Source organism: Pseudomonas sp. B392_1p, from assembly GCF_052245235.1.
Taxonomy (GTDB): Bacteria; Pseudomonadota; Gammaproteobacteria; order Pseudomonadales; family Pseudomonadaceae; genus Serpens; species Serpens gallinarum.
The window spans coordinates 110849-166637 of record NZ_JBQPXM010000006.1 but is presented as its reverse complement, the minus strand read 5'-3'; the positions used below and the strand labels follow the sequence as shown (position 1 = coordinate 166637).

The window sequence follows — 55789 nt, the reverse complement described above, 5'->3', positions numbered from 1 at the left end:
CACGCACCCTGGCGGCACTGCTTGAGGCGTCATGCAACCAGAAAGTGGCCGATCGTCCTGAGAGGAGTCATGACATGAACGTGGCGAAGATCGTTACTCTGGTACTGCTTAGTCTGGCTGCACGCGTGGAGGCGGCCGATGAGCTGCGCTTCAGTCTGATCAAGACGGCGCAATCCCAAAACCGGGGCGAATATTCCTGGCGTAACGGTGCCTGGGAGCGCCCCGAACCCGTGCTCCACGTGGCGCTCCTGATTGAACATCAGGGTTCTCGACTGCTGTTCGGCACCGGTCTGGGTCGGCATATCGACGCTCAGGTCGATGCTGAGGTGCCTTGGCGAATCAAGCGTTATAGCCGGGTCGTGGCGGTGCGGGATCAGTTGGAGCGTGACGGTCTGGAAATCGATCGCATCCTGCTGGGTTGCGCCTGCTGGGAGCACGCGTCGGGCCTGGCGGACTTTCCCGATGTGCAGGTGTTGGCCAGCGCTGAAGGGATTCGCTACAGCCAGATCGCCACACCACCGGCCGTCCTGCCCAGTCAGTTTGCTCATTCGGTACGCTGGCAGCCGCTGCGCTTCGAGGCGAATCCCATCGGTGGATTCGCGCACAGCCTCGATCTATTCGGAGATGGCAGCCTGATCGTGGTGCCATTGACCCAGCATGGTGCGCTCGGCCTGTTCCTGACGCTTTCCGACGGTACCCGCTACTTTTTCAGAGGAGATACGCTCGGCCAGCCCGAAAAGCCGAGCGCCCAACCGGACGGCATCCACACGCAGGGTTGGCAAGAGCTTGCGGCCTCGGGGTTCTATCCCGGCTGGGTGCAATCCTATGCGAGCCGCGTTGAGGCGACGCCTGGCGCGCATTCGCCGGTATTGCGCAGCCATGCTTCCATAAGTGAGAGGGGCCACGATTCGACCAGGATCAACGTCAAATAGGCACCTTTGGCCTGGACATGCTGCGCAACAGCAGGATCACCGCCCATTTGCCGCCAGCGCCTGGGCCGATGGGCCGAAAGCGCCGCACCGTGCTGGACCTCTAACCATGGGCTGCCGATCGGGTGTATATGTGGCCGCCACCTCATGGAATAAACCTCATGCCGGCGCCCCGCATTCTACTGCTCACCCTGTTGGCCATGCTGGGGTTCGCCGGCAATTCGCTGTTGTGCCGCCTGGCGCTCAAGGAGGGTGCGCTGGATGCGGCCACCTTCACCAGTCTGCGGCTGCTATTCGGCGCGCTGACGCTCTGGCTGCTGGTGCGCCTGGGGCAGCGCCGTTTGGCCGGCAACTGGCTTTCGGCATTGGCCTTGTTCCTGTATGCCGCGGCATTCTCCTTTGCCTACCTGCGCCTGGATACGGGAACCGGCGCGTTGTTGCTGTTCGGTGCGGTCCAGGTCGGCATGGTCGTGGCGGGCTGGCGGCGGGGTGAGCGTTTAAACCGCTGGCAGGGAGTGGGATTCTTGCTGGCGGTCTGCGGTCTGCTGGCGCTGTTGTTGCCAGGCGCCAGTGCGCCCGATCTGCTCGGTGCCCTGCTGATGGCGATATCCGGGCTGGCCTGGGCGCTATATTCGTTGCGCGCAGGGAACACCGCCGACCCATTGGCGGTGACCGCGGGTAATTTCCTGCTCGCCGCGCCATTGGCCCTGGGGCTCAGCCTGCTGCAGGTTGCCGAAGTGCGCTGGAGCGGTATGGGCGTGTTCTATGCCGTCGTATCGGGCGCCCTGACCTCGGGTGTCTGCTATGCCATCTGGTACAGCGCATTGCGCGGACTGACGGCGGTGCAGGCCGGGACCGTGCAGCTCAGCGTACCGATCCTGGCGGCGCTTGGCGGCAGTCTTCTGCTGGATGAAGCGCTGTCCTTGCGCCTGGCGCTGACGGCATTGGCCGTGCTTGGAGGGATCGCGCTCATGCTCCGAGCGAGGCCTGAACGCAGCACACAGCTCAACTTGCTGACCGTATGCCTGTCACAGCATGACGAACGTCGTCATTCACGATGGAGGATGGTCATGACTCAGAAGTTCAACGTCGGCGATCACGTCAGCTGGAACTCCGAGGCTGGGCGGGTCAGCGGCAAGATCACCAAGGTGCATACCCGCGACACCGAGTACAAGGGCCATCCGCGCCACGCCAGCGAGGAGGAGCCGCAGTACGAGATCAAGAGCGACAAGACTGACCATGTCGCCATGCACAAGGGAAGCGCGCTGAAGAAGATCGACTGACATGGCTGATCCGCATACTGTCTGGACCATCGGCCACTCGACGCGATCACTGCAGGAATTGGTTGCGTTGCTCAGGCATAACCGGATCGAGGCCGTCGCCGATGTGCGGCGTTTTCCCGGTTCGCGGCGTTTGCCGCAGTTCGGCGAAGCGGCCCTGCGCGCTGGCCTTGCCGAACAGGGCATCGATTACCACTGGATACCGGAGCTGGGCGGGCGTCGCCGCCCGTTGCCGGATACGGTCAATACTGCGTGGCGCAACAGCTCGTTTCGTGGTTATGCCGATCATCTGCACAGCGATGAATTCGCCGCGGGGCTGGTGCGGATGCTCGGGCTGGCTAGCCACAAGCGCACCACGCTGATGTGTGCCGAGCTGCTCTGGTGGCGCTGCCACCGTTCCCTGATTTCCGACGTGCTCAAGCTGCGCGGCATCGAGGTGCTGCATATTCAGGACGAATCCCATGTGCTTGTTCACCCTTACACCTCACCGGCGCGGCTGGTGGGAGGTCGGCTGAGTTATGCCGAGGGACAGGGCGAGCCGCTGGGCGAAAAGCCGCCCGGCAGCGGGAGTCAGATCAGCCTGGAATGGTGAAGCCTCAGCGCTGGCAGCCTGTTAGGTTGCCAGCTCCTTGGTGAGACCTACGCCTGGATGGCGTTTTCCGAGTCGGGTTGAGGGCTGGGTTGCCGTTTCAACGTGACCTGACGGATCGACAGGCGCACTTCGGTGGGCAGCACACGCTTGGCCGCGCCTTCCACCAGTTCGGCCAGCTTGGGCGAGTGGCTGAGCCGGCCAAGCTCGTTGCGGCGCAACACGCCCTGGCTCAGCAGGGCGCTGATGAAGTTGCGGAACAGGCTCTTGTCGAAGAATTCCGGGGCGTTCAGACCGTGCAGGATAGACAGGCGCTGGGCCATGACCGTGCACAGGCTTTCCAGTTCTTCAGCGTCCAAACCGTACTGCGGATGATCGAGGATCAGCGCCACGGTCATGTAGAAGCGCTGCAAGGTCTGCACGATGGCGCGCGACAACAGGGTGAGTAGCACGAACTCGCCTGAGCTGGGCGCCGGGCGAATGAAGACATCGTCCTCACGGCGCAGCAGGCCCTGTTCCACGAAGGCGTTCATCCACTCGTCGACCACCGCCTCCAGCTCATTCAGCTCATAGCGAATGAACAGTTCGGCCTGCAGGTACGGGTACAGCGCAGTCACGTAGCGCAGGATCTGTTCGCGACTGATGCGCCCACTGTTCTGGAAGAAGCTGGCCAGCAGCGACGGCAGCGCGAACACGTGCAGCACGTTGTTGCGGTAGTAGGTCATCAGGACGGCGTTCTGCTCATCCAGATAGAGGATCTTGCCCAGCGCGTCCTGCTGGCTGGCGATGAACTTCATGTCCAGCACATGGGCGGTCAGCTGTTGGCCATCGCCCTCCGGCAGGGTGGTGTGCGGCGAGTAGGGCACCCGGCGCAGCAGCGCCAGGTAGCGGTCGAGGACGCTGGCCAGGCCGCGATCATCAATGGCCAGCTTGCTGGTGGAGAGCATGACCATGGCCACCAGGTTGACCGGGTTGATCGCCGCCGCTTCGTTGAGGTGGCGGGCGACTGTGGTGCCGAGCTGGTTGGTGGCGGCGGTCAGCCACTCGGGACGAAAGTCCGGGCCCAGATCCTGCTGGCGCCAACCGGGCTGCTGCTGTTCGAGGAAATCGGCCAGCCTGATGGGCTCGCCGAAGTTCACCGCGACCTGGCCGAAGCGCTGGCGCAATGCGCCAATCACTTTGAACAGGTCGCCAATGGATTCCTTCTTTTTGCTGGCGCCGCGCAGTTCGCCCAGGTAGGTGCGGCCTTCCAATACGCGCTCGTAGCCGATGTACACCGGCACGAAGACGACAGGCAGGCGGTGCGAGCGCAGGTAGCTGCGCAGGGTAATGGCCAGCATGCCGGTCTTCGGCTGCAGAGTGCGCCCGGTGCGCGAGCGGCCGCCTTCGACGAAATACTCGACCGGGAAGCCGCGGCTGAACAGGGTATGCAGGTATTCGTTGAACACCGCGGTGTACAGCGGATTGCCCTTGAATGTGCGGCGCATGAAGAACGCGCCACCACGGCGCAGCAGGCCGCCGATCACCGGCATATTCAGGTTGATGCCGGCTGCGATGTGCGGCGGTGTCAGCCCGTGGGTGAACAGCAGGTAGGAGAGCAGCAGGTAGTCGATGTGGCTGCGGTGGCACGGCACATAGATGACCTCGTGACCGCGTGCGATCTCCTGCACCTGCTCGATGTGGTTGACCTTTACACCGTCATAGATCTTGTTCCAGAACCAGGACAGAACCAGTTCGAGGAAGCGGATCGCCGTGTAGGTATAGTCCGAGGCGATCTCGTTGCCGTAGCGCAGGGCGCGGGCTTCGGCCTTGTCGACGGAGAATTTCTCTCTTTCGGCTTCGTCGAGAGTTGCCTGGCGCACGGCGGGCGCATGCACCAGGCCCTTGACCAGGTTGCGCCGGTGCGACACGTCCGGGCCGATGACGGCGGCCTTCTGGTTGCGGAAGTGCACACGCAGAATGCGGTGGGCCATGCGCTGGGTGCGTTCCGGTCCCTTGCCTTGATTGACCAGCTCACGCAGCTGGATCGGCGCGGCGAACTGCACGCGGGTCTTGCGACCGAGGAACAGGATTGCCAGCAGCTTGCGCAGCCGCCCGGTGACCGCCCAGCTGTCGGCGAACAGCAGTTTCCAGGGGCTGGTCTCGCGGGCTGGCGACTGTCCCCAGTACACACTAACCGGCACGATCTGCGCTTCCGCCAGGGCATTTTGGTTAACGGCGGTGACCAGACGCGCCAGCGTCGGGGAAATGATGCGCTTGTCGCGGCGCCCCAACCATCCTGTCGGCGCATCGAGGAAGAAGAAGGCTGACGGTTCTTGGTGGCTTTCCATCGACACCTGGACCACCGGACGCGGCAGACCGGCCTTGGCGCATTCATGGTCGACCACCGCCAGATCGCTGAGCGACGGCTTCTGCAGCACGTAGAAAACGGGTTTGCTGCGATCAAGGTCAAGAGTGGCGGCGGACTGGCTGATGGTTTCCGAACGAACCCACAGATACAGCAGGCGACGCAGGCTACCGAAAACAAGACGGTGAAGGGGTGTGCGGGTCATACGTCAGGTCGAATAAAACGAGCAATTGCTCGGGAGCGCTAGTGTGCCGCATCGCTGGGGGAGGGAAAAGCGGCAAAACGCGGAAAGAATTGACGCCTTGACGTGCCTTGCAATGGTTTGAAGCGAGCTTTTATAGTCCCGCGGCGTTGAATTCCCAGCCTGGTTACGGGGCTGGGCAGTGATCGGAGGATGGGACTCCATGATTGAAATAAGAAACCTGACCAAACGCTTCAGCCGGCACACGGCGGTAGATGATTTGTCATTTGATATTCGCCCGGGTGAAGTGCTGGGCTTTCTCGGCCCAAACGGCGCCGGCAAGTCGACGACCATGAAGATGCTCACCGGCTTCCTCGCCCCGACGTCGGGCACGGCCAGCATTCATGGCTTCGATATCCAGACCCAGACCCTCAAGGCGCAACGCCTGATTGGCTATTTGCCAGAAGGCGCGCCCTGCTACGGCGACATGCGCGTGCGCGGGTTTCTCAACTTCATGGCAGAAATCCGCGGCTTTCGCGGCGCGGAAAAAGAACGGCGCGTGGCCCGTGCGGTGGAACAGCTGGAACTGGCCACGGTGCTGGGCCAGAACATCGACACCCTGTCCAAGGGGTTCAAGCGCCGTGTCGGCCTGGCCCAGGCGATTCTCCATGACCCCCGGGTGCTGATTCTCGATGAGCCCACCGACGGCCTGGACCCCAACCAGAAGCATCAGGTGCGCCAGTTGATCCAGGGCCTGGCCGAGGACAAGATCGTCATCATCTCCACGCATATCCTCGAAGAAGTCGGCGCGTTGTGCAGCCGTACCGTAGTGATTGCCCACGGCAAGCTGGTGGTCGATGCCACGCCTCTGGAGCTGGAACGACGTTCGCGCTATCACCAGGCTGTGACCCTGGTGAGCGAAGAGCCGCTGGACGAAGCCGCGCTACGGGCCTTGCCGGGAGTTGCCGGCCTTGAACACAACCGGCGCGAACAGAGCCTGACCGTGCTGGCTGAGCCGGGCGCGGTGATTTTCCCTCACGTCAACGAGCTGATTCGCGCACGCGGCTGGGCCATTCGCGAGCTGGATGTGGAGCGCGGTCGCCTCGATGAAGTGTTTCGCAATCTGACCCGAGGGGAGGCGGCATGAAGCAGTTGCCGGTGATCTTCAAGCGCGAGCTGGCGAGCTACTTCGCCACGCCGCTGGCTTATATTTTCCTAATGATTTTCCTGGTGCTGACCGGGGTGTTCACCTTCTATCTGGGTGGTTTTTTTGAGCGCGGACAGGCCGATCTGGGGAGTTTCTTCGCCTTCCACCCCTGGTTGTACCTGTTCCTGGTGCCCGCCATCGCCATGCGTTTGTGGGCCGAGGAGCGCAAGTCCGGCACCCTGGAACTGCTGATGACATTGCCGATCACCCGCGCCGAAGCAGTGGCCGGCAAGTTTCTCGCCGCCTGGGTGTTTGCCGGTCTGGCACTGCTATTGACCTTCCCGATGGTGCTCACGGTCAACTACCTGGGCGAGCCGGACAACGGCGCGATCCTTACCGGGTACCTGGGCAGCTGGCTGCTGGCCGGCGCCTATCTGGCGGTCGGCTCGTGCATGTCGGCGCTGGCGCGCAATCAGGTGATTGCCTTCATGCTCACGGTCAGCCTGTGCTTCTTGTTCATCGTCAGCGGCTTTCCCATGGTGATCGACGCCTTCAGCGCCTGGGCTCCGCAGGGCATGATCGATGCGGTGGCCTCGCTGAGTTTCCTGATTCGCTTCGAGGCGATCAGCAAGGGCGTCATCGACCTGCGCGACCTGCTGTATTTCCTCAGCTTTATCGTGGCCTGGCTGGCCGCCACCGCCGTGGTGGTTGATCTGAAGAAGGCGGACTGAACCCATGAAAAGACTGCTGTATTCCGGTGCCGGACTGCTGCTTATCGCCGTGGCATTCCTGACCTTCAACCTGATTTCCGGGCTGACCCTGAGCAATGCCCGGCTGGACCTCACCGAGCAGAAGCTCTACACCCTGTCCGAAGGCACCGAGCGGATTCTGGCTGGGCTGGACGAGCCATTGACCCTGCAGTTGTTTTACTCGGACGCGGCCACCCAGGATCTGGTGGCGCTGCGCAACTACGCGCGCCGGGTTGAGGAATTGCTCAAGACCTATGTGCGCGCCGCCGATGGCAAGCTCACGCTGCAGGTGATCGATCCCGAGCCGTTCTCGGAGCGTGAAGACCAGGCCGCCGAGTACGGCTTGCAGGCAGTGCCGCTGCGCGCCGGCGGCGAGCGCATCTACTTTGGCCTGGCCGGCAGTAATGCCCAGGGCGACCGGCAGGTGATTCCGTTCTTCCCGCTGGATCAGGAAGAGTTCCTCGAGTACGAAATCAGCCGCCTGGTCAACAGCCTGGCCAATCCGCAGTTGCCGGTGGTTGGGGTATTGTCCGGGCTGCCGCTCAGCGGCGGCTTCGACATGCTGGCCCGCCAGCCCAGCCCGCCGTGGATGATCATCGACGAGATCCGCCAGCTGTTCCGTATCGAAAGCCTGCAGACGGATGTCGATCAGATTCCTGAAGAGGTGTCGGTGCTGCTGCTGGTCCATCCGAAACAGCTACCGGAACAGACGCTCTTCGCCATCGACCAGTTCGTGCTGCGCGGCGGCAAGTTGCTGGCCTTTGTCGACCCCTTCAGCGAAGCCGACATGGGCATGGGTCTGCCTGGCGATTTGGACAAGTCGTCCAACCTCGACACCTTGTTTCAGGCCTGGGGCCTGCGCATGCTGTCGGACCAGGTGCTGCTGGATGGCGCCTATGCCTTGCCGGTGAGCCTGGGGGCGGGGCAGCGTCCGGTGCGCCACGCGGCCTGGCTGAGTCTGCCGGCTGAGGCGCTGGATCAGGAGGATGTCAGCACCGCCAATCTGGAAACGCTGATCATGGCCAGCGCCGGCGTACTGGAACCGCTGGAGGATGCCAAGACCACGTTCTTGCCGATCATCCGCAGCTCCAATCAGTCCCAGCCGGTGGATGTGCAGCGCCTGGCCATGCTCGACAACCCCGAGTCGCTGATTCGCGAGCTGCAGCCCACCGGCGAGCGCTATGCCCTGGCCGCACGGATCAGTGGCCCGGCGCAGAGCGCGTTTCCCAATGGCATCGAAGGGCAGAAAGATGGCCTGAAGCAGGCGGCCAACATCAACCTGCTGGTAGTCGCCGATACCGACGTGCTCAGCGACCGCATGTGGGTGCAGGTACAGGATTTCTTCGGGCAGCGCATCCCGCAGCCGTTTGCCGACAACGCGGGCTTTGCCATCAATGCGCTGGACAACCTGGCCGGCTCCGAGGCCCTGATCAGCGTGCGTTCCCGCGGTCGTTTCGACCGACCCTTCACCGTGGTGGATCGCTTGCAGCGCGAGGCCAAAAATCGCTTCCGTATCAAGGAGCAGCAGTTGCAGCAGCGCCTGGCGGTGGCCGAGCAGAAGCTGGCCGAGTTGCAGCCCAATGACCCTGAGCAGACGCTGGAGTTGACCCCTGAGCAGCAGGCCACCCTGCAACAGTTCCTTCAGGAAAAGCTGAAAATCCGCAAGGAGCTGCGCGAGGTGAATTACCAGCTCAATGCCGATATCGAAGCCCTGGGCCGCAGCCTGAAGTTCATCAATATCGCCCTGGTGCCTTTGCTGCTGACGCTCGGCGTGCTGGTGCTCTGGCTTATCCGACGGCGACGCGCCTGACGGGCAGCGGTTCAGCTGTGTCTGCATGCCCGGCGCGGGCCATGCGGGCGCGGAATTCATAGCGCGGCCTCGCCCGTTGCAACGACTTGGGACGGACATGCTCAGCTACCCGGGCAGCCCGCCGCATCGGGATACTCCGCCGGCGGGGTGCTCGTCGAGCATCGGCTATTCAGCCCACCCGCCTGCGACGAGCGACGCCGCCTTGCGCCAGCTGCGACATCGGCGATCCGCCGTTACTTGTGACGACCTGGACCAGCAGCCTTCCAGCGGGAGGCGGCTGTTGCTGCGAAATCCGAGCATCCTCGCCAAACGTATCAATAAGTATCTGCAATTCCCGGAATTCATTGAGATTTATAGACGCGACAAAAAAGCCCCCTTTTCAGCCCGGATGGTTGCTTTATACTCCGCGGACAGTTGTCCCTGGCCATCATCATGCCCACTGCGGCTCAACCTGAGTTGGGCGACAACTGTCCAGGCTCCTCGCCATAAGGGGAGCGGTCTAATAAAAATGAGTTGGAGATGCAGTAATGGCTGATCGTGAGTTGGGCACCGTCAAGTGGTTCAATGACGCCAAGGGCTATGGATTCATTCAACGCGAAAGCGGTGCGGACGTTTTCGTCCACTACCGGGCGATTCGCGGCGAGGGCCACCGCACCTTGCTGGAAGGCCAGCAGGTCGAGTTTGCGGTGATTCAGGGCCAAAAAGGCCTGCAAGCTGAAGACGTCTCCACGCTCTAATGTTTCATGCGGAAAAAACCCGTCCGTCGTGACGGGTTTTTTTATGGGCGCGAAAAAGCCTCCGTGGTTGTCCGGGACGCGCGATGTCGGATAGTCCCGCTCCGGGTGGCGAGGTCGCAGAGGTATTTGCGATGATGCGCAGGTCGTGAGTGGATTGCCTGACGACGAGACTTGCGTTTTTAACAGTCATACGGGGTAAGGCGTGCCATGAGCCTGACAATGGAAGCGATTTTGCAGCAGGCCCGTCCGGTTCTGCCGGTATTGGTCATCGAGGATGCGGCAAGTGCGGTGGAGCTTGCTCAGGCGCTGCATGCCGGTGGAGTTCGTGTGCTGGAAGTGACGCTGCGCACGCCGCGGGCCCTGGAGGCGGTGACCAGTATTCGCCAGGCGCTGCCCGACCTGCTGGTCGGCGCCGGTACCCTGATTCATGCCGCACAGTTCCTCGAAGCCCGTGATGCCGGGGCACAATTCGCAGTCAGCCCGGGGTGCACAGAGCGTCTGGCGATGGCCGCCCTGGATGCTCAACTGCCGTATTTGCCCGGTGTGCTGACGCCCTCCGAGGTGCTGATGGCGCTGGAGTTCGGTCATCGCTCCCTGAAATTGTTTCCGGCCAATGGGAGTGCCAGCGTGAAAATGCTCAAGAGCCTCAGGGGCCCCTTCACCGGCATCCGTTTCTGCCCCACCGGTGGCATCAATGTGGACAACCTGCTGAGTTTTCTCAGTCTGCCCAATGTTGCCTGCGTCGGCGGTACCTGGATCGCGCCAGCCAACCTGGTGCGTGCCCGCGCCTGGGACCAGATCACCCAGCTGGCCCGCGAGGCGTGTGAACTGGCGCGCAGCCTGGAGCAGCACTCGTGAACTGGGATCTGGACAAGCCGTTCATTGTCGATATCGAGGTGGGCGCCCAGGATATCGATGGACTGGGGCATGCCAACAACGCGGTGTACGTGAGCTGGATGGAGCGTTGCGCCTGGCAGCATTCGCAGAGTCTGGGCCTGGATCTGGTGGAGTACCGTCGCCTGGACCGCGCCATGGCCGTGGTGCGCCATGAGATCGATTACCTGGCCAGTGCTTATGAAGGCGAGCGCCTGCGGATCGGTACCTGGATCGTGGAATCCGACCACAAGCTGAAGATGCTGCGGCGCTTCCAACTGATTCGTGCGGACGATGCCAGTACGTTGCTGCGGGCCCAGACCACCTTCGTGTGCATCGAACTCTCCAGCGGCAAACCCAAGCGTATGCCGGTGGAGTTCGTCGAGGGATACGGGCAGGCGTTGCACGCAGGCTGAAGATCCTTCCACGCATTCGCCCGCGACAGGCTGCGCCCGATCGGGGTTGGCGCAGTTGCGCCTTGCCGCGGCTTCCTTACACTACGCCCCCCTTTCTACGAGATTGCCCATGCAAATCGCCCTGGCGCCCATGGAGGGACTGGTCGACGATATCCTCCGCGACATGCTGACCCGTGTCGGTGGCATCGACTGGTGCGTGACCGAGTTCATCCGGGTCAGCGATCGGCTGTTGCCGGCCACGCATTTCCACAAGCTGGCTCCGGAGTTGAAGCAAGGCTCGCGCACGTCAGCGGGTACGCCGATGCGCCTGCAGTTACTCGGTTCCGATCCGGCCTGTTTGGCCGACAACGCAGCCTTTGCTTGTGAACTGGGTGCGCCAGTGATCGACTTGAACTTCGGCTGCCCGGCCAAGACAGTCAACAAGTCACGCGGCGGCGCGGTGCTGCTGGACGAGCCGGAGTTGCTGCACGCCATTCTGCGTGGAGTACGCCGCGCAGTACCCGCAGCGATTCCGGTGACGGCGAAAATGCGCCTGGGTTTCGACAGCCCCGACGGTGCGCTGGATTGCGCGCGAGCCCTGGCCGAAGGCGGCGCGGCGCAGATCGTGGTGCACGCACGGACCAAACGGGATGGCTACAAGCCGCCAGCCCACTGGGAGTGGGTGGCACGGGTGCAAGACGTCGTGGCGGTGCCGGTGTTCGCCAATGGCGATGTGTGGAGCCTGGAAGACTGGCGCCGTTGTCGGGAAATCAGCGGTGTTGACGACGTCATGCTGGGCCGCGGCCTGGTCTCGCGTCCGGATCTGGCCAGGCAGATCGCCGCCGCGCGGGCCGGCCAGCCAGTGGTGGAAATGAGCTGGCACGAACTGCAGCCGCTGCTGCACGATTTCTGGATTCGCGCACGTCATAAGCTGTCACCCCGCTATGCGCCGGGCCGGCTCAAGCAATGGCTGGCCATGCTCACGCGCAGCTACCCCGAGGCTGTGGAGATGTTTGCCGTACTGCGTCGTGAAAATGACTGCGCGCGCATCGATGCACTGTTCGGAATGCCTGCAGGCCAGGCGTAAGCGTTTGCCGGTCAACAAAACCGGTGCCATCTTGCCAGTCCTCATACCCCCGACCCATGCCAACGTTTGTGCGCATTTCATCGGCGCAACGTTGCGCTTCAAAATAGCCTGCTAAGGTGACATTCGCGTTACGAAGGAGTCGCCCCTGCTTGCATGGATGCAAATTGTGTTTTCTCTGTGCGCCTGGGTGTCGTGGCTGACGTTTGCGCGCGCCGCAAAGACCGTGGGTTTAACTGGGCTCGTCACCATTTCTAAAACTGCCCTCGTCCCGAGGTGCGGAAGAGACGGGCTTGTCTGGCAGGGAAAAAAGCAACATGGCTCACCTCAAAATCGGCCTGATCATTCTTTATTTGCTCTCCGCCTACGATTATTACCTGGAACGCTTGGAGGCGATGGGGTGGGGGCTGGGGAGCGTGCTTTACCTCAGTGTATTTGCAGTACTGTTCGCGGCCTTGCTGCTCGGTGCCTTCATCCGGCCGCGCATGCTGCGTTATACGTATACTCTGGCATTTTTTCTCGCTGCGGTATTCTTCGAAGCCCATCGACAAATCACCGCTGATTATCTGACCTACAGCGGCTTCGTTTCCCTGTTGCATTCCCAGGCCTTCATCGGCGATGCCTTGCAGCAGTTCAGTTCCAGCATCCTCCCCGCAGTGGGGAGTGGGCTGTTGCTGTTGCTGGGGATTGGCCTCAAGCCCACACCTGCCACGCGTGTTCCGCTCTGGTTGAGTGCCGGCGCGCCGATTGCCGGAGTGCTGCTGCTTTCGGCGATCCTGTTCATGCGGGGTGGTGAAGGCGCCCGCGGGCTGCCGATGATGTTCACGCCGCTGACCTACCTCAATCTGTACACCTATGAGGCGCTGCAGAACACGGTGGGGCCGCGTCAGCCAGTTACCCTGGCGCGGGGCGGCAAGGATATCGACTACAACATCGTGCTGATCATCGATGAAAGCGTGTCCGGACATTACCTCGACATCAACTCCGAGCACGGCGTGTACAGTGGGCTGAAACGTTCGCCCGAGGGCGTGGCCATCTACAACTATGGCTATGCGGCCGCCATTGCCAACTGTAGCGCCGACACCAATGTCACCCTGCGTTACGGCGGTACTCGCGATGACTACTTGCGCATCAATACCACCATGCCGTCGATCTGGCAGTACGCCCGCAACGCCGGTATGCGTACCGTCTACATCGATGCCCAGCGCACCGGTGGCCATCTGCAGAACCTGATGACCCGCGACGAGCAGCGTGAGATCGACCTGTTCATCCAGTTCGAGGATGTTGCCGTGCGTGACCGCGACATGGCAGTGGTCGACAAGCTGGTCGAGGTGCTGGATAACGCGATTCCGTCACTGGTGATCATCAACAAGGTCGGAGCGCATTTCCCGGTCCACGACAAATATCCCGACTCCTTCATGCGCTATCAGCCGGCGCTGCCTCGCGGACGCTATACCCATATCACCGATACCGGCGAGCGTGACGGGTTCGACGGCAGCGCCGCAGACTGGCAGCGCTACCGCAACGCCTACAAGAACACCTTGCTGTGGAATGTCGGCGAATTCTTTGCGCGGCTGTTCTCGCGGGCCGATCTGAGCAAGACGGTGGTGCTCTATACCTCCGATCACGGCCAGGATTTGCATGAACGCGGCAATCCCGGGCTGAACACCCATTGCGGCGGCGACCCCGTGGTGGAGGAGGGACTGGTTCCGCTGGTGGTGATGCAGGGTCGCGAATTGCAGACCCTGGATTGGGAAGCTGAACTGGCGGGCAACCGGAATCGCTCCAGCCACTACAACCTGTTTCCGACGCTGCTGCACCTGCTCGATTATGACTTGCCCGGCCTGCAGCAGCTGTATGGCAATCCCTTGAGCGTGCACACCGAAGACGACTTCACGTTCAATGCCCGTTTCAATGCGCGTCTGGGGGAAAAGCCGACCTGGAAACGCATCGACCTGGACGAGGTGGTCGTGCCTCAGGTGCACTAGGCGCAATACGCATTTGTTAACGCAGCGATGCCCATTGCTTGGTTTGAGCGGTGATGGGTATCGGCGTCCTGCCGCCGGTAAGGCTCGAAGATTGGGCGTCATCATCCCGGTCGCGAGCAGCTTGTTCCGACGCATCAACAACTGGGTTGTGGAGTGGACAGTCCACCGAGTGAGAGTTGGAGTACCTGGTTAATCTTGCAATGCGCGCAGCATTGCTTGGGTCTCTTCGGCGCCCATCAGGATAGCGGCCGCCAGCGGTGTGGCGCCGTTGGCGTCGCGGGCGTGCGGATCTGCGCCGTGCTCGATAAGGCAGCGGACAATGTCCACGCGATTGAACATGGCCGCGATCATCAGGGCGGTCTTGCCGTCAGGCGAGGCGCCCTCAACGTCCGCACCACCGGCCAGCAGCAGCTCGATCATGGGTAGATCACCCTTGAAGGCGGCGCCAGCCAAGGGCGTTTGCCCGCGGGCATTGGCCAGCTGCGGGTCGGCGTGGTGAGCCAGCAGCACGCGCACTGCATCCGCGTGGCCGTGATAGCTGGCCAGCATCAGCAGACTGTCGCCCTTGCTGTTGCGCAAGTTGGGAGGCAGGCCCTGGCTGAGCAGGTGTTCAAGACGTTCGGCATCGCCGTTGCGAGCACTGTCGAATACCTGCTCCGCGAAGGCCAGGGTCGCATCGTCCAGCGGTTTGGGTGTGTCTTGGTCGCTCATGAGTGTCAGCCTTCTGCTTGTTCGGCACGCAGCGTTTCATAGGCCGGGGCGGCGTAGATGCCCAGCTCCACGGCCAGGGCCATCACCCGCTCGAGATCGCAGGTGTAGACCAGTACGGCCTGCAGCTCATCATCCAGCGGTTCGCTGAAGTCCACCAGAACATAGCCGCCTTTTTCTGGATACAACGCGTTGAGCTGCACCTGAATGCGATTGAGCGCCTTCAGGGGTTCGGTTTTGGCCAGCTGCTTGGCTTTGAGTACGAAATTCACATCCGGGCCGAAGGAATTCAGGATTTGCTGAAACAGCTCTTCATAAGTGTCGGCCTGGAACAGCACGGTATCCGGTAAGCTGCCAACCACTACCCACTCGCCCAGCGGGATGGGAAAGCTGTCGTCATAGTTGATGTCAGGATTGTTGGCCAGAAACGCATCGGCATCGGCATAGGCCTGGGCGGCCTCATCGGCGATGCGCAGGATCTCCTGCTCGGCCAGGCAGCCCGAGCTGACAAGGCGAATCAATTCGGCAAGTGCGGTATGCATGGCAAATCTCTGGCTGATCAAGGGGTTGCACAGGATAAACCATAGGGCTCTGTTGCGGAGCCTGGCGACCGGCTCCTCGGACAGGTTGTGAAGCGCGTTGAGGTGTAATGCCATATTGATGGCCGTTGTCGCCTAAGTCGCCCGAAAAGGCGCATTTGAATGGGAAACCGAGCGGTAAAGCTGGAAATTTTCGGGCACAATATTCGCCATTACCTCCAAATCACAGCCAAGAGGAACGACAGTGCATAACGTCGTGATCAGCGGTACCGGCTTGTATACCCCAGCCCAGAGCATCTCCAATGATGAACTGGTGGCCTCTTTCAATGCCTACGTTCAACAGTTCAATGCCGACAACGCCGCAGCCATCGAGCGTGGCGAGGTTCAAGCGCTGAGTGAATCCAGTGCGGCTTTCATCGAGAAGGCCTCGGGCATCAAGAGTCGTTTCGTGATCGACAAGGCAGGCATTCTCGATCCGCAGCGCATGGCGCCGCGCATTCCCGAGCGCAGCAATGACGAGTGGAGCATCCTCTGCGAGATGTCCGTAGCCGCCGCTCGCGAGGCGCTCGAGCGCGCCGGCAGAACGGCTGCCGATATCGATGCGGTGATTGTCGCCTGCTCCAACCTGCAGCGCCCGTATCCGGCCATCGCGGTGGAAGTCCAGGCTGCACTGGGTATCCACGGCTTTGGCTTCGACATGAACGTGGCCTGCTCCTCGGCGACCTTTGGCATCCAGACGGCGGCCAACGCCGTGCAACTGGGCCAGGCGCGTGCGGTATTGCTGGTCAGTCCGGAAATCTGCACGGGCCATTTGAACTTCCGCGACCGCGACAGTCATTTCATTTTCGGTGACGCTGCAACGGCAGTGATTCTCGAGCGCGCCGATCTGGCCACTTCGCAGAACCAGTGGGGCATCGTCGGCACCAAACTGGTAACCCAGTTCTCCAACAACATCCGCAACAATTTCGGGTTCCTCAACCGCGCGGCGGAAGAGGGCATCGGCGCCCCTGACAAGCTGTTCGTCCAGGAAGGTCGCAAGGTGTTCAAGGAAGTCTGCCCGATGGTGGCTGAGCTGATCGGCCAGCATCTGCAGGAAGCCGGTATTGCCGTCGAAGACGTCCAGCGCTTCTGGCTGCACCAGGCCAACCTGAACATGAACCTGCTGATCACGCGGCGATTGCTCGGTCGCGACGCCCAGCCCAGCGAGGCGCCCGTAATTCTGGACACCTACGCCAATACCAGTTCCGCCGGTTCGGTGATTGCCTTCCACGCGCACCAGGATGATTTGCACAGCGGTGCGGTTGGCGTGCTTAGCTCGTTCGGTGCCGGTTACTCGATCGGCAGCGTGGTGCTGCGCAAGCGCTAATGCTTGATGGCGGCGGGGCGCAATGCCCTGTCGCCAGGCTTGTGCCGAGTATGGAGCGTACAAACGCTGCCGTCATCGCCTGAAGCGTGGCTGGAGCCAGTGCTTCGATTCTTCGTTTTTCCTTCTTTTTTCGATGTCCGTCACAAGTTGGACGGTTTCTTGCTATCAGAGCTGAACGCCATCGAGTGCGTCAAAAAAATGTTTCTGCGGTAGGAGAAGTGGGTGGATCGCACGCGGTTGGTGAACATGCGCAGCAGCCTGGTGGGGGCGGGTCGGGGCAACCTCGGGGTGCCGATCATGGTGTTGGTACTGCTGGGGATGATGACCCTGCCGGTGCCGCCGTTCCTGCTCGATGTGTTTTTTACCTTCAATATCGCGCTGTCGATCGTCGTACTGCTGGTCAGTGTGTACGCTCTGCGTCCGCTGGATTTCGCTGTATTTCCCACCATTCTGCTGGTCGCCACCTTGTTGCGCCTGGCATTGAATATTGCTTCCACGCGCGTGGTGCTGTTGCATGGCCAGGAAGGAGAGGGTGCGGCCGGCAAGGTCATCCAGGCCTTCGGTGAGGTGGTGGTTGGCGGCAACTATGTCGTCGGTGGTGTGGTGTTTGCGATTTTGCTGATCATCAACTTTGTGGTGATCACCAAGGGCGCCGGGCGCATTTCCGAAGTCAGCGCGCGTTTTACGCTGGACGCCATGCCCGGCAAGCAAATGGCCATTGATGCGGACCTGAACGCCGGGATCATCAATCAGGACGAAGCCAAGATGCGCCGTGCTGAAGTATCCCAGGAGGCCGATTTCTACGGCTCGATGGACGGTGCCAGCAAGTTCGTGCGCGGCGATGCCGTGGCCGGTTTGTTGATCATGTTTGTCACCCTGCTCGGCGGCATTGCCATTGGCTGTCTGCAGCACGACCTGTCGCTGAGCGAGGCGGGGCGCATCTATTCCCTGTTGACCATCGGTGACGGCCTGGTCGCACAAATTCCCTCGCTGTTGCTGTCCACTTCAGCGGCGATCATGGTCACTCGGGTGTCCAGCTCGGAAGACATGGGCCAGCAGGTCAGCCGGCAGATGTTCACCTCGCCCAAGGCGCTGGCCGTCGCGGCGATGATCCTGATTGCCATGGGCTCGGTGCCGGGCATGCCCCATGTGTCCTTTATCGGCCTGGGCCTGTTGGCCGCCGGTGGCGCGTGGCTGATCTGGAAAAAAGGCCAGAAGACCAAGGCTGCCGAGGCGTCTGGCGCCCCCGGTACGCCTGGGGCTGCCGACCAATTGCCGGCCTTGCCCGCGCCGGAAACCAAGGAGCTGGGCTGGGATGATGTGACCCCGGTGGACCTGGTGGGCCTGGAAGTCGGCTACCGGCTGATCCCGCTGGTGGATCGCAATCAGGGAGGGCCGCTGCTGGCGCGCATCAAGGGTGTGCGTAAAAAGCTTTCCCAGGACCTGGGTTTCCTTATGCCTTCGGTGCATATTCGCGACAACCTTGACCTGCTGCCCAACGGCTATCGCCTGACGCTGATGGGCGTCAGTGTGGCTGAGGCTGAGCTGTACCCGGATCGGGAAATGGCCATCAACCCAGGCCAGGTGTTCGGCACGCTCAACGGCATCGCTGGCACGGACCCGGCCTTCGGGCTGGAGGCGGTGTGGATCGACCCCGGGCTGCGCGAGCAGGCGCAAACCCTCGGTTACACCGTGGTGGATGCCAGTACGGTAGTGGCCACGCACCTGAACCAGGTGCTTTACAAGCACGCCCACGAATTGCTCGGCCATGAAGAAGTCCAGCAATTGCTGCAACTGCTGGCCAAGTCTTCGCCCAAGCTCGCCGAAGAGCTGGTGCCGGGCATGGTCTCGCTGTCCACCCTGCTCAAGGTGCTGCAAGCGTTGTTGCAGGAACAGGTGTCGGTACGTGATATCCGCAGCATCGCCGAGGCGATCGCCAGTGCGGTCGGCAAGAGTCAAGATCCTGGCGCGCTGGTCGCGGTGGTGCGCGTGGCGCTCGCGCGCGGAATTGTGCAAAGCATTGTGGGACTAGAGCCGGAGCTGCCGGTGATTACCCTGGACCCTCGGTTGGAACAGATCTTGCTAAATAGCGTCCAGAAAGCCGCCCAGGGAGGCGAAGAAGGATTCCTTCTCGAGCCGGGCATGGCCGAGAAACTGCAACGTTCCCTCGTCGAGACCGCGCAACGTCAAGAGACGCTTGGCAAGCCGGTGGTACTGCTGGTGGCCGGCCCGATTCGCGCGATGCTCTCGCGTTTTGCACGGCTGGCTGTACCCAGCATGTACGTGCTGTCTTACCAGGAAGTCCCGGACAACAAGCAAGTCACCATTGTTGCCACCGTGGGCCAGAATTAACTGAGGGTAAAAGAGCATGCAGGTCAAACGCTTCTTCGCCGCCGACATGCGACAAGCCATGAAACAGGTGCGCGATGAGCTGGGCGCCGATGCCGCGATTATTGGCAATCGGCGTATTTCCGGCGGCGTGGAATTGATGGCGGCGCTGAATTATCAGCTGCCGAGCGAGTTGGTGCGCGAGCCGAACCTGCAGCTGGAAGCCGAACTGCGCAAGACTCAGGAAATGATTGCCTCGGCCCAGGTCGAATTGGCCATTCGCAGCGAAGGGGAAAGTGCCCCGGAGAATCAGGTGTTTGCCGCCCCGTTGGTGGAAAAACCACACCCGCGCGCCGAGACTCAGGCGGAGGGGGCGCTCAATGCTGTACGTGACGAGCTGAGCGGCCTGCGCGAACTGATCGAGATGCAGCTGGGCACCATGGTCTGGGGCAATATTCAGGAAAAACAACCGCAGCGCGCCAGTCTGTGGCGGCGTTTGCAGCGTATCGGTTTGCCGGTGGAGATATCCCGCAACCTGCTGGAACAAATTGGTGATGAAGTCGACCAGCGCAAGGCCTGGCGCATGCTGCTGGCGCATCTGGCCCGCAGCGTCCAGGTGCCGGACACCGAACCGCTGGAAGCGCGTGGGGTGATCGCGCTGGTAGGGCCTGCCGGGATGGGCAAGACCACCACGCTGGCGAAGATGGCCGCGCGCTTCGTGCTTAAGTACGGCGCAAAGAATGTCGCCTTGGCCAGCATGGATGGCTACCGGATCGGTGCCCAGGAACAGCTCAAGACACTCGGTCGGATTCTCAACGTATCGGTCACCCAGATCGAACCCGGCGAGTCGCTGGTCGCGGCAATCGAGCCGCTGGCCAAAAAGCGTCTGGTACTGCTTGATACCGCGGGGCTGCCCGCCAGTGACCCGGCCCTGCGCATGCAGCTCGAGGCACTGGCCAGTCGCAGCCTGAAGTCGCGCAATTACCTGGTGCTGGGTGCCACCAGCCAGGAACAGGTACTCAAAGCGGCTTATAACACCTACCAACGCTGCGGCTTGGCCGGCTGCGTGATTACCAAGCTCGACGAGGCGCTGAGCCTTGGCGAGGTGCTTGGTGTGGTGGTTGGGCAAAACCTGCCGGTGGCCTATCTGGCAGACGGCCCACGTATTCCGGATGACCTGCACATACCGCGCAGCCACCAGTTGGTGAGCCGCGCGGTGCGCATGCAGATGACAGAAGATCCCAGTGAGGATCTCATGGCCGACATGTTTGCCGGCCTTTATAACAGTGATGCGACGCGTCGCGTTGGATAGACCTGGGGAAGCAAGTTGTGGCCCTACGAGCATGTCACGCCAAAGAGCGGTGCCCGGGGTTACGGGCAGTGAGCGCAGAATGGCGAGGTTAAGAGAACATGGGTAGCTTGCATCCTGTACAGGTGATCGCCGTAACGGGCGGCAAGGGTGGCGTGGGGAAGACCAATGTCTCGGTCAACCTGTCGCTGGCCCTGGCCGAACTCGGCCGCCGGGTGATGCTACTGGACGCCGACCTTGGTCTGGCCAACGTGGATGTCATGCTTGGCCTGGCCACCAAACGTAACCTCGCCGATGTGATTGCCGGCGACTGCGAGCTGCGTGATGTGGTGTTGCAGGGGCCGGGCGGCATTCGCATCGTGCCGGCCTCGTCCGGCACCGCGAGCATGGTGCGCCTGTCCACTCAGCAGCATGCTGGGCTGATTCAGGCGTTCAGTGATCTCGGTGACAACCTCGATGTCTTGATCATCGACACCGCGGCAGGGATTGGCGAGGGAGTGGTGAGTTTCGTGCACGCCGCCCAGGAGGTTCTGGTGGTAGTCACCGACGAGCCGACCTCGATCACCGATGCCTACGCCCTGATCAAATTGCTCAATCGTGATTACGCCATGAACCGCTTTCGCGTACTGGCGAACATGACCCGTACTGCGGAAGAAGGACGCAATCTGTTTGCCAAATTGACCAAGGTGACTGATCGCTTCCTGGATGTCGCCCTGCAGTATGTCGGCGCCATTCCCATGGATGAGACGGTGCGCAAGGCGATGCAAAAGCAGCGCGCCGTCTACGAAGCCTATCCGCGCTCCAAATGTGCGCAGGCGTTCAAGGCCATTGCGCAACAGGTCGATAGCTGGCCGTTGCCTGCCAACCCACGCGGGCATCTGGAGTTTTTTGTCGAGCGACTGGTGAAAAGACCTGGTGATACTTCCGTATGAATTCCCAAGGACTTCGCATGTACAGCCGGGCACAGCCCGAGGATTCGCAAAGCCAACTCATTGAGCGTCATGCACCGTTGGTCAAACGTATCGCCTATCACCTGCTCGCTCGCCTGCCGGCCAGTGTGCAGGTTGAGGACCTGATGCAGGCCGGCATGATCGGCTTGCTGGAAGCGTCGAAGAAATACGACTCGGGCAAGGGCGCGAGTTTCGAGACCTATGCCGGTATTCGCATCCGCGGCGCCATGCTGGATGAGGTACGCAAGGGCGACTGGGCACCGCGTTCAGTGCACCGCAACAGCCGCATGGTCAGCGACGCGATCCGGGTTATTGAAGCAAGAACCGGTCGCGACGCTAAAGATCACGAGGTTGCTGCCGAACTCCAGTTAAGCCTCGAAGATTATTACGGCATTCTCAACGATACCTTGGGAAGCCGACTGTTCAGTTTCGACGACCTGCTGCAGGAGAACGAAGGCAATGCGGTGGATGAAGATCCCAACCATTCCCATCCCAGCCCTGCACGCGAGCATGAGGATGAACGCTTTCAGAATGCTTTGGCCGAGGCGATCTCCAATCTGCCGGAGCGTGAGCGTCTGGTGCTGTCGCTGTATTACGACGAGGAACTGAATCTCAAGGAAATCGGCGAAGTGTTGGGGGTCAGCGAGTCCCGCGTCAGTCAGTTGCACAGCCAGTGCGCCGCGCGGTTGCGGGTGCGGCTGAGCGCCTGGCGGGCACGCTGATCAGGGGTACGCTGGTTTTCGGGATATAGGGGGCGCAGTCCGGAGACCGGCTGCGTTTTTACACTGTGTGGAGGTCGAATTTGGACAAGAACATGAAAATCCTCATCGTTGATGATTTTTCAACGATGAGACGCATCATCAAAAACCTGCTGCGTGACCTGGGCTTCACCAATACCGCCGAGGCCGATGATGGCCTGACGGCGTTACCCATGTTGCAAAGCGGCAATTTCGACTTCCTGGTAACGGACTGGAACATGCCCGGCATGAGCGGCATCGATCTGCTGCGCGTCGTGCGCGCCGACGAGCGCCTGAAGAACCTGCCGGTTTTGATGGTGACTGCGGAAGCCAAGCGCGACCAGATCATTGAAGCGGCGCAAGCAGGGGTTAACGGCTATGTCGTCAAGCCTTTCACTGCTCAGGGTCTCAAGGAAAAAATCGAAAAGATCTTCGAGCGAGTCAACGGCTGACAGGCCTCGGAGGAACAATGGAAAACCGCGATGTGAAGGGGGAGCTGGAAACCAGCTTGATGCACAACGCCCGCGAGTTGATGAACAGCCTGGAGAATCGGCAGTTCGGCGAGGCCGTGCAGATCATCCACGAGCTCAACAAGGTGCGTGATCGCGGTCTGTATCAGGAAGTGGGCAAGCTCACCCGCGAACTGCATACCGCCATTGTCAATTTTCATATCGATCCGCGTTTGACGGATGGCAACGAGGCGTCGCAAATCACCGACGCCACCGAGCGCCTGTCCTATGTGGTAGAGATGACCGAGCGGGCGGCCAACCGGACCATGGATCTGGTGGAGGAGTCCGTGCCGATGGTCAGTGCGCTGCATGACGAAGCGAGCGCATTGCGCCAGGAGTGGCAACGCTTCATGCAGCGTGAAATGGATGTACAGGGGTTTCGCCATCTGGCCCGTCGCGTTGAGCAGTTCTTTGCCCGGTGCGAGCAGGACAGCGAGCGTTTCAGTGCGCAGTTGAATGAAATCATGCTGGCGCAGGACTTCCAGGACCTGACCGGACAGGTCATCAAGCGCGTCACCTCGCTGGTAACCGAAGTGGAAAGCGATCTGATCAAGCTGATGCTGATGGCCAGTGATGTCGATCGTTTCACGGGTATTCAGCATGACCATGCCGAACTGCGTGCGGAGCTAGACCAACAAAAAAATTCTTCACAGGGTGAAGGTCCGCAACTTAATGCCGATAAACGTGATGATGTCGTGTCCGGTCAGGACGACGTCGACGATCTGCTTTCCAGTCTTGGGTTTTAGGGGGCACTGTTATGAGCTTCGACGCCGATGATGAAATCCTCCAGGATTTCCTGGTGGAGGCCGGCGAGATTCTCGAGCAACTGTCCGAACAGTTGGTGGAGTTGGAAAGCCGTCCGGATGACATGGATCTGCTCAATGCGATCTTCCGCGGTTTCCATACCGTCAAGGGCGGTGCAGGCTTTCTGCAGCTCAATGAGCTGGTGGAATGTTGCCATATTGCGGAAAACGTCTTTGACATGCTGCGCAAGGGTGGACGACGCGTCGATCCAGAGCTGATGGACGTGGTCTTACAGGCCCTCGACGCCATTAACGGCATGTTTACCGAGGTGCGAGAAGGGTCTGAACTGACACCGGCCACGCCCGAGCTGCTGGCCGCGCTGGCGCGTCTGGCCGACTCGAATGCCGCTCCCGTCGCTGCGCCTGTTGCGCCTGTTGCTCAGACTCCGGCCACGACATCCGAAGCTGCCAAGCCCGGCGCCGATGTGGACATTACTGACAGCGAGTTCGATCAATTACTCAGTGCCATCGCCGAGCCGGCGGCAGCGGTGACAGACGAAATCACTGACGACGAATTTGAAAGCCTGCTGGATGAGCTGCACGGCAAGGGTAAGTTCGTGCCTGATGCCATTGAAGCGCCGGTGCAGCCGGCCGCGAGTGAGGACATCACTGACGACGAATTTGAAAGCCTGCTGGATGAGCTGCACGGCAAGGGTAAGTTCGTGCCGGATGCCCTCGAAGCGCCGGTGCAGCCGTCCACGAGTGAAGATATCACTGACGGCGAATTTGAAAGCCTGCTGGACGAGCTGCATGGCAAAGGCAAGTTCGCGCCGGATGCCATTGAAGCGCCGGTGCAACCGACTGCCAGTGAAAACATTACTGATAATGAATTCGAAAGCCTGCTCGACGAGTTGCATGGCAAGGGTCAGTTCAAGCCCGAGCAGGTCGCCACGCCGGTAGAACGTGCTCCGGCGATCCCGTCTGCGCAGCCGCTGGCTGCCGCCAAGCCGAGCAAGCCTGCGAGTGCCCCGGCCAAGCCGGCGAGCGAGGCGGAAACCACCGTCCGTGTGGATACCGCGCGCCTGGACGAGATCATGAATATGGTCGGCGAACTGGTGCTGGTGCGTAACCGCCTGGTGCGCCTGGGTCTGAACAGCGGCGACGAGGAAATGGCCAAGGCCGTATCCAACCTCGATGTGGTCACGGCCGATCTGCAGACCTCGGTGATGAAGACACGCATGCAGCCGATCAAGAAGGTGTTCGGCCGCTTCCCGCGTCAGATCCGCGACATGTCCCGTCAGCTCAAGAAGGAAATCAATCTCGAGCTGATCGGTGAAGACACCGACCTGGACAAGAATCTGGTCGAGGCGCTGGCCGATCCGTTGGTGCACTTGGTGCGCAACGCAGTGGACCACGGCATCGAAATGCCTGAAGAGCGCGAAGCCGCCGGCAAGCCGCGTACCGGCAAGGTGGTGCTGTCCGCCGAGCAGGAAGGCGATCACATCCTGTTGCTGATCACCGATGACGGCAAGGGCATGGATGCCGAGGTTCTGCGTGCCAAGGCTGTGGAAAAGGGCATGCTGGACAAGGATGCCGCCGACCGCCTGAGCGACCTTGAATGCTACAACCTGATTTTTGCGCCGGGCTTTTCCACCAAGAAGGAAATTTCCGACGTGTCCGGCCGCGGTGTGGGCATGGATGTGGTAAAAACCCGCATCGCCCAGCTCAACGGCAGCGTCACGGTACATTCCACCAAGGGCGTGGGCTCCAAGGTGGTCATCAAGGTGCCGCTGACACTGGCGATCATGCCGACGCTGATGGTCATGCTGGGCAACCAGGCCTTCGCCTTCCCGCTGGTCAACGTCAATGAGATCTTCCACCTCGACTTGTCGGACACCAACGTGGTGGACGGCCAGGAAGTGGTGATTGTGCGCGACAAGGCCTTGCCGCTGTTCTATCTCAAGCGCTGGCTGGTGCCTGAGGTCGCCGACCAGGAGCAGAGCGAAGGGCATGTGGTGATTCTGTCGATCGGCAATCAGCGCATCGGCTTCGTCGTCGACCAGTTGGTGGGGCAGGAAGAAGTGGTCATCAAACCGCTGGGCAAGATGCTCCAAGGCACGCCCGGCATGGCTGGCGCGACCATAACCGGCGACGGGCGCATTGCCCTGATTCTCGATGTGCCGAGCATGCTCAAGCACTACGGACGTCGTATCTGATGCCAAACGCCGGTCCTCAGGGGCCGGCGCGTTTTAGGAGTAGTTATGGCTATCAATGTCCTGGTTGTGGACGATTCCGGCTTTTTTCGTCGTCGGCTCACCGAGATCCTCGGCTCCGATCCGCGGATCAAAGTGGTCGGCACGGCCAACAACGGGCAAGAGGCGATCGATAAAACGCTGGCATTGAAGCCGGATGTGATCACCATGGATTACGAGATGCCGTTGATGGACGGTATCACCGCTGTGCGCGCGATCATGCAGCGTTGCCCTACTCCGGTATTGATGTTCTCTTCGCTGACCCATGAAGGCGCCCGGGTAACCCTGGATGCGCTGGATGCTGGGGCGGTCGATTACCTGCCGAAGAATTTTGAAGACATCTCGCGCAATGTCGAGAAGGTCAAAACGCTGCTGTGCGAAAAGGTGCTGACGGTTGCCAACGGCGGCCGGCACATGCGCCGCAGCGCTGCGGCGCATGTGCGCGCCGAGCGTCTGCCGCTGCGCAGCGAAGCGCTGACACGAACCGTCGAAACGAGCGCTGTCGAGCGGCTTCCTGCGCCCAAGCGCAAGGCTTACAAGCTGGTGGCCATTGGTACCTCGACCGGTGGGCCGGTCGCGTTGCAACGTGTACTGACCCAGTTGCCGGCCAATTTTCCCACGCCCATCGTGTTGATCCAGCATATGCCGGCAGCGTTCACCGGCGCCTTTGCCGAGCGGCTCGACAAACTGTGCAAGATCCGCGTCAAGGAAGCCGAGGACGGCGATATCCTGCGCCCCGGCCTGGCGCTGCTGGCACCGGGTGGCAAGCAGATGATGATCGACACGCGTGGCGCGGTGAAGATTCTTCTCGGCGATGAGCGCCTCAATTACAAGCCCAGCGTAGACCTGACCTTCGGCTCGGCGGCCAAGTCCTTCCAGGACAAGGTGCTGGCCGTGGTGCTCACCGGCATGGGGGCGGATGGCCGCGAGGGCGCCCGCCTGCTCAAGCAGAGCGGCAGTCAGGTATGGGCCCAGGACGAGGCCAGCAGCGTGATCTATGGCATGCCCATGGCCGTGACGAAGGCCAACCTGGCCGATGCCATTTTCAGCCTTGACGATATCGGCCGACATTTGACCGAGGTGTGCCAGTAATGGATGTATTGAGTCTGATCGGGATCCTGCTGGCGTTTGTGGCGATCCTGGGTGGCAATATTCTCGAAGGCGGTACGATCGGCTCGCTGCTCAATGCGCCAGCGGCGCTGATTGTGGTGGGCGGGACTCTGGCGGCCAGCTTGCTGCAAACCCGGCTGCCGGTGCTCAAGCGCACCTTGCAGGTCAGTCACTGGATTCTCCTGCCGCCTCGGGTGGAGCTCACCGAAGGCATCGAGAAAGTCACCCGCTGGAGCCTGGTCGCCCGCAAGGAAGGCCTCTTGGGCCTTGAACCGATGACCGACGACGAGCCCGATCCCTTTGCGCGCAAGGCCATGCAGTTACTGGCCGATGGGGTCGAGCCGGCCAATATCCGCAATATTCTCGAAGCCGACATGTTCACCCAGGAAGAGCGCGACCTGCAGGCCGCCAAGTTCTACGAAGCGATGGGGGGTTATTCGCCCACCATTGGCATCATTGGGGCAGTCATGGGCCTGATCCAGGTGATGGGCAATCTGAGCGATCCTTCCCAGCTGGGCAGCGGTATTGCTGTGGCGTTCGTGGCGACCATCTATGGCGTGGCGTTTGCCAACCTGTTGCTGCTGCCGATCGCGAACAAGCTCAAGGCAGTGGTCCGCGTGCAGTCGCGTTATCGGGAAATGCTCATCGAGGGCATTCTGTCGATTGCCGAGGGTGAGAACCCGCGCTCCATCGAATTGAAGCTCAAAGGGTTTTTGGACTAGCCATGTCGCTTCGACGTCGCAATCGCGGGCTCAACGACGAGCCCTCCGGCAATGATCGCTGGCTGGTGTCCTATGCCGATTTCATTACCTTGATGTTCGCCTTTTTCGTGGTGATGTACGCCAGTTCGACGGTCAACGAAAACAAGTACAAGGTGCTCTCCGATAGCCTGGTCGGCGTGTTCAAGCAGCAGGAGCGCGCCACCAAACCCATCCCGATCGGGGATGAGCGCCCACGCACCCGCACTCAAGAAGAGCTATTGCGCGATGACGGCGGTCCGATGCCGGACGAGGAAAACGACCCGCTGGCGCAGATCACGCGCAGCGTCGAGCAGGCCTTTGCCGGGCTGATCGAAGCCGGACAACTGATCGTGCGCGGCACCGAGTCCTGGGTGGAAATCGAGCTTAAATCCAGCCTGCTGTTCCCCAGCGGCGATGCCCTGCCACAAGACGCAGCGTTCGACATCATCGAGAAGGTCGCCAAAATCCTGGCGCCGTTCGACAACCCCATCCAGGTGGAGGGGTTTACCGACAACCTGCCTATCAGCACGCCGTTGTACCCGACCAACTGGGAATTGTCCGCAGCGCGCGCGGCGAGCATCGTGCGCATGTTGCACATGGATGGGGTTGCAGCGCAGCGCATGGCCGCCGTCGGTTACGGCGAACATCAACCGGTTGCCGACAACAGCACCGCCAGTGGACGGGCGCAGAACCGCCGCGTTGTGCTGGTCATCTCGCGCTTCCTCGATACGCGGCGCAGTGCGGATGCGCAAGGGAATCAGCGTCAGGCAGTGAATGGCATGCAACCTGCAAAATCACCGATCGGTCAGGGAACAGCGGACAGTGCTGTCAATTCCCCGGCTGTCGCCATGCAGGCCGGCAGTGGCTCGCGCTGAACGCAGCGGGTTTTAGAGGGCGGTGAATGAAAGTCTGGGCAGTAGCCAATCAGAAAGGAGGGGTCGGCAAGACCACCTCAAGCCTCGCCCTGGCGGGGTTGCTGGCCGATGCCGGCCAGCGCGTGTTGGTCGTGGATCTCGATCCCCACGGTTCAATGACCAGTTATTTTGGTTATGACCCCGACAAGCTCGAGCGCAGCGGCTTCGATCTGTTTTTGCACAGTGGCCAGGTGCCCCAGGGGCTAGCGCGCGAATTGCTTGTGCGCACCAGCCATGGGCGGATCATGCTGTTGCCCGCCAGCACTGCGCTGGCCACGCTGGAGCGGCAATCGCCTGCCAAGAGTGGTCTGGGGCTGGTTATGTCCAAGGCATTGGCGCAACTGTGGAACGATTTTGATCATGTGCTGATCGACAGCCCGCCGTTGCTTGGCGTGTTGATGGTCAACGCCCTGGCCGCCAGCCAGCAACTGATCGTGCCGGTGCAGACCGAGTTTCTGGCCGTCAAAGGGCTGGAGCGCATGGTCAACACCCTGACCATGATCAACCGCTCGCGCCGCCAGGCCCTGCCTTACATGATCGTGCCGACCTTGTTCGACCGTCGCTCGCACGCCTCGCTATCCACCTTGAAACTGCTGCGTGGACGCTATCCCGAGCACATCTGGCCCGCCTACATACCGGTCGATACGCGCCTGCATGAGGCCAGCCGCGCGGGGCTCGTGCCCTCTCAGTTCGACCCCGGGAGCCGCGGCGTGATTGCCTATCGGTCGCTGCTGAAAACCTTGCTGGGCCGGCAAGCGGGGGCGCAGCCGACATGATGCGCCGACTCTCAAGCAATGCACCGGTGCGGTCGATAGCGGGTAAAGGAGGGTTTAGCGAATGCAAGAGATAAGCACGCGCGTGGTTACGCTGTCGGCCCCCCAGCAGGCCCTGCAATCCTATCTGGATGAACTGTTGCAGGATGCCGCACTGGAGCTGGAACAGAGCCAGGCCAGCGAGGATGAGTTCCAGGCTGCAGTGCGCGAAGAGCTGCAGCGGGACCGTCAGGCGCCGCAGCGTACGCCCTCCGTCGCGGCGAAGGTGGTAGCGCCGGTTGAGATGCCCGTGGCCGTCCCGGTAGCGCCTGTAGCCAGCGTTGCACCCATTGCCCCACCGGCTGAACGGTCGGCGCCCGTCGCGCCGCCTGTCGCCAAGGCAGCGCCCGTTGCTCCGCCGCCCAAGACGCCGCTACAGCCCCCCGTCGCTACCCCGGCCGCGACCATTGCGGCCCCTGTTGCCGCACCACCGTCGCCACCGCTCATTCGGGCCGCACGGCCGAGTTGGGGTGAGGAGCCGTTTGAGTGCCTACTGTTCGATGTGGCCGGCCTGACACTGGCTGTGCCGCTGGTGTGCCTGGGCACAGTGCATTCGCTGCAGGGCCAGGAGCTGACGCCGATCTTCGGCCAGCCGGACTGGTTTCTCGGCGTGCTGAGCACTCACTCCGGCAACCTCAAAGTGCTCGATACGGCGCGTTGGGTGATGCCCGAGCGTTACCGCGATGAATTTCGCGACCACTTGAAGTTCGTGATCACCATTCAGGGCTACGACTGGGGGCTGGCGGTGCATCAGGTTGACCGCTCGATTCACCTGCACCCCGATCAGGTTAAATGGCGCACGCAGCGGACCCAGCGGCCGTGGCTGGCGGGCACCGTGATTGAGCACATGTGCGCGCTGCTGGATGTCGCCGCACTGGCCGATCTGATCCGCAGCGGTGCCCATACGCGAAAGAGTTGATTGATATTTCAAGGCCCCACGGGCCTGGACACGCATTCGGCCTACTGGCCGCGCGCATCGCCATAAACGGTTCTTGACGAGGTTTGAACAATGAAAAACATGACAGCGCAAGGCTCTGACGATCCCATTCTGCAGTGGGTGACCTTTCGCCTGGATAACGAATCCTATGGCATCAATGTCATGCAGGTGCAGGAAGTGCTGCGCTACAGCGAGATCGCGCCCGTGCCGGGAGCACCCAGCTATGTGCTGGGGATCATCAACCTGCGCGGCAATGTGGTGACGGTCATCGACACCCGCCAGCGCTTCGGCCTGGACTCGGCGGACATCACTGACAACAGCCGTATCGTGATCATCGAGGCGGACAAGCAGGTCGTTGGCATACTGGTCGACAGCGTTGCTGAAGTGGTTTACTTGCGCCAGTCGGAAATCGAAACCGCCCCCAACGTCGGTAACGAAGAATCGGCCAAGTTCATCCAGGGCGTGTGCAACAAGAACGGCGAGTTGCTGATTCTGGTTGAACTGGAGAAGATGATGAGTGAAGACGAATGGCTGGAGCTTGAGAACTTCTAAATGATCTTGAACCTCGTCGCGATCGCACTGGCCGTGATCTCGCTGACTGCCCTGGGCACAGTGATCTGGCTAGCCGCCCACCTGCGTCGCTTGAATGCAGGTGTCGAACATCAGTTCCGCCAGCATGCCGAGCGTCATAGCAAGCGTGACAAGCGCATGCAGGAATTGAGCAAGCAGCTCGAAACCTATATTGGCGTCTGCGTGAAGATGGGCGACGAGTTGCAGGAGCTGCGCCAATTGGTGACGCCTCTGCCGGAACGCCTGGGTAAGCTCGAGCAGAGTGATCCGACCATGGTCTCCTTCATCCAGGCGTCGCGCCTGGTGGGGCTCGGCGCGAGCATCGAAGACCTGACCCAGTCCTGCGGCCTGACCAAGGGCGAGGCCGAACTGGTCAGCAAGCTGCACCAGGCGCGCCGCCCGGAATAAAAACCGGCACGCGCAAGCGTTGGGCCCGGACAACGGGCCTGACCTTCCTCTTTCCTTGTCGGGCGTCGCCCCGTAATGGACTCCCTCCTTCATGAGCAAACGCTTACAACTGATCCTCATCATCGCCGCCTTCGTGCTGGTTGGTGGTTACTTCTCGGCCCACAGCTACGTTGAGCAGGAAATCCAGGGCGCCTTGACGCGCTGGCTGGAGGAGAACGAGCTGGAAGAGCGCATGAGCTGGGAGTCGTCTTCGGTTTCCCTGCTCGACCAGTCTCTGACGCTGACGGGGGTTACCCTGACGCTGGACGGCGCGGACCCGCTGAGCGCCCGCGAAGTGGTGATTTCCGACTATCTGGAAAACGCTGAGCGGCTACGCAGTCGCGTGCGCATCAGCGGTTTGATCCAGCAGGGAGCGGAGCTCGAAGAGATCAACCAGATGCTGCGCGACCAGGCGGCGCTATTGAACCTCAGCGCAGCGCAGACGCTGCAGATCGCGCCCGTTGATCTGCTGGTGGTCAGCGATCAGAACGATGTCACCGGCGAGGCCTTGTCGGAGTTCAGCCTGACCATGCCGGGTGTCATCAGCGCCGACGTGCACCTGAGCATGACGGACCTGTATGACCTGCGCGCGCAGAGCAAACGCCTCAATGCACAGCTGATGGCCAAGACCACGCCGGAGGAGTTGTCCGCTGAGGATATTCAGCAGGTGCTCGATGTGTTGCTCAAGGGCAGTCTCGACGCGTTCAGCCTGCGGCTCGAGGATCAAGGTCTGCTGCCCTTTGCGCTGACGGCCTGGCGTGGCAACAACGGCTTCAGCGAGGAGCAGTTCACTCAATGGATCGAAAATAGCCGTTCAGGCTGCCAGTTCGTTCTCTATTCTCTGCCCGAGACGCTGGCGCCGACCTGCGATCTGGTCGAGCCGCTGTTGCGCGGCCAGTTGCGTGAACTGACCCTGGCTGCCAGTCCGCAGCAGCCGGTGAAACTGGCCGAGCTGTTCGAAGTGACCAGCAACCCCGCGCTGGTGACGGTGTTTGATCAGCTCAACCTGAGCATCAGCGGCCAGTAGGCTTTCGAAAGCAGGGCGGCCGTTTCCCCCTGACGCTGTTCGATGTGCGTTCCGCAGGGTGGGGGGTTGGTTTATGTCCACCCTAACCACCGCTCGGTGGACCGCCACCCGGTGGGCCGCCACGTGGATCGCTAACGCCTGATCCACCCTGTCCCGACAGGTCCCTAGTCCGGGACGAATCCCGCAGGGCGCTTGCCCTTCAAATACCAGGCGAAGGCAATGATCTCGGCGATGCAGCGGTACAGCGCCTCGGGAATCTCATCGCCCGGCTCCAGGCGCGCCAGCAGGCGCAACAAATCGGCGTTTTCGTAAATGGGCACCTGATGCTCACGGGCCAGGGCGACAATCGCCTCGGCCAGGGCATCCTCGCCCTTGGCGGTCAGAGTGGGGGTGTGCTGGCCGTCGTAGCGCAGGGCGATGGCGTGGCAAGGGGTGTGGTCAGTCATGCGTTGTCGTCAATCCAGCGGTGTTCAACAGGGGTCGCGGACGGCTGCGGCGGTACGCCCTGCCGGCAGTTCAGCTCGCCCACCGTTAGGCCAGCGGCCTGCAGCCGCTCGCGCAGTTGCCCGAGTTCCTGTGCAATGAGGGTTGCGGTCTGTGCGTGCGCGGCCCACAGTTGGCCGGATAACTGGCCCCGGCTTAACTGCGCCTGAACCTGCAATGGGCCCAAGGGCGCGAGGTCGAAGGCCAGGTCGATCTTCCACAGGCTTTCGCGATCCGACTCGCTTGGGCGAGCATCGGGCTGCTCGCGCTGGATTTTCAGCTGCAAAGGCGTGGGCTGATCGCGCAGCGGCAGCTCCATCTGCCAGGTGGTGGTCAGGGAGTTGTCGGGTCCGCCCTGGGTCTGCGCCAGGCTGGACAACTGATGGGTCTGGACCCGGGAAATGGCCGCGGCGGCGAGCTTCAACAGGCTTTGCACATCACCTTCGCTTTCCAGTTCGGCGGCCAGGCGGCTCGGTAGGGGGAAACTCAGCCCCGGCGCGCGCCCATTTTGCTGGCCCAGCACACCGAGCAGGCTACGGGCGACGCTCGGCAGGCTGCTGGCCAGGGCTGCGCTGGCGGGCGTGGTGGCCAGTGCCAGGCTATTAAGCCCGGGCGCAAGCTGGGCAACCAAGCGCAGAAGGTTAGCTTTAAGGTCGTGGGTCAGGGTGCCCGCCTGGCTGCTCAACAGTCGTTGCTCAAGCCCCAGGCCGCTGTCTTTCAGCGCCTGGGCCAATCGTTGCGCATCACCCAGTTGGCCGAGGGTTGGGAGACTGTTTTGCAACTGCTCGATGCTTTGGCGCAATGCGGGTGGCAGGCTGGGTGGCTCCAGGCGGGCGAGGGCATTGAACACGGCTTGCAGCGAGCCTTGACGAGCATGCTGGGAGGCCAGTTGTTGCAGCGCGTCGAGCTGCTCCAGGCGTGCGCCCAACGGTAGAAACTGCAACGTCTGGCCATTGCGCACCTGGGCGCTGAACAGGCTGCCGACCGGCAAGGGGTGAGCACTTTCCAGCACTAACTGGCGTCCGGCCAGAGGCGGGCTGAGCACCTGCACAATGATCTGTTGCAGGTTCGTCACGCTGTTCCGCGTGTTGCTCAGCACCCGGGCCTGCAGCAGGCTGCCCGCTGGCAACTGGCTTAAATCCAGGCGCTGCAGGGGACGCTCCGTGGTCGTGATCAGGCTGGCCAGCAGCCGATTGCCCGTCTGTGCGGTGAGCTGCAGCTGGCTGCCTACCCCTGGGGCAGGGCTGTCGCCGGCGCGTACCTGGAGCTGGGCGGTGCGTCCATCCGGCAGGGTCAGGCGCAGCGTCAACTGCTGGCCTGTCGATAAATCTCGCTGGGCGGTGACTTCGGCCTGCGCACGCTGCCCGGGCGCGAGCAAGGCTTCGAGCGGTTGCAGCGCGGTCAGGCGCACTTGCAAGGTCGTAACCGACGCCGAACTGCTCAAGGACGCCGTGCTGGGTGGGGAAAAATTGATTTCGCTCATGAAATGGTTATACGCCCTTACAACCTGCCCCAATTGCCCGCATTGAGTGAGAGGAGTCACATGTATAATGCCGCCCCAATCGGATCGGCGCTCCCTTCTTCTCAGGTAACGGCCGTCTCCAGACTGACTTGAGGCACGTGGTCGGCAGATACCGCGGCGTGTCGCTGTTTTGTCGCATTTATTTGGATAGGCATGGCGTGAGCAGTCCCTTTCTCGAAACCGTAGCGCTGACTTGTGAGCGCGACTGGCGCGTGTTGTTCGAAGGCCTGGAGCTGCGGCTGTTGCCGGGTGACATGCTGCAGGTCGTGGGCCCCAATGGCAGCGGCAAAACCAGTTTGCTGCGCCTGCTCTGCGGGCTGATGCAACCCACCGCTGGCGAAGTACGCTTGCAGGGCGAGCCGCTGGCCGCCAGGCGCGGCGAGCTGGCGCGCAATCTGCTGTGGATCGGTCACGCCGCCGGGATCAAGGGCTTGCTCACTCCGGAAGAGAACCTGGCCTGGCTGTGCGCCTTGCATCAGCCGGCCGATCATGAGGCGATTCGCCAGGCACTGACAGCGGTCGGCCTGCGTGGTTTCGAAGATGTTCCCTGCCATACACTGTCCGCGGGACAGCAGCGTCGTGTAGCGCTGGCCAGACTCTATCTGCAGGCTCCACCCTTGTGGATTCTCGATGAGCCGTTTACTGCGCTGGACAAGCAAGGCGTAGCGCAACTGGAGAGCCATCTGGCCCAGCATTGTCTGCAGGGCGGCATGGTAGTGTTGACCACTCATCACTCGCTGGACGAAAAACCTGCCGGCTATCGGGAACTTGATTTAGGGCAGCGCGCGGCATGAGTAACGTCTTTACCCTGTTGCTCGCGCGCGAGGCGCGCTTGTTGTTTCGCCGCCCCGCTGAGTTGGCCAATCCACTGGTCTTCTTCGCCATCGTGATCGCCATGTTCCCCCTGGCGGTGGGGCCCGAGAGCCAGTTGCTGCAAACGCTTTCACCGGGACTGGTGTGGGTGGCGGCGCTCTTGGCCGTGCTGCTCTCACTGGATGGGCTGTTTCGCAGCGACTTCGAAGACGGTTCGCTGGAACAGTGGGTCGTTTCGCCGCACCCTCTGGCTCTTCTGGTGCTTGCCAAGGTACTGGCACACTGGCTGTTCACCGGGTTGGCCCTGGTGCTGCTTTCGCCCTTGCTGGCGTTGATGCTGGGTTTGCCGTCGCGCTGCCTGCCGGTACTGCTGGCCACGCTGCTGCTCGGTACGCCGATCCTCAGCCTGCTGGGCGCGGTGGGCGCGGCGTTGACCGTAGGCCTCAAGCGCGGCGGGTTGCTGCTGGCGCTGCTGATTTTGCCGCTGTACATCCCGGTGCTGATTCTTGGCAGCGGAGCGTTACAAGCGGACCTGCAAGGATTGCCCACAGCCGGCCACCTGTTGTGGCTGGCCAGTCTGACCGCTCTGGCGGTCACCCTGACCCCTTTCGCCGTTGCTGCCGGTTTGCGGATCAGCGTAGGCGAATAGGATTTAAATGGCGCATCGGGCGCCACTTGATATGACGAAAGGGCCGGGCGGCGATCCGGTGCCGCGACCTAAGAGTGTTGCAATGAACTGGACATGGTTTCACAAGCTGGGTTCGCCCAAATGGTTCTACGAAATCAGTGGCCGCTGGCTGCCCTGGCTGGGCGCGGCGGCTGTGCTATTGCTGGTCGTCGGCACCGTCTGGGGCCTGGCGTTTGCACCGCAGGACTACCAGCAGGGCAACAGCTTCCGGATCATCTACATCCATGTGCCCGCGGCCATTCTCGCCCAGTCGATCTACCTGATGCTGGCGGTGGCTGGCGTCGTCGGATTGGTGTGGAAGATGAAGCTGGCTGACGTGGCCTTGCAGCAGGCCGCGCCGCTGGGCGCCTGGATGACTGTGATCGCCCTGGTGACCGGCGCCGTGTGGGGCAAGCCGACCTGGGGCGCCTGGTGGGTATGGGACGCGCGCCTGACCTCGATGCTGATCCTGCTGTTCCTGTATTTCGGCGTTATCGCTCTGGGTAACGCGATCACCAACCGCGACAGCGCCGCCAAGGCCTGCGCCGTGCTGGCCATCGTCGGCGTGGTCAATATCCCGATCATCAAGTATTCGGTGGACTGGTGGAACACGCTGCACCAGCCGGCCACCTTCAAGCTCACCGAGAAGCCGGCGATGCCGATGGAAATGTGGCTGCCGTTGCTGGTCATGGTCATCGGCTTTTACTGTTTCCTCGCCACGGTGGTGTTGATGCGCATGCGCCTTGAAGTGCTCAAACGTGAATCGCGCAGCAGCTGGGTAAAAGCCGAGCTGCGCGCCCAACTGGAGGGACGTCGGTGAATTTCGCCTCCTTCTCCGAATTTGTCGCCATGGGCAACCATGGTCTGTACGTGTGGACGTGCTACGGCATCAGCCTGGCCGTCATCCTGTTCAACGTCGCCCAGCCGTTGCTGGCGCGCCGGCGTTATCTGCAAGAAGAGGCGCGTCGTCTGCGCCGGGAGGAAATGAAGTGAATCCTGTGCGCAAGAAGCGTCTGATCATCGTGCTGGCCATCATCGTCGGGGTTGGCGCTGCGGTCGGCCTGGCCTTGTCGGCGTTGCAGCAGAACATCAACCTGTTCTATACCCCCACACAAATCGCCAATGGCGAGGTGCCGGAAGGTGTGCGTATTCGCGCCGGCGGCATGGTCAAGGAAGGCTCGTTGAAGCGCTCCGAAGACTCGTTGCTGGTCGAGTTCGTAGCCGGCGACGGTGCTGCTGAAGTGACCATGCGCTACCAGGGCATCCTCCCCGACCTGTTCCGCGAAGGGCAGGGCATCGTCGCCCTAGGCCGCCTGAATGCCGACGGCGTGCTGGTCGCCGACGAGGTGTTGGCCAAGCACGACGAGAACTACATGCCGCCGGAAGTGACCCAGGCCCTGGAAAGCGCCAAGCTGCAGAATAATGCGGAGGCGACCCAATGATTCCCGAGCTTGGCCATCTGGCCCTGATTCTGGCCTTTTGCCTGGCCATCGTGCAGTCCACGCTGCCGCTGATCGGCGCGTGGCGCGGTGATCGCCTGTGGATGGGCTTGGCGCAGCCAGCGGCGTGGGGGCAATTCTTCTTCCTCGCGGTGTCCCTGGCCTGCCTGACCTATGCGTTTCTGGTTGACGACTTCTCGGTCGCCTATGTCGCCCATAACTCCAACAGCGCCTTGCCCTGGTTCTTCAAGTTCAGTGCCGTGTGGGGCGCCCATGAAGGCTCGCTGCTGCTGTGGGCCTTCATTCTCGGTGGCTGGACCTTTGCAGTGGCGGTGTTCTCCCGTCATCTGCCGGAAGAAATGCTGGCCCGCGTGCTGGCGGTGATGGGCATCATCAGCATCGGCTTCCTGCTGTTCCTGATCATGACCTCCAACCCCTTCGAGCGCCTGCTGCCGCAAGCGCCAATGGACGGTCGCGACCTCAACCCGTTGCTGCAAGACTTCGGCCTGATCGTCCACCCGCCGATGCTCTACATGGGCTACGTCGGTTTCTCGGTAGCCTTCGCCTTCGCCATTGCCGCATTGCTGGGCGGTCGTTTGGACGCTGCCTGGGCACGCTGGTCGCGCCCTTGGACGCTGGTTGCCTGGGCGAGCCTGGGCATTGGCATCGTGCTCGGCTCCTGGTGGGCCTACTACGAACTGGGCTGGGGCGGCTGGTGGTTCTGGGATCCGGTGGAAAACGCCTCTTTCATGCCTTGGCTGGTGGGTACCGCGCTGATTCACTCGCTGGCGGTCACCGAAAAGCGTGGCGTGTTCAAGAGCTGGACCGTGCTGCTGGCAATTGCCGCGTTCTCGCTGAGCCTGCTGGGTACCTTCCTGGTGCGTTCCGGTGTGCTCACCTCGGTACACGCCTTCGCGGCCGATCCGGAGCGGGGCGCGTTCATCCTGGTGTTCCTGCTTATCGTGGTGGGTGCCTCGCTGGCGCTGTTCGCGGTGCGTGCACCGGTGGTCAAAAGCCAGGTCGGCTTTGCTCTGTGGTCCCGCGAGACCTTATTGCTGGTCAATAATCTGGTGCTGGTGGTAGCCACGGCGATGATTTTGCTCGGCACCCTGTATCCGCTGCTGCTCGATGCGTTGACCGGCGCCAAGCTGTCGGTTGGCCCGCCGTACTTCAATGCGATGTTCCTGCCGCTGATGGCGATCCTGATGTTGGCCATGGCTGTGGGTGTGCTAGTGCGCTGGAAGGACACGCCGGTGAAATGGCTGTTGAACATGCTCACGCCCGTGCTGATCGGCAGTGCGGTGCTTGGTGGTCTGGCGTCCGTGCTGCTGGGCGATTTCCACTGGGCGGTGCTGGCCGTGTGCTTGCTGGCAGCCTGGGTGGTGCTGGCCAGCGTACGCGATCTACTCGACAAGACCCGTCACAAGGGGCTGTTTAAGGGCATGCGCAGCCTGAGCCGCAGCTACTGGGGCATGCATTTGGCCCACTTGGGGATTGCCGTGTGTGCCATTGGCGTGGTGCTGTCTTCCCTGCAGAGCGCCGAGCGCGACCTGCGCATGGCGCCGGGCGAGTCCCTCGAACTGGCCGGCTACCGCTTCGTCTTTGAAGGTGCGGTACACCACGAAGGTCCCAACTACACCTCCGACAAGGCCACGCTGCGCGTGTTCGAGAACGACAAGCAGATCGCCGTGCTGCACCCCGAGAAGCGTCTGTATACCGTGCAGATGATGCCGATGACCGAAGCCGGTATCGATCCCGGGTTGTTCCGCGATCTCTATGTCGCCCTCGGTGAGCCGCTGGAAGATGGCGCCTGGGCCGTGCGCTTGCACGTCAAACCTTATGTGCGCTGGATCTGGCTGGGCGGGTTGATGATGGCTTTTGGTGGCGTGCTGGCCACGCTGGACCGTCGCTACCGCGTCAAGGTCAAGAGTCGCGTACGTGAAACCTTGGGCCTGACAGGAGTACCGGCATGAAGCGTGGATTTCTGCTGATTCCGTTAGCGATCTTTCTGATTGTCGCGGCCTTCCTGGCCAAGGGGTTGTTTCTCAATCCCCAGGAGCTGCCTTCAGCACTGATCGGCAAGCCGTTCCCCGCCTTTGAGTTGCCGAGTGTGCACGAGGGCAAGCCAGTAACCCGTGAAGCGCTGCTCGGCAAGCCGGCGTTGGTCAACGTATGGGCGACCTGGTGCCCGACCTGTCGAGCCGAGCATGAAACGCTCAATGCGTTGACCAGTCAGGGAGTGGTAATCCATGGCGTCAATTACAAGGACGACAACGCTGCGGCGCGCAAGTGGCTGACGGATCTGCTAGATCCCTACCAGATCAACATTGAAGATAAAGTCGGCAGCCTGGGTCTGGACCTGGGTGTCTATGGCGCGCCGGAAACCTTCCTTATCGACAAGCACGGCATCATCCGCCACAAGTATGTCGGTGCCATTGATGAGCGCGTCTGGCGCCAGCAGCTGGCACCGCTCTACCAGGAGTTGCTCGACGAATGAAACGTTTGCTTGCCGCTGTGTTGTGCAGCCTGGCGCTGGCCGGTATGGCCTGGGCCGCCATCGACACCTACGAGTTCGCCAGCGAGGCTGAGCGTCAGCGGTTTCGCACGCTGACCTTCGAGTTGCGCTGCCCCAAGTGTCAGAACCAGAACATCGCCGATTCCGACGCGCCGATCGCCATGGATCTGCGCCGGGAAATCTACCGGATGATGGGCGAGGGCCAGAGCGACAAGCAGATCGTCGACTACCTCGTGGCTCGCTACGGCGATTTCGTGCTGTACAACCCACCCGTTGAAGCCCGCACCCTGTTGCTCTGGTACGGCCCCTGGGCCTTGCTGGGCGGTGGCCTGTTGGTATTGCTGATAATTGTGGTGCGCAAACGCAAGGTGGAAAGCGCACCGCAAAAAGCCCTGCTGTCCGCTGAAGAGCAGCAGCGTCTCTCTCAATTGCTGGATAAGAAGGACTCATGATCGATTTCTGGCTTGCCGCCGTCCTGTTGTTGTTGGTGGCCTTGGCGTTTCTCCTGATTCCGGTGCTGCGGGGCCGTCATGCCCAGCGCGAGGAAGACCGTACCGCCCTTAACGTGGCGCTCTACGAAGAGCGTCAGGCCGAGCTGAAGACCCAGCATGCCGCCGGCACCCTTAACAGCGAGCAATTCGCCGCAGGCAAAGCCGAAGCGGCCCGTGAGCTGCTGGCCGATACCGAAAACGTAGACGTACAGCGCAGCGCGCACCTGGGCCGCACCGCGCCGTTGCTGGCAGCGGTACTGGTGCCGGTGTTGGGCCTGGGCCTGTATATGTACTGGGGCGCCAGCGACAAGCTGGAGCTGTCCCGCCAGTTCGACCAGGCGCCGGCCTCGATGAGCGAAATGGTTGCCCGTCTGGAGCAGGCGGTCAAAGCCCAGCCAGAAGCGGCGGAAGGTTGGTACTACCTGGCGCGTGCCTATATGGTCGAAGAGCGTCCGGCCGATGCGGCCAAGGCGTTCGAACGTACTGTGACGCTCGCAGGCCGTGATCCCGCATTGCTTGGCCAGTGGGCCCAGGCGCTGTACTTCGCCGGTGGCCAGCAGTGGACCGAGCAGATCCAGTCGCTGACGCGCGAAGCGCTGCACATCGATCCTGAAGAAACGACGACCTTGGGCTTGCTGGGCATCTCTGCCTTCGAGGCCGGGCGTTTTGCCGAAGCGGTCGAGCACTGGGAAAGACTGGTTGCTACCTTGCCGGCCGATGACCCGTCTCGCGCGGCGATTCAAAGTGGTATCGAGCGTGCCCGCGCCCAGGCGGGTGATCAGCCGCAGGGCGCCCAGGCGGCCCCGGCGACTATTCAGCTCAAGATGCGGGTAGAGCTGGGCGCGCAGGTGCGCGATCAGGTGCAGCCGGGCGACAGCGTGTTCATTTTCGCCCGCGCCGTTGATGGGCCGCCGGCCCCCCTGGCAGCCAAGCGGCTTAGCGTTGCCGAGTTGCCGGCTGAGCTGACCTTTACCGATGCCGATGCAATGCTTCCCCAGTTGCGCTTGTCCAACTTCCCGAAGGTCGAGCTGGTGGCGCGGATTTCCCGGGGCGGTGATCCGCAGAGCGGAGAGTGGATCGGGCGCAGCAAGGCGGTGGATTCCAGCAATACGCAACTCCAGCAGCTCGTCATCGATCAACCCGATAGGCCCTGAATAACAGCCGGCTCTGGCCGGCTCTGGAGAAGAGATGCAGCGGCGCGCGCCCTGTTTGCACCTGAGTCGAGTCGTCCTGGGATCGCTGATGGTGGTACTGGCGGGCTGTGCCAGCGATGCGGTCTACCATCTGCCCGGTTCACAACCACAGCGCCAGCCAGCGCCTGTGCCTGAATCACCGACCCGTCCGGTGATTACGCCTGCGGTCCCGGCCACGCCTTCCCCGGGAACGCCGTCAGTCCCGGCCACGCGCAAGACGCATCCGCGTTACGCGCCGCCTCCACACCTGGATGCCCATTGGGACAATCAGCTGGGGGTCTATGTGGTCAGTGGCCAATCACTCTATTACCGCGAACGCCTTTACTACCGCTGGAGCAATGGCTGGTACTGCGCCGGCCAGCCGGGTGGTCCTTGGGAGGCGGTCGACGAGCCTAGCGTCCCCACGGGATTACGCGGCTTGCACTGAAGTGCCGCTCGTTGGAAGGCTGGCTGATGTCATCCAGGAATCCAGGCGTACCACGAGAAATGCTTGTAAGTGAGGCTGCGCGCTAGGGTGACGCGTCGAAGATTGGACGAGCGTGCTGAGGTTTTTCGGTGTGAGACTGCTCAATTCCGTCGAGCGGATTTCGCGAGTCCAAAAAGCAGAAAGCCCCGCGGGATAGCGGGGCTTGGGTGAGGATGGTAGGTCATGAGCTACCTGTATCGTTCTGTTGTCGGTTACGCCGCCAGAGTCTTGCTGCGGGCGCGTTCGATGACGCGTTGCAATCGCTCGCTGCCCTGATAATGCTCAGGGTAGAGGCGTTCGCTGTGACAGGCGATGCCGTGCTCGTTTACCAGCGTGAAGCTGAAATTACCTTTGCGGCTGGGTGCCAGAAAATGGCAGTCAAGCGGTGCGAAGGCTTCGGATAGAACGCGGATTGCGTCCTGGGCGCGATGTTGAATAGACATATTATTATGTGTTCCTTTTGCAAAAAACGACTGTAGCCGTTTGTGAAGGCTCCGAATCCCGCCACTCACCTGAGTGGTCGTAATGTTCCTTATCGGAGCAGTGCCGCCAACGGAAGGTTCCGTAACCTGCTAAGTAAAGCTTAAGCAAGCTACATGACAGTTGTGCGGCGGGTTATCAAGTTTGCGTGCGGCAGGGATAAGGTTCTGATCCCTGTGGTTCCGTACTGATCGTTCGTCGGGCTTTTGAGGGTCTTTCGAAGTGTGACTTCCAGCGTTGGCGAACGGGAATCGCCTGGAAATCCACACCGGGTGACGGTCGACTTGATAACTAACGAGGGTCACTCTAGCCCATTTGCAGCGGACGTGCATAGGGGTAGAGAAATCTTGAAATAGAAAAACCCGCCGAGCAAGGCGGGTTTTTCGGGAATTTGGTCGGAGCGACAGGATTCGAACCTGCGACCTTCTCGTCCCGAACGAGACGCGCTACCAAGCTGCGCTACGCTCCGTTTGGATGGCGCGCATTGTACCGAAAAACTTTTGATGCACAAGGGGTTAGGGGGGATTTTTTTCGCGGCCCGGTGACAAGCGGGGTCATGTGCCGCCTGGGTTACCGGCCGGAACGGCGTGCTGTAGCAAGTCCGGGGTGTTCAGGTTGGCGAGGCGAATATCGTCCTCCGGGCAATCCAGGGCAATGGCGCCGTGGCGAATTAAAACGTGTCGAGGCGCGCGTTCACCGGCAAGCCAGGCGTGCTCGATACTGTCACGCAAGCTCACCGGAATCAGGCTGAACAGAGGCTGCCAATGATCACCCTGGCGCAGCATTACGGGTCGCTGTGGGTGACGGACGGCCTGCTGGCGGATGGCATCGATCAGGTCGCCGTCGATCAGGGGGGCATCGCAGGGCAAAATCAGCAGGTGGTCGTGCCTGGCAGCTGCAAGGCCGGCGCGTATGCCCGCCAGAGGGCCTGGAAAATCATCATTCTGATCGGTCACCAGGCGGTCGGCGAAGGGCCGATAGCGATCGATATTGCGGTTGCAGGAAATGATCAGATCGTCGGTCAGCGGTCGGACGCAGTCATGCAACCAGGCAATCAACGGGCGGCCCTGCCAGTCGATCAGTCCTTTGTCCCGGCCGCCCATGCGTTGGCCACGTCCGCCCGCCAGCAGAAGTACCGAGCAGGATGGCAGGACTAAGGGGGCAGGCATGGCGGGGCTCCTGGGGCAGGGGGCTGTGATATAACACTGCGACGTGAACCCCACAACTGGAAGCTGTTCATGAATCACAAGGCTGATGCGCTTTTTGTTCCCCTAAGTATTGCCGTACTCACCGTAAGTGATACGAGAAGTCTGGAAACCGACACTTCCGGTCAACTGTTCGTTGACCGCCTGACGGCTGCCGGCCATGCCCTCGCCGAGCGGGTATTGCTCAAGGACGATCTTTACAAGATTCGCGCGCAAGTCGCGACCTGGATTGCCGATGAGCGCATCCAGGTGGTCCTGATCACTGGTGGCACCGGCTTTACCGGGCGCGACAGCACCCCAGAGGCGGTGAGCTGCCTGTTCGACAAGCAGGTGGATGGTTTCGGTGAGCTGTTCCGGCAGGTTTCCTACGCCGACATCGGTACCTCCACCGTGCAGTCCCGAGCGCTGGCCGGCCTGGCCAACCGCACGCTGGTGTGCTGCCTGCCGGGGTCCACCAATGCCTGTCGCACAGCCTGGGACAGTATCCTCGCCGAACAGCTGGATGCCCGCCATCGTCCGTGTAACTTCGTGGCGCACCTCGTGCGCGCCGAGGCGTGTGGGAGTCGCGGATGAGCAGCGAACCTTCGGCTTTATTGCCGCTAGATGCTGCGCTGGAGCGGCTGCTGGCGCTGGCCGACGCGACTCCGATTGTCGACTGCGAAGAGGTGACTCTGGATCAGGCGCAAGGCCGGGTGCTGGCTGATGCGCTGTTGGCCGGGCTCGATTTGCCGCCCTGGGACAACAGCGCGATGGACGGTTACGCGCTGAATCTCGCCGACTGGCAGGGCGAGCCACTGCCGGTCGGGCAGCGGCTCTTCGCTGGCAGCGCGCCGACGCTGTTGCAACCGGGGAGTTGTGCACGGATTTTCACCGGTGCGCCGCTGCCCGAAGGCGCAGACTGCGTTGAAATGCAGGAAAACGTCGAGGTGCTGGCGGATGGCCGAGTGCGTTTTCTGCAACCGCTCAGGACGCGCCAGAACGTACGGCCCAAGGGGCAGGAGACCCGCATCGGCGATTGCGTGCTGGCGGCCGGCAGCCGGTTGGGGCCCATAGAGCTAGGCCTGGCAGCATCGCTGGGGCAGGCGAGTCTGCGGGTGCGCCGCCGACCACGCGTGGCGGTGCTGTCGACGGGCGATGAATTGGTGGAGCCGGGGCTGCCGCTGGGCCCTGGACAAATCTACAACAGCAATCGTCGTGTGCTGTGCAGCTGGTTGCAACGTCTGGGCTGCACGGTGGTGGATGCCGGCATCCTGCCTGACGATGCGCAGGCCACCCGTGAAGCGTTGGCGCGTCTGGGCGAGGTCGATCTGATTCTGTCCAGTGGAGGCGTTTCGGTCGGCGAGGCGGATTTTCTCGGCCAGGTACTGCGCGAGGCAGGCGAACTGGCTTTTTGGAAGTTGGCGATCAAACCGGGCAAGCCGCTGACCTGCGGGCACTATCGAGGCGTTCCGGTGCTCGGATTGCCCGGTAATCCAGCCTCGACGCTGGTGACCTTCGCGTTGCTGGCCCGACCCTATCTGTTACGCCGACTGGGCGTGACCAGCGTGGTGCCGCTGGGGTTTGACGTGCCGTCGGGCTTTGTTTGGAGCAAACCGGGCAAGCGCCGCGAGTACCTGCGCGCCCGCGTGGAACAGGGACGTGCGGTGATGTATGCGAACCAGAGCTCTGGCGTTTTGCTCAGCGCTGCCTGGGCCGAAGGCCTGGTGGAGGTGCGCGAAAATACAACGTTTTCCGAAGGCGATCCGGTGCGTTTCATCCCGTTCAGCGAGGTCTTGAATTAGCGTCTGCGCATAGCTTGCGTTGCTCTGCAAGAGGCAGGCGTTGCGCTTGCATTCTGGCTATGCCGAATGCGCCGTAAGCTGACCTTCCCGCCAAAGCACTACAGCTGCGCCTGCCTCGGCCGATAACCTGACAGCAGCAGGTTAGATCCGACGGATAACACAGGAGCAGGCATGGCCAGCATTCTCGATTCAGTAGACCAACGAACCCAATTGGTGGGTGAGAATCGCCTGGAGATTCTCCTGTTCCGCCTGTCCGGGCGGCAGCTCTTTGCAATCAACGTCTTCAAGGTGCAGGAAGTCCTGCAGATGCCGCGCCTGAACCGTATGCCCCACCGGCATCCATGCGTGTGTGGTGTGGTCAACCTGCGCGGGCAGACCCTGCCGGTCATCGACCTTGCCAAGGCAATCGGCATGCGTCCGCTGCAGTCTGAAGCGAGCACCATCATCGTTACGGAATACAACCGGTCAGTGCAGGCGTTCCTGGTCAGCAGCGTCGAGCGCATCTTCAACCTCAATTGGGAAGCGGTGCAGCCTCCGCCCAGTGGCGCCGGCCGCCAGCATTATCTGACCTCAATCACCAAGGTCGATGACCAACTGGTGGAAATCATCGACGTGGAAAAAGTGCTGGCCGAGATCGTGCCCTACAACGCACAGGTGTCCAGCGAGCTGCTGGCGGACCCGATCTTTAAGAAGGCCGCTGGACGTGAAGTGCTGATCGTGGACGACTCCGGCGTGGCACTTGCGCAACTGAGCGAGACCCTCTCTCAACTGAACTTGACAATCCACACCGCCAGCGACGGCTTGAAAGGCCTGCAGAAGCTCCAGCAATGGGCCGATGCGGGCGAAGTGCTGACCGATAAGCTGCTGATGGTGTTTACCGACGCAGAAATGCCCGAAATGGACGGCTACCGGTTGACTGCTGAAATTCGCCAGGACCCGCGCCTGCGTGATCTGTACGTGGTGCTGCATACCTCGCTGTCGGGCAACTTCAACGAGGCGATGGTGAAGAAAGTCGGGTGCGATAACTTCCTCTCCAAATTCCAGCCGGACCGCCTGGTAGACGTGATTCGCGACCGCCTACTGCGAGACTGAGTACGCCGGGTACGCCGGGTACGCCGGCGCGGGTGCGCAAGAACAGGCCTGTCCGTTATGCTGGCGGCTTGTCCATTGCGTGCCCCCTGGAGATCCTGTCATGCACCTGTCCGCGCTGTATCGTTATCCGCTCAAGTCTGCCATGGGCGAACGCCTGCAGGCCTCCCCGGTAGACGAGCTCGGTTTGCACGGCGATCGGCGCTGGATGCTGGTGGATGCGGACAGTGGGCGGTTTCTCTCGCAACGTGTACTGCCGGCCATGACCCGGCTGCAGGCTCGCTGGCAGAGTGAGCAGCAGTTGTTGCTTAGCGCGCCGGAAATGTCACCGCTGTTGGTGGACCTGCCTGCGGCTGACCAGGCTCTGAGCTCGGTCAGTGTGTGGAAGGACGAATTGAACGTGCCAGATGCCGGCGATGCGGCGGCGGACTGGGCGAGCCGCTTGCTGGGCCGCGCCTGCCGTCTGGTGTACGTACCTGCGCACCGTACACGGCAAGTAGACAGGCGCTATGCCGGCGACGGTCGGCGCGTGGCCTTCGCCGATGGTTTTCCCGTGTTGCTGATTGGTCAGGCCTCGCTCGAGGACCTGTCGGCACGCGTGGGCCGCCCGTTGGAGATGCGTCGTTTCCGGCCGAACCTGGTTATCGACGGCAGCCTACCCTATGCCGAAGATGGCTGGCGGCGTATTCGCATTGGCGAGGTCGAATTCCAGGTGGTCAAACCCTGCACGCGCTGCGCGATTACTACCCTCGATCCGGATACCGGCGAGCGCAGCGTTGACCTGGAGCCGCTGGCCACGCTGCAGACCTACCGGCGTGGTGAAAAGGGAGTGATGTTCGGGCAAAACCTGCTCGTCGAGGGCGAGGGGTGGCTGGAAGTGGGAATGCCCGTCGAGTTACTCAACTGATCGACCGGCGGTTCGCTGCCACTGCAAGCTGCGCTCGTGACGCTCCACCAACCGCTGCGGGGCGTTGAGTTTCTGGCCGTAGATTACCGAGTAGGTAAGCACGTTCTGCACGTATTGGCGGGTTTCATCGAACGGAATGTTTTCCACCCAGACATCGAACTCCAAGTGGTCGGCACCTCGCAGCCATTGGCGCACTCGGGTGGGGCCGGCGTTGTAGGCAGCCGAGGCGAGGATTCGATTGCCATCGAATTGGGCGCTGACCTGGCTCAGATAGGCGGTGCCCAACTGGATATTGGTTTCTGGCTTGAGCACCTGGTAGGTCGAGTTCAAGGAAATGCCGAACCTGCGTGCGGTTTCCCGCGCCGTGGCAGGCATCAGCTGCATCAAGCCGATGGCGCCGGCATGGGAGCGTGCGTCGTCCATGAAGGCGCTTTCCTGGCGGGTGATGGCGTACACCCAGCTGGAGTGTAGGCCGCGTGATTTTGCGGCGCTCGTCAGGCTGCTGCGGTAGGGCATAGGGAAGCGGACGTCCAGGTCGTCCCAGTGGCGCGCCTGGCTAAGGGTGCGGATGGCGGGAAAATGCCAGTCCAGGTCGTGGGCGAGCTTGGCCTGGGCGATCAGCTCCTCCCGGCTGAATACGCGGCTGATGTGATACCACTCGCGGCGGGCATCGACATAGTGGCCACGCGCATGGAGCTCCAGGGCACGACGGATGCCGGCCGTACTGCGCACGCTGTGCAGGGTCTTCGGATCGATACTCAAGGGCTGATGATTGAGGTTGTAAGGACTTTTGATTCGGTCAGCGGCCAAGAAGCCGTAAAAGTCGCGCTCGCCTGCCACCAGACGGTACAGGTCCATAGCATCCCGATTACCGGGTTGCGCCAGTTGCAGGCTGCGTGCGTTCCAGTAGCGCCAGCGACTGCTGCTGGCCAGATCACCGCGCAGGCGCGACGTCAGCTGGTGGGCTTCATCCCAGCGACCCAGGCGCAGCAGCAGGCGAGCCCGCCATTCGCTGACCGTATCGTCGCGTAGCTCCGGGTCGTACTCGGCCATGACTTTCAAGGCGCGGGCGTCGAAACGCCTGGCCAGGGTCAGGCCGATTTCGCGGGCGATGGCGACCTTTTCCTCGGCAGAGAAGCGCAGGCGAGCGGCGTAGTCGTCGAGCAGCTCCAAAGCCAGATCTGCGTTCTGGCGAGCCAGGCGGCGCAGGCCGAGGCCAACGACGTCGGTCATGGCGGTGCTGGTGGAGGAAAACCGGCCCCGCTGGCGCAGCAGTTCGGGATTGTTGATAACGTCCAGCAGCAGGGCGCCTTCGCGACGCAGGGTGCCAAGGCCCTTGACCAGGTAGCTGGTCAGGCCCAGGTTGCGCGCTTCGGCGGCCAGCAGGGCACGTTGCCAGCGCAGCCCTTCGCTGGGCTGGCCTTGTTTGGCCCAGAGCGTGAACAGGGCGTCACAGCTTTCGGGTTGGGATTTGCCGACCAACCAGAGGCGTTCGGCCGTCGCCTGGCCCGCTTCCCGCTGGCCGTGGGTCAACTGATATTGCCCGTACAGACAGTCCAGTTCGGTGTCATTGAGGGTCGGATCGTAATGGTCCAGAAAGGCTTTCCAGTCACTGCGTGCAGCCAGCAGTTTTAACCAGTTGCGCTTCAGGGTGCCGGCCTGAGGCAGGTCGCCGTGCTCAATGAGAAACTTGCTGACCTGAGCGTTGCTGGCCTGTTTCAGCCGCGAATTCAGTTCCGTATAGGCCAGGTAGGGCTCAAGCGGATAACGTTGCAATTCCGCACGGTGCCGGTAATAGGGGCCGGCGTCGCCCTTGGCCAGCGCGCGCTGGGCCTGGTCGTACCAGGTGCGTTGCTGGTCGAGACTGGCTGCTTGAGCTGGGGTCATTGAGCCGAGGGCAAGTACCAGGCAGGAAAGATGAAGCAGACGTCGGTACATGGGGCTCCCTGACAACGTAACGCTAGGTGGCAAGAGCTTAGCCGGATGTCTTGCCCAAACCCGTGATCATCCGACGAATGCCCTGTATCAGGCCATTTCGGGAGCTGCGGGCGCGAAGCTGTTAGAATGCGCGCCCTGTTTCCGGAGGCGCCCATGACGTTGCTCAAATTCACCGATGTATCCCTGGCTTACGGCGCCACGCCGCTATTGGAACAAGTGTCCTGGCAGGTGGCCCGGGGCGAGCGGGTGTGCATCATTGGCCGCAACGGCACCGGCAAGTCCAGCATGCTGCGCCTGGTCAAGGGAGAACAGGCCCCGGATGACGGTGAGATCTGGCGAGCGCCGTCGCTAAAAATTGGCGAATTGCCGCAGGAACTGCCGCGCGCCGACGAGCGCACGGTATTCGATGTGGTCGCCGAGGGACTGGCCGGAGTGGGTGAGCTGTTGGCCCAGTACCATCACCTGAGCCAGAACATTCACACCGACGAAGACCTCAACAAGCTCATGCACGTGCAGCAGGAGCTGGAAGCCAAAGATGGCTGGCGTCTGCAGCAACTGGTGGACAGCACCCTGAGCCGCCTGCAGCTGCCGGCCGACAAGACCCTGGCCGAGCTGTCCGGCGGCTGGCGTCGCCGGGTGCTGTTGGCCCAGGCACTGGTGGCAGAACCCGACCTGCTGCTGCTCGACGAGCCGACCAACCACCTGGACATCGGCGCCATCGCCTGGCTGGAAGAAGCCTTGGTGAATTTCAACGGCGCGGTGCTGTTCATCACCCACGACCGTTCCTTCCTGCAGAACCTGGCCACGCGCATCCTCGAGCTGGATCGCGGCCATCTGATCGACTGGAACGGCGACTACGCCAGCTTCCTGCTGCACAAGGAACAGCAACTGGCAGCGGAAGAAAGCGCCAGCGCTCTGTTCGATAAAAAGCTGGCCCAGGAAGAAGTGTGGATTCGTCAGGGTATCAAGGCCCGACGCACCCGTAACGAAGGCCGTGTACGGGCTTTGAAGGCGATGCGCGCCGAGCGTGCCGAACGTCGCGAGCGTCAGGGCAAGGCGACGTTCCAGGTGGAAACCGCGGACAAATCCGGCAAGCAGGTCATCGTCGTGGAGAATGTCAGCTTCGCCCATGCCGGTGGTGAGCCGCTAATACGGGATTTCTCCATGGTTCTGCAGCGCGGCGACCGCATTGGCCTGCTCGGTGCCAACGGGACCGGCAAGACGACCCTGCTCAAGCTGTTGCTCGGCGATCTGCAACCTACGGGTGGCAGCATTGAAGTGGGTACCAAGCTGGAAGTGGCGTATTTCGACCAATTGCGTCACCAGCTCGAGCCGGAAAAGACCGTGATCGATAACGTGGCCGAGGGTCGTGATTTCATCACCATCGATGGGCAGAGCCGCCATGTGCTCAGCTACCTGGGCGACTTCCTGTTCAGCCCACAGCGTGCCCGTACCCCGGTCAAGGCGCTGTCCGGTGGCGAGCGGGCACGTCTTTTGCTCGCCAAGCTATTCAGTAAGCCGGCCAACCTGCTGGTGCTCGACGAACCGACCAACGACCTCGACGTGGAAACCCTGGAACTGCTCGAAGAAGTGCTGTTGAACTTCCCGGGCACGGTGCTGATGGTCAGCCACGACCGGGTCTTCCTGGATAACGTGGTGACCAGCACGCTGGTGTTCGAAGGCAATGGTCAGGTACGCGAATACGTCGGCGGTTATCAGGATTGGTTGCGCCAGGGCGGCTCGCCACGGCTGCTGGGTGCCAGCGACAAGGCGGACAGTGACAAGGCGGAAAAAGCAGCGGCCAAGAGCGAACCGGCAGCTACCGCATCGCCAGTTAGCGAGCCAGTACCTGCAGCGAAGAAAAAACTCAGTTACAAACTGCAGCGCGAGCTGGAGGCGATTCCGGGGCAGATCGATGCCGTGGAACAGCAGTTGGCAGCCCTGCAAGTGGAGACTTCCGATCCGGCGTTCTACAGCCGTCCGGCGGAGGAGGTCAGCACAGCGCTGGCGCAGCTGGAAAGCCTGCAGCAGGAGTTGGATGGTCTGCTTGAACGGTGGGCCGAATTGGAACATTGACCATGGAGCGCTGAATGGCGATCGAGTACCGGATCATTCTCGATGAAGAGCACGAGTTCAGTTACCGGATCCAACTGGACCGTGCCTATGACCGCAATCTTGCGGTCGCAGCGCCGGCCTGGACGCGACTTGAACATCAGCAGTGCAGCAATTGCCCGCTGAGCAAGAATGACTACAGCCATTGCCCGGCGGCAGTGGACCTGCATCAAGTGATCGAGGATTTTCAGGGCTTGCCGGCCTTCACCCGGGCCATGGTCTGGGTGCGCACTCCCGAGCGGGAATATCACAAGCTGGTGAGCCTGGAAGAAGGCCTGCGCTCATTGCTCGGTGTAATCATGGCGACCAGCGCCTGTCCGGCTTTGTCGCGGCTCAAGCCCATGGCTCAGCAGCATCTGCCGTTTGCCAGCAATCAGGAGTTTATCCTGCGTGCGGTTTCCCTGTATCTGGCGCGCCAGTATTTCAACTTCCGCGAAGGTCGGCGACCGGACTGGGAGCTGCGCGGGCTGGTCAAGCTGTTCCAGCAATTACAGTTGGTCAACCAGGCGTTCTGGCAGCGGATTCACACAACGTGCAAGGCCGATTCCAACCTCAAGGCCTTTCTGACCTTCTTTTCTTTGGCCTCAAGCATGACGGTTTCCCTGGAGACTCAGCTACAGAAAATTCGTCCGCAAGTGATGAGTTCGGGGGACGGGCTGGAGTAAAGGAGGCGCTTGGCTGGCGTGGGCACAATGCAGGGGTAACCTGTGGTTACCCCTTGGCGCAACGGCTTACTCGGCCTTGCGTAGCCGAACCGCCAGCACGTCGCAAGGCGCGCCATGCAACAGGTCGTTGGCGGTGGAGCCGAGCAGCAGCGCCAGGCCATGTCGACCATGGCTGCCGACCACGATCACGTCGCAATTCTGCTCGGTGGCCAAACGGTGAATTTCCTGGCGCGGCTGCCCATAGGTCAGGTGTATGTGGTCCTCGGTCAGTTGCGGATAGCGTCCGGCAAAACCATTCAGACGTTCGCGGGCCTGATCGAACTGCTGTTGCTGCAGCATTGACAGGTCCATGGGCACATCGCCGCCGAAGGCCATGGCCATCGGTTCGATTATATGCACCAGTGACAAGCGCGCCTGATGGGCCTGCGCCAGAGACTGGGCCCGTTCTATGACCGCATGACATTCCTCGGTCAGGTCGATGGCCGCCAAAATGTGCTGATAAACCATGGTGTCTCTCCTTGAACGTGCGAGTGCGGGGTGACTCTAAGTATGACCTTGCAAGACAGATAGCGCCCACCAGGGTTCTAACCCATGGAGAACACGCAGTCCATGGCGGTCATGCAGCGGCCATCCGCATAGGCGCATGAAGAATCTGTCCCTGTGCTGCGCTAAACGGATCGCGTTTCTCTGTAAATCCCCTAATTGACAAGCGGAGCCTTTTCCACGAAGGTGAGCGCACCCGAATCAAACGATCGTATGAATTGAGCGTTTGCCATGCGCAGCACTCTAAACGCACGACTAGATGCATCGATGGGTGTGCCGGCAATGGCAGGCCGTTTGCCTGTTGCAACCGGCGTTCGATGTATAACTGTTCAGCTTCCATACCTGGAGATCAGTTGATGATTTACGAAGGTAAAGCCATCACGGTTAAGGCTCTTGAGGGCGGCATCGTCGAATTGAATTTCGACCTCAAGGGTGAGTCCGTCAACAAGTTCAACCGCCTCACCCTGAACGAGCTGCGTCAAGCCGTCGACACGCTCAAGGCCGATGCGTCGGTCAAGGGCGTCATTGTCAGCAGTGGCAAGGACGTGTTCATCGTCGGCGCCGACATCACCGAATTCGTCGACAACTTCCAGCTGCCCGATGAGCAGCTGGTTGCCGCCAACCTCGAAGCCAACAAGATCTTCAGCGATTTCGAAGACCTCAACGTGCCCACCGTGGTCGCCATCAACGGCATCGCCCTGGGTGGTGGTCTGGAAATGTGCCTGGCCGCCGATTACCGCGTTATGGCCGACAGTGCCAAGATCGGCCTGCCGGAAGTGAAGCTGGGCATCTACCCGGGCTTCGGTGGCACTGTGCGCCTGCCGCGTATCGTCGGTGCCGACAACGCCATCGAGTGGATCGCTGGCGGTGCTGAAAACAGAGCGGATGCTGCACTGAAGGTCGGCGCTGTGGATGCCGTGGTTGCCGCAGACAAACTGCAAGCCGCCGCCCTGGACCTGATCAAGCGCGCCATTTCCGGTGAGCTCGATTACAAGGCCAAGCGTCAGCCCAAGCTGGAAAAGCTCAAGCTCAACGCCATGGAACAGATGATGAGCTTCGAGACCGCCAAGGGTTTCGTGGCTGGCAAGGCCGGCCCGAACTACCCTGCGCCGGTTGAAGCCATCAAGACCATCCAGAAGGCCGCCAACCACGGTCGGGACAAGGCGCTGGAAATCGAAGCTGCCGGCTTCGTCAAACTGGCCAAGACGCCGGTTGCGGCCAGCCTGATCGGTCTGTTCCTCAACGACCAGGAACTCAAGAAGAAGGCCAAGGTTTACGACAAGCAATCGCGCGACGTGAAACTGGCCGCTGTTCTGGGCGCTGGCATCATGGGGGGCGGTATCGCCTATCAGTCGGCCGTCAAGGGCACGCCGATCCTGATGAAGGATATCCGTGAAGAGGGTATCCAGATGGGGCTGAACGAGGCCTCCAAGCTGCTGGGCAATCGCGTTGACAAGGGCCGCCTGACCGCCGCGAAGATGGCCGAGGCGCTCAACGCCATCCGTCCGACCATGTCCTATGGCGATTTCGGCAACGTCGACATCGTCGTCGAAGCCGTGGTCGAGAATCCGAAGGTCAAGCAGATCGTGCTGGCTGAGGTAGAAGGCCATGTGCGTGAAGATGCGATCCTGGCCTCCAATACCTCGACCATCTCCATCAACCTGCTGGCCAAGGCCCTCAAGCGTCCGCAAAACTTCGTCGGCATGCACTTCTTCAACCCGGTGCACATGATGCCGCTGGTGGAAGTGATCCGGGGCGAGAAGTCCAGCGAAGAGGCCGTTGCCACCACCGTGGCCTACGCCAAGCAGATGGGTAAGAACCCGATCGTGGTCAACGACTGCCCGGGCTTCCTGGTCAACCGCGTACTGTTCCCGTACTTCGGCGGCTTCGCCAAGCTGGTCAGCGCCGGTGTGGACTTCGTGCGCATCGACAAGATCATGGAGCGGTTCGGCTGGCCCATGGGCCCCGCGTACCTGATGGACGTGGTCGGCATCGACACCGGCCACCATGGCCGCGATGTGATGGCCGAAGGCTTCCCGGATCGCATGAAGGATGATCGTCGCTCCGCCATCGATGCCCTGTATGAAGCCAACCGCCTGGGGCAGAAGAACGGCAAGGGCTTCTACGTTTACGAGACCGACAAGCGCGGCAAACCGAAGAAGGTTGTGGACGCCAGCGTGCAGGAAGTGCTGGCGCCGATCGTTTACGAACAGCGCGAAGTCACCGACGAGGACATCATCAACTTCATGATGATCCCGCTGTGCCTGGAAACCGTGCGTTGCCTGGAAGACGGCATCGTCGAGACGGCTGCCGAAGCTGACATGGGTCTGATTTACGGCATTGGCTTCCCGCCCTTCCGGGGTGGTGCGCTGCGTTACATCGATTCCATCGGTGTAGCTGAATTCGTTGCCCTGGCCGACAAGTATGCCGACCTCGGCCCGCTGTATACCCCGACTGCCAAGCTTCGTGAAATGGCCGCCAACGGCCAGAAGTTCTTCGGTTAACGCGGACAGAACAGAGCGAGATAGAGAGATATGAGTCTTAATCCGAGAGACGCGGTTATTGTCGATTTCGGCCGCACCCCGATGGGCCGCTCGAAGGGCGGCATGCACCGCAACACCCGTGCCGAGAACATGTCGGCGCACCTGATCCGTGAGCTGCTGAACCGTAACGACAAGGTCAACCCGGCCGAAGTCGAAGACGTGATCTGGGGCTGCGTCAACCAGACCCTGGAGCAGGGCTGGAACATCGCCCGCATGGCGTCGCTGATGACCCAGATCCCGCACACCAGTGCTGCGCAAACCGTCAGCCGCCTGTGCGGTTCGTCGATGAGTGCGTTGCACACTGCCGTGCAGGCCATCCAGACCGGCAACGGCGATGTATTCGTCGTCGGTGGTGTGGAACACATGGGTCACGTCAGCATGATGCACGGCGTCGATCCGAACCCACACATGTCCCTGTACGCCGCCAAGGCCTCGGGGATGATGGGGTTGACCGCGGAAATGCTCGGCAAGATGCATGGCATCAGCCGCGAGGCGCAGGACGCCTTCGGTGAGCGTTCGCATCGTCTGGCTCACCAGGCCACCGTCGAAGGCAAGTTCAAGGATGAAATCATCCCGATGCAAGGCTACGACGAGAACGGTTTCCTGAAGGTTTTCGACTACGACGAAACCATTCGCCCGGAAACCACCCTGGAAAGCCTGGCGAACCTGAAGCCGGCGTTCAACCCCAAGGGCGGCACCGTGACGGCGGGGACCTCCTCGCAGATCACTGACGGCGCGTCCTGCATGATCGTCATGTCCGCCCAGCGGGCCAAGGATCTGGGTATTCAGCCAATGGCGGTGATTCGCGCCATGGCGGTTGCTGGTGTCGA

The 55789-nt window shown here is 61.6% G+C and carries 54 protein-coding genes, 1 tRNA gene and 1 pseudogene (1 of these 56 only partly in view); 46 read left to right on the top strand and 10 right to left on the bottom strand.

Going from position 1 to position 55789, the window contains the following annotated elements; all coding sequences use genetic code 11:
* Positions 1–74: 74 nt before the first annotated feature.
* The 4 genes and pseudogenes from ACTV8E_RS10945 (at position 75) to ACTV8E_RS10930 (ending at position 2801) form a co-directional block, all read left to right on the top strand.
* A complete protein-coding gene (locus ACTV8E_RS10945) occupies positions 75–932 on the top strand; it encodes an MBL fold metallo-hydrolase (protein ID WP_443199518.1) in 858 nt (285 codons plus the stop codon).
* Between the two features lie 158 nt (positions 933–1090).
* Positions 1091–1915: pseudogene (locus ACTV8E_RS10940) on the top strand (DMT family transporter); the annotation flags it as partial.
* Between the two features lie 84 nt (positions 1916–1999).
* Positions 2000–2212 carry a hypervirulence associated TUDOR domain-containing protein gene (locus ACTV8E_RS10935; RefSeq protein WP_251835370.1) on the top strand — a complete coding sequence of 71 codons (213 nt, stop codon included), beginning with the start codon at positions 2000–2002 and terminating at the stop codon, positions 2210–2212.
* A gap of 1 nt (position 2213) precedes the next feature.
* Positions 2214–2801: a DUF488 domain-containing protein gene (locus ACTV8E_RS10930; protein ID WP_443199517.1), complete on the top strand. Its 588-nt coding sequence runs from the start codon at positions 2214–2216 to the stop codon at positions 2799–2801.
* 47 nt (positions 2802–2848) lie between these two features.
* Here the strand turns inward: ACTV8E_RS10930 and plsB are convergent, their stop codons facing one another.
* Entirely contained in the window at positions 2849–5350 is a 2502-nt protein-coding gene (gene plsB, locus ACTV8E_RS10925; protein ID WP_443199516.1) for a glycerol-3-phosphate 1-O-acyltransferase PlsB, read from the bottom strand.
* A 199-nt stretch (positions 5351–5549) separates the two neighbouring features.
* Here plsB and ACTV8E_RS10920 point away from each other — a divergent pair, with 199 nt between their 5' ends.
* The 8 genes from ACTV8E_RS10920 to ACTV8E_RS10885 all read left to right on the top strand — a co-directional run bounded on the left by ACTV8E_RS10920 (position 5550) and on the right by ACTV8E_RS10885 (position 14109).
* Complete coding sequence (locus ACTV8E_RS10920) at positions 5550–6473, top strand: ABC transporter ATP-binding protein (protein ID WP_273537233.1); 924 nt, start codon at positions 5550–5552, stop codon at positions 6471–6473.
* A complete protein-coding gene (locus ACTV8E_RS10915) occupies positions 6470–7204 on the top strand; it encodes an ABC transporter permease subunit (RefSeq protein ID WP_443199515.1) in 735 nt (244 codons plus the stop codon). Before ACTV8E_RS10920 ends, ACTV8E_RS10915 begins: the two co-directional genes overlap by 4 nt.
* A 4-nt stretch (positions 7205–7208) precedes the next feature.
* Positions 7209–9032: a GldG family protein gene (locus ACTV8E_RS10910; protein WP_443199514.1), complete on the top strand. Its 1824-nt coding sequence runs from the start codon at positions 7209–7211 to the stop codon at positions 9030–9032.
* A gap of 527 nt (positions 9033–9559) precedes the next feature.
* Positions 9560–9769 (top strand): cold-shock protein, encoded by a 210-nt coding sequence (locus ACTV8E_RS10905; protein WP_251835255.1) that lies wholly within the window; start codon positions 9560–9562, stop codon positions 9767–9769.
* A 207-nt stretch (positions 9770–9976) separates the two neighbouring features.
* Positions 9977–10627 (top strand): bifunctional 4-hydroxy-2-oxoglutarate aldolase/2-dehydro-3-deoxy-phosphogluconate aldolase, encoded by a 651-nt coding sequence (locus tag ACTV8E_RS10900; protein ID WP_251835256.1) that lies wholly within the window; start codon positions 9977–9979, stop codon positions 10625–10627.
* Positions 10624–11058 carry an acyl-CoA thioesterase gene (locus tag ACTV8E_RS10895; protein WP_273537242.1) on the top strand — a complete coding sequence of 145 codons (435 nt, stop codon included), beginning with the start codon at positions 10624–10626 and terminating at the stop codon, positions 11056–11058. Before ACTV8E_RS10900 ends, ACTV8E_RS10895 begins: the two co-directional genes overlap by 4 nt.
* Positions 11059–11167: 109 nt before the next feature.
* Positions 11168–12124, top strand: a complete 957-nt coding sequence (locus ACTV8E_RS10890; protein WP_443199513.1) for a tRNA dihydrouridine synthase — start codon at positions 11168–11170, stop codon at positions 12122–12124.
* 314 nt (positions 12125–12438) lie between these two features.
* Positions 12439–14109 (top strand): sulfatase-like hydrolase/transferase, encoded by a 1671-nt coding sequence (locus ACTV8E_RS10885; RefSeq protein WP_443199512.1) that lies wholly within the window; start codon positions 12439–12441, stop codon positions 14107–14109.
* 189 nt (positions 14110–14298) lie between these two features.
* On the opposite strand, the gene ACTV8E_RS10880 is transcribed toward ACTV8E_RS10885, so the two are convergent.
* A complete protein-coding gene (locus ACTV8E_RS10880; protein ID WP_443199511.1) occupies positions 14299–14820 on the bottom strand; it encodes an ankyrin repeat domain-containing protein in 522 nt (173 codons plus the stop codon).
* A gap of 5 nt (positions 14821–14825) precedes the next feature.
* A complete protein-coding gene (locus ACTV8E_RS10875; protein ID WP_443199510.1) occupies positions 14826–15359 on the bottom strand; it encodes a hypothetical protein in 534 nt (177 codons plus the stop codon).
* A gap of 241 nt (positions 15360–15600) precedes the next feature.
* Here ACTV8E_RS10875 and ACTV8E_RS10870 point away from each other — a divergent pair, with 241 nt between their 5' ends.
* The 16 genes from ACTV8E_RS10870 to ACTV8E_RS10795 all read left to right on the top strand — a co-directional run bounded on the left by ACTV8E_RS10870 (position 15601) and on the right by ACTV8E_RS10795 (position 32107).
* The gene (locus ACTV8E_RS10870) at positions 15601–16722 is read left to right on the top strand and encodes a beta-ketoacyl-ACP synthase III (RefSeq protein ID WP_443199509.1); all 1122 of its coding nucleotides are present in this window, start codon (positions 15601–15603) and stop codon (positions 16720–16722) included.
* A gap of 222 nt (positions 16723–16944) precedes the next feature.
* The gene (flhA, locus tag ACTV8E_RS10865; protein ID WP_443199508.1) at positions 16945–19074 is read left to right on the top strand and encodes a flagellar biosynthesis protein FlhA; all 2130 of its coding nucleotides are present in this window, start codon (positions 16945–16947) and stop codon (positions 19072–19074) included.
* Between the two features lie 16 nt (positions 19075–19090).
* Positions 19091–20362: a flagellar biosynthesis protein FlhF gene (gene flhF, locus ACTV8E_RS10860; protein WP_273537259.1), complete on the top strand. Its 1272-nt coding sequence runs from the start codon at positions 19091–19093 to the stop codon at positions 20360–20362.
* A gap of 98 nt (positions 20363–20460) precedes the next feature.
* Positions 20461–21291, top strand: a complete 831-nt coding sequence (gene fleN, locus ACTV8E_RS10855) for a flagellar synthesis regulator FleN (protein WP_251835265.1) — start codon at positions 20461–20463, stop codon at positions 21289–21291.
* The gene (fliA, locus tag ACTV8E_RS10850) at positions 21288–22031 is read left to right on the top strand and encodes an RNA polymerase sigma factor FliA (RefSeq protein WP_251835266.1); all 744 of its coding nucleotides are present in this window, start codon (positions 21288–21290) and stop codon (positions 22029–22031) included. Before fleN ends, fliA begins: the two co-directional genes overlap by 4 nt.
* Before the next feature lie 92 nt (positions 22032–22123).
* Positions 22124–22498 (top strand): chemotaxis response regulator CheY, encoded by a 375-nt coding sequence (locus ACTV8E_RS10845; protein ID WP_273537261.1) that lies wholly within the window; start codon positions 22124–22126, stop codon positions 22496–22498.
* Between the two features lie 17 nt (positions 22499–22515).
* Complete coding sequence (locus tag ACTV8E_RS10840; RefSeq protein ID WP_443199507.1) at positions 22516–23301, top strand: protein phosphatase CheZ; 786 nt, start codon at positions 22516–22518, stop codon at positions 23299–23301.
* Between the two features lie 11 nt (positions 23302–23312).
* Positions 23313–25514 (top strand): chemotaxis protein CheA, encoded by a 2202-nt coding sequence (locus ACTV8E_RS10835; RefSeq protein WP_443199506.1) that lies wholly within the window; start codon positions 23313–23315, stop codon positions 25512–25514.
* Between the two features lie 45 nt (positions 25515–25559).
* Positions 25560–26642, top strand: coding sequence for a protein-glutamate methylesterase/protein-glutamine glutaminase (locus tag ACTV8E_RS10830; protein ID WP_443199505.1), 1083 nt, complete (start codon positions 25560–25562; stop codon positions 26640–26642).
* The gene (locus ACTV8E_RS10825; RefSeq protein WP_443199504.1) at positions 26642–27382 is read left to right on the top strand and encodes a flagellar motor protein; all 741 of its coding nucleotides are present in this window, start codon (positions 26642–26644) and stop codon (positions 27380–27382) included. Before ACTV8E_RS10830 ends, ACTV8E_RS10825 begins: the two co-directional genes overlap by 1 nt.
* A gap of 2 nt (positions 27383–27384) precedes the next feature.
* Entirely contained in the window at positions 27385–28275 is an 891-nt protein-coding gene (gene motD, locus ACTV8E_RS10820; protein ID WP_251835272.1) for a flagellar motor protein MotD, read from the top strand.
* A gap of 26 nt (positions 28276–28301) precedes the next feature.
* Positions 28302–29090, top strand: a complete 789-nt coding sequence (locus ACTV8E_RS10815; protein ID WP_251835273.1) for a ParA family protein — start codon at positions 28302–28304, stop codon at positions 29088–29090.
* A 70-nt stretch (positions 29091–29160) separates the two neighbouring features.
* A complete protein-coding gene (locus ACTV8E_RS10810) occupies positions 29161–30045 on the top strand; it encodes a CheW domain-containing protein (protein WP_443199580.1) in 885 nt (294 codons plus the stop codon).
* A 90-nt stretch (positions 30046–30135) separates the two neighbouring features.
* Entirely contained in the window at positions 30136–30615 is a 480-nt protein-coding gene (locus tag ACTV8E_RS10805; protein WP_251835275.1) for a chemotaxis protein CheW, read from the top strand.
* Between the two features lie 6 nt (positions 30616–30621).
* Positions 30622–31041 (top strand): DUF2802 domain-containing protein, encoded by a 420-nt coding sequence (locus ACTV8E_RS10800; protein ID WP_251835372.1) that lies wholly within the window; start codon positions 30622–30624, stop codon positions 31039–31041.
* Between the two features lie 91 nt (positions 31042–31132).
* Positions 31133–32107: a hypothetical protein gene (locus ACTV8E_RS10795; RefSeq protein ID WP_443199503.1), complete on the top strand. Its 975-nt coding sequence runs from the start codon at positions 31133–31135 to the stop codon at positions 32105–32107.
* 164 nt (positions 32108–32271) lie between these two features.
* Here ACTV8E_RS10795 and ACTV8E_RS10790 read toward each other — a convergent pair whose 3' ends face one another.
* Positions 32272–32553, bottom strand: coding sequence for an EscU/YscU/HrcU family type III secretion system export apparatus switch protein (locus ACTV8E_RS10790; protein ID WP_443199502.1), 282 nt, complete (start codon positions 32551–32553; stop codon positions 32272–32274).
* Positions 32550–34073, bottom strand: a complete 1524-nt coding sequence (fliK, locus tag ACTV8E_RS10785) for a flagellar hook-length control protein FliK (protein ID WP_443199501.1) — start codon at positions 34071–34073, stop codon at positions 32550–32552. The genes ACTV8E_RS10790 and fliK overlap by 4 nt, the downstream gene beginning before the upstream one ends.
* 197 nt (positions 34074–34270) lie before the next feature.
* Between fliK and ccmA the strand changes: the two genes are divergently transcribed.
* The 10 genes from ccmA to ACTV8E_RS10735 all read left to right on the top strand — a co-directional run bounded on the left by ccmA (position 34271) and on the right by ACTV8E_RS10735 (position 41657).
* Positions 34271–34906, top strand: coding sequence for a cytochrome c biogenesis heme-transporting ATPase CcmA (gene ccmA, locus ACTV8E_RS10780; protein WP_251835279.1), 636 nt, complete (start codon positions 34271–34273; stop codon positions 34904–34906).
* Positions 34903–35574 carry a heme exporter protein CcmB gene (gene ccmB / locus ACTV8E_RS10775; protein ID WP_251835280.1) on the top strand — a complete coding sequence of 224 codons (672 nt, stop codon included), beginning with the start codon at positions 34903–34905 and terminating at the stop codon, positions 35572–35574. The genes ccmA and ccmB overlap by 4 nt, the downstream gene beginning before the upstream one ends.
* A gap of 82 nt (positions 35575–35656) precedes the next feature.
* Entirely contained in the window at positions 35657–36412 is a 756-nt protein-coding gene (locus tag ACTV8E_RS10770; protein ID WP_251835281.1) for a heme ABC transporter permease, read from the top strand.
* Positions 36409–36585 (top strand): heme exporter protein CcmD, encoded by a 177-nt coding sequence (gene ccmD / locus ACTV8E_RS10765; RefSeq protein WP_251835282.1) that lies wholly within the window; start codon positions 36409–36411, stop codon positions 36583–36585. Before ACTV8E_RS10770 ends, ccmD begins: the two co-directional genes overlap by 4 nt.
* Positions 36582–37034 (top strand): cytochrome c maturation protein CcmE, encoded by a 453-nt coding sequence (gene ccmE, locus ACTV8E_RS10760; protein ID WP_443199500.1) that lies wholly within the window; start codon positions 36582–36584, stop codon positions 37032–37034. The genes ccmD and ccmE overlap by 4 nt, the downstream gene beginning before the upstream one ends.
* Positions 37031–39004 (top strand): heme lyase CcmF/NrfE family subunit, encoded by a 1974-nt coding sequence (locus tag ACTV8E_RS10755; RefSeq protein ID WP_443199499.1) that lies wholly within the window; start codon positions 37031–37033, stop codon positions 39002–39004. The genes ccmE and ACTV8E_RS10755 overlap by 4 nt, the downstream gene beginning before the upstream one ends.
* Positions 39001–39528 (top strand): DsbE family thiol:disulfide interchange protein, encoded by a 528-nt coding sequence (locus ACTV8E_RS10750; RefSeq protein WP_443199498.1) that lies wholly within the window; start codon positions 39001–39003, stop codon positions 39526–39528. The genes ACTV8E_RS10755 and ACTV8E_RS10750 overlap by 4 nt, the downstream gene beginning before the upstream one ends.
* On the top strand, positions 39525–39998 hold the full coding sequence (locus tag ACTV8E_RS10745) for a cytochrome c-type biogenesis protein (RefSeq protein WP_273535576.1): 474 nt from the start codon (positions 39525–39527) through the stop codon (positions 39996–39998). The genes ACTV8E_RS10750 and ACTV8E_RS10745 overlap by 4 nt, the downstream gene beginning before the upstream one ends.
* Positions 39995–41191, top strand: a complete 1197-nt coding sequence (ccmI, locus tag ACTV8E_RS10740; RefSeq protein WP_273535575.1) for a c-type cytochrome biogenesis protein CcmI — start codon at positions 39995–39997, stop codon at positions 41189–41191. Before ACTV8E_RS10745 ends, ccmI begins: the two co-directional genes overlap by 4 nt.
* 34 nt (positions 41192–41225) lie before the next feature.
* Entirely contained in the window at positions 41226–41657 is a 432-nt protein-coding gene (locus tag ACTV8E_RS10735; RefSeq protein WP_443199497.1) for a hypothetical protein, read from the top strand.
* 251 nt (positions 41658–41908) lie between these two features.
* Here ACTV8E_RS10735 and ACTV8E_RS10730 read toward each other — a convergent pair whose 3' ends face one another.
* From ACTV8E_RS10730 to mobA, 3 genes are all read right to left on the bottom strand, one after another.
* Positions 41909–42139, bottom strand: coding sequence for a hypothetical protein (locus tag ACTV8E_RS10730; RefSeq protein WP_251835289.1), 231 nt, complete (start codon positions 42137–42139; stop codon positions 41909–41911).
* Positions 42140–42568: 429 nt separating this feature from the next.
* A tRNA-Pro gene (locus ACTV8E_RS10725) sits at positions 42569–42645 on the bottom strand.
* 85 nt (positions 42646–42730) lie between these two features.
* Entirely contained in the window at positions 42731–43345 is a 615-nt protein-coding gene (gene mobA / locus ACTV8E_RS10720; RefSeq protein WP_251835290.1) for a molybdenum cofactor guanylyltransferase MobA, read from the bottom strand.
* 69 nt (positions 43346–43414) lie between these two features.
* On the opposite strand from mobA, the gene moaB reads away from it, so the two are divergent.
* The 4 genes from moaB (at position 43415) to ACTV8E_RS10700 (ending at position 47158) form a co-directional block, all read left to right on the top strand.
* Positions 43415–43954: a molybdenum cofactor biosynthesis protein B gene (gene moaB, locus ACTV8E_RS10715; protein ID WP_443199496.1), complete on the top strand. Its 540-nt coding sequence runs from the start codon at positions 43415–43417 to the stop codon at positions 43952–43954.
* A complete protein-coding gene (locus tag ACTV8E_RS10710) occupies positions 43951–45162 on the top strand; it encodes a molybdopterin molybdotransferase MoeA (protein ID WP_443199495.1) in 1212 nt (403 codons plus the stop codon). The genes moaB and ACTV8E_RS10710 overlap by 4 nt, the downstream gene beginning before the upstream one ends.
* Before the next feature lie 171 nt (positions 45163–45333).
* A complete protein-coding gene (locus tag ACTV8E_RS10705) occupies positions 45334–46254 on the top strand; it encodes a chemotaxis protein CheV (protein ID WP_251835293.1) in 921 nt (306 codons plus the stop codon).
* 100 nt (positions 46255–46354) lie between these two features.
* A complete protein-coding gene (locus ACTV8E_RS10700) occupies positions 46355–47158 on the top strand; it encodes an MOSC domain-containing protein (RefSeq protein ID WP_443199494.1) in 804 nt (267 codons plus the stop codon).
* Here the strand turns inward: ACTV8E_RS10700 and ACTV8E_RS10695 are convergent.
* Complete coding sequence (locus tag ACTV8E_RS10695; RefSeq protein WP_443199493.1) at positions 47147–49096, bottom strand: transglycosylase SLT domain-containing protein; 1950 nt, start codon at positions 49094–49096, stop codon at positions 47147–47149. The genes ACTV8E_RS10700 and ACTV8E_RS10695 overlap by 12 nt on opposite strands.
* Before the next feature lie 153 nt (positions 49097–49249).
* Between ACTV8E_RS10695 and ACTV8E_RS10690 the strand changes: the two genes are divergently transcribed.
* Positions 49250–51172, top strand: a complete 1923-nt coding sequence (locus ACTV8E_RS10690; RefSeq protein WP_443199492.1) for an ATP-binding cassette domain-containing protein — start codon at positions 49250–49252, stop codon at positions 51170–51172.
* 14 nt (positions 51173–51186) lie between these two features.
* Positions 51187–51873: a DUF6901 family protein gene (locus ACTV8E_RS10685; protein ID WP_443199491.1), complete on the top strand. Its 687-nt coding sequence runs from the start codon at positions 51187–51189 to the stop codon at positions 51871–51873.
* Positions 51874–51939: 66 nt separating this feature from the next.
* Here the strand turns inward: ACTV8E_RS10685 and ACTV8E_RS10680 are convergent, their stop codons facing one another.
* Positions 51940–52380: a universal stress protein gene (locus ACTV8E_RS10680; RefSeq protein ID WP_251835298.1), complete on the bottom strand. Its 441-nt coding sequence runs from the start codon at positions 52378–52380 to the stop codon at positions 51940–51942.
* A 392-nt stretch (positions 52381–52772) separates the two neighbouring features.
* Here ACTV8E_RS10680 and fadB point away from each other — a divergent pair, with 392 nt between their 5' ends.
* Both fadB and fadA read left to right on the top strand, forming a co-directional pair.
* Positions 52773–54920 (top strand): fatty acid oxidation complex subunit alpha FadB, encoded by a 2148-nt coding sequence (fadB, locus tag ACTV8E_RS10675; protein WP_443199490.1) that lies wholly within the window; start codon positions 52773–52775, stop codon positions 54918–54920.
* A gap of 30 nt (positions 54921–54950) precedes the next feature.
* Positions 54951–55789, top strand: the 5' portion of a protein-coding gene (gene fadA / locus ACTV8E_RS10670; protein ID WP_443199489.1) for an acetyl-CoA C-acyltransferase FadA. 337 nt of this gene lie beyond the right edge of the window; the window shows 839 of its 1176 coding nt (coding positions 1–839); its start codon is at positions 54951–54953; its stop codon lies beyond the right edge, outside the window.

What these genes read in the sequence shown, in the direction of transcription:
- ACTV8E_RS10935 (WP_251835370.1), top strand. Translation starts at nt 2,000, where the DNA reads ATGACTCAGAAGTTCAACGTCGGCGATCACGTCAGCTGGAACTCCGAG.
- ACTV8E_RS10745 (WP_273535576.1), top strand. Translation starts at nt 39,525, where the DNA reads ATGAAACGTTTGCTTGCCGCTGTGTTGTGCAGCCTGGCGCTGGCCGGT.
- ACTV8E_RS10945 (WP_443199518.1), top strand. Translation starts at nt 75, where the DNA reads ATGAACGTGGCGAAGATCGTTACTCTGGTACTGCTTAGTCTGGCTGCA.
- ACTV8E_RS10915 (WP_443199515.1), top strand. Translation starts at nt 6,470, where the DNA reads ATGAAGCAGTTGCCGGTGATCTTCAAGCGCGAGCTGGCGAGCTACTTC.
- ACTV8E_RS10685 (WP_443199491.1), top strand. Translation starts at nt 51,187, where the DNA reads ATGGCGATCGAGTACCGGATCATTCTCGATGAAGAGCACGAGTTCAGT.
- ACTV8E_RS10710 (WP_443199495.1), top strand. Translation starts at nt 43,951, where the DNA reads ATGAGCAGCGAACCTTCGGCTTTATTGCCGCTAGATGCTGCGCTGGAG.
- motD (WP_251835272.1), top strand. Translation starts at nt 27,385, where the DNA reads ATGTCGCTTCGACGTCGCAATCGCGGGCTCAACGACGAGCCCTCCGGC.
- ACTV8E_RS10840 (WP_443199507.1), top strand. Translation starts at nt 22,516, where the DNA reads ATGGAAAACCGCGATGTGAAGGGGGAGCTGGAAACCAGCTTGATGCAC.
- ccmB (WP_251835280.1), top strand. Translation starts at nt 34,903, where the DNA reads ATGAGTAACGTCTTTACCCTGTTGCTCGCGCGCGAGGCGCGCTTGTTG.
- ACTV8E_RS10795 (WP_443199503.1), top strand. Translation starts at nt 31,133, where the DNA reads ATGAGCAAACGCTTACAACTGATCCTCATCATCGCCGCCTTCGTGCTG.
- ACTV8E_RS10910 (WP_443199514.1), top strand. Translation starts at nt 7,209, where the DNA reads ATGAAAAGACTGCTGTATTCCGGTGCCGGACTGCTGCTTATCGCCGTG.
- ACTV8E_RS10830 (WP_443199505.1), top strand. Translation starts at nt 25,560, where the DNA reads ATGGCTATCAATGTCCTGGTTGTGGACGATTCCGGCTTTTTTCGTCGT.
- ACTV8E_RS10845 (WP_273537261.1), top strand. Translation starts at nt 22,124, where the DNA reads ATGAAAATCCTCATCGTTGATGATTTTTCAACGATGAGACGCATCATC.
- fliK (WP_443199501.1), bottom strand. Translation starts at nt 34,073, where the DNA reads ATGAGCGAAATCAATTTTTCCCCACCCAGCACGGCGTCCTTGAGCAGT.
- ACTV8E_RS10695 (WP_443199493.1), bottom strand. Translation starts at nt 49,096, where the DNA reads ATGTACCGACGTCTGCTTCATCTTTCCTGCCTGGTACTTGCCCTCGGC.
- ACTV8E_RS10790 (WP_443199502.1), bottom strand. Translation starts at nt 32,553, where the DNA reads ATGACTGACCACACCCCTTGCCACGCCATCGCCCTGCGCTACGACGGC.
- ACTV8E_RS10815 (WP_251835273.1), top strand. Translation starts at nt 28,302, where the DNA reads ATGAAAGTCTGGGCAGTAGCCAATCAGAAAGGAGGGGTCGGCAAGACC.
- ACTV8E_RS10875 (WP_443199510.1), bottom strand. Translation starts at nt 15,359, where the DNA reads ATGCATACCGCACTTGCCGAATTGATTCGCCTTGTCAGCTCGGGCTGC.
- ACTV8E_RS10755 (WP_443199499.1), top strand. Translation starts at nt 37,031, where the DNA reads ATGATTCCCGAGCTTGGCCATCTGGCCCTGATTCTGGCCTTTTGCCTG.
- ACTV8E_RS10690 (WP_443199492.1), top strand. Translation starts at nt 49,250, where the DNA reads ATGACGTTGCTCAAATTCACCGATGTATCCCTGGCTTACGGCGCCACG.
- mobA (WP_251835290.1), bottom strand. Translation starts at nt 43,345, where the DNA reads ATGCCTGCCCCCTTAGTCCTGCCATCCTGCTCGGTACTTCTGCTGGCG.
- ACTV8E_RS10750 (WP_443199498.1), top strand. Translation starts at nt 39,001, where the DNA reads ATGAAGCGTGGATTTCTGCTGATTCCGTTAGCGATCTTTCTGATTGTC.
- plsB (WP_443199516.1), bottom strand. Translation starts at nt 5,350, where the DNA reads ATGACCCGCACACCCCTTCACCGTCTTGTTTTCGGTAGCCTGCGTCGC.
- ACTV8E_RS10705 (WP_251835293.1), top strand. Translation starts at nt 45,334, where the DNA reads ATGGCCAGCATTCTCGATTCAGTAGACCAACGAACCCAATTGGTGGGT.
- flhF (WP_273537259.1), top strand. Translation starts at nt 19,091, where the DNA reads ATGCAGGTCAAACGCTTCTTCGCCGCCGACATGCGACAAGCCATGAAA.
- ACTV8E_RS10880 (WP_443199511.1), bottom strand. Translation starts at nt 14,820, where the DNA reads ATGAGCGACCAAGACACACCCAAACCGCTGGACGATGCGACCCTGGCC.
- ACTV8E_RS10890 (WP_443199513.1), top strand. Translation starts at nt 11,168, where the DNA reads ATGCAAATCGCCCTGGCGCCCATGGAGGGACTGGTCGACGATATCCTC.
- fleN (WP_251835265.1), top strand. Translation starts at nt 20,461, where the DNA reads ATGGGTAGCTTGCATCCTGTACAGGTGATCGCCGTAACGGGCGGCAAG.
- ACTV8E_RS10730 (WP_251835289.1), bottom strand. Translation starts at nt 42,139, where the DNA reads ATGTCTATTCAACATCGCGCCCAGGACGCAATCCGCGTTCTATCCGAA.
- ACTV8E_RS10680 (WP_251835298.1), bottom strand. Translation starts at nt 52,380, where the DNA reads ATGGTTTATCAGCACATTTTGGCGGCCATCGACCTGACCGAGGAATGT.
- ACTV8E_RS10805 (WP_251835275.1), top strand. Translation starts at nt 30,136, where the DNA reads ATGAAAAACATGACAGCGCAAGGCTCTGACGATCCCATTCTGCAGTGG.
- ACTV8E_RS10920 (WP_273537233.1), top strand. Translation starts at nt 5,550, where the DNA reads ATGATTGAAATAAGAAACCTGACCAAACGCTTCAGCCGGCACACGGCG.
- ACTV8E_RS10735 (WP_443199497.1), top strand. Translation starts at nt 41,226, where the DNA reads ATGCAGCGGCGCGCGCCCTGTTTGCACCTGAGTCGAGTCGTCCTGGGA.
- moaB (WP_443199496.1), top strand. Translation starts at nt 43,415, where the DNA reads ATGAATCACAAGGCTGATGCGCTTTTTGTTCCCCTAAGTATTGCCGTA.
- ACTV8E_RS10930 (WP_443199517.1), top strand. Translation starts at nt 2,214, where the DNA reads ATGGCTGATCCGCATACTGTCTGGACCATCGGCCACTCGACGCGATCA.
- ACTV8E_RS10835 (WP_443199506.1), top strand. Translation starts at nt 23,313, where the DNA reads ATGAGCTTCGACGCCGATGATGAAATCCTCCAGGATTTCCTGGTGGAG.
- ccmI (WP_273535575.1), top strand. Translation starts at nt 39,995, where the DNA reads ATGATCGATTTCTGGCTTGCCGCCGTCCTGTTGTTGTTGGTGGCCTTG.
- ACTV8E_RS10885 (WP_443199512.1), top strand. Translation starts at nt 12,439, where the DNA reads ATGGCTCACCTCAAAATCGGCCTGATCATTCTTTATTTGCTCTCCGCC.
- fliA (WP_251835266.1), top strand. Translation starts at nt 21,288, where the DNA reads ATGAATTCCCAAGGACTTCGCATGTACAGCCGGGCACAGCCCGAGGAT.
- ACTV8E_RS10770 (WP_251835281.1), top strand. Translation starts at nt 35,657, where the DNA reads ATGAACTGGACATGGTTTCACAAGCTGGGTTCGCCCAAATGGTTCTAC.
- ACTV8E_RS10700 (WP_443199494.1), top strand. Translation starts at nt 46,355, where the DNA reads ATGCACCTGTCCGCGCTGTATCGTTATCCGCTCAAGTCTGCCATGGGC.
- ACTV8E_RS10905 (WP_251835255.1), top strand. Translation starts at nt 9,560, where the DNA reads ATGGCTGATCGTGAGTTGGGCACCGTCAAGTGGTTCAATGACGCCAAG.
- fadB (WP_443199490.1), top strand. Translation starts at nt 52,773, where the DNA reads ATGATTTACGAAGGTAAAGCCATCACGGTTAAGGCTCTTGAGGGCGGC.
- ACTV8E_RS10825 (WP_443199504.1), top strand. Translation starts at nt 26,642, where the DNA reads ATGGATGTATTGAGTCTGATCGGGATCCTGCTGGCGTTTGTGGCGATC.
- ACTV8E_RS10900 (WP_251835256.1), top strand. Translation starts at nt 9,977, where the DNA reads ATGAGCCTGACAATGGAAGCGATTTTGCAGCAGGCCCGTCCGGTTCTG.